Source organism: Pseudomonas sp. p106 (assembly GCF_003936645.1).
Classification (GTDB): Bacteria; Pseudomonadota; Gammaproteobacteria; order Pseudomonadales; family Pseudomonadaceae; genus Aquipseudomonas; species Aquipseudomonas putida_E.
In genome coordinates this window covers 1-45935 of the sequence record NZ_RHQR01000031.1, presented here as the reverse complement: position 1 = coordinate 45935, position 45935 = coordinate 1, and the positions used below count along the sequence as shown (strand labels likewise).

At 63.0% G+C, this 45935-nt stretch carries 48 protein-coding genes and 1 tRNA gene; 27 read left to right on the top strand and 22 right to left on the bottom strand.

The window, feature by feature from the left end:
• Positions 1 to 109 precede the first annotated feature (109 nt).
• Positions 110 to 1546, bottom strand: coding sequence for a M48 family metalloprotease (locus EGJ09_RS25505; RefSeq protein ID WP_012315802.1), 1437 nt, complete (start codon positions 1544 to 1546; stop codon positions 110 to 112).
• A 119-nt stretch (positions 1547 to 1665) separates the two neighbouring features.
• Between EGJ09_RS25505 and EGJ09_RS25500 the strand changes: the two genes are divergently transcribed.
• Together EGJ09_RS25500 and EGJ09_RS25495 are read left to right on the top strand one after the other, a co-directional pair.
• Positions 1666 to 1905 (top strand): sulfurtransferase TusA family protein, encoded by a 240-nt coding sequence (locus EGJ09_RS25500; RefSeq protein ID WP_012315801.1) that lies wholly within the window; start codon positions 1666 to 1668, stop codon positions 1903 to 1905.
• A gap of 20 nt (positions 1906 to 1925) precedes the next feature.
• On the top strand, positions 1926 to 2996 hold the full coding sequence (locus EGJ09_RS25495; RefSeq protein ID WP_046787985.1) for an AI-2E family transporter: 1071 nt from the start codon (positions 1926 to 1928) through the stop codon (positions 2994 to 2996).
• Between the two features lie 114 nt (positions 2997 to 3110).
• Here EGJ09_RS25495 and EGJ09_RS25490 read toward each other — a convergent pair whose 3' ends face one another.
• Together EGJ09_RS25490 and EGJ09_RS25485 are read right to left on the bottom strand one after the other, a co-directional pair.
• Complete coding sequence (locus EGJ09_RS25490; RefSeq protein WP_039605383.1) at positions 3111 to 3584, bottom strand: peroxiredoxin; 474 nt, start codon at positions 3582 to 3584, stop codon at positions 3111 to 3113.
• 11 nt (positions 3585 to 3595) lie between these two features.
• Positions 3596 to 4156, bottom strand: coding sequence for a glycine cleavage system protein R (locus tag EGJ09_RS25485; protein ID WP_008097509.1), 561 nt, complete (start codon positions 4154 to 4156; stop codon positions 3596 to 3598).
• 260 nt (positions 4157 to 4416) lie between these two features.
• Here EGJ09_RS25485 and dapA point away from each other — a divergent pair, with 260 nt between their 5' ends.
• From dapA to EGJ09_RS25460, 5 genes are all read left to right on the top strand, one after another.
• Positions 4417 to 5295 carry a 4-hydroxy-tetrahydrodipicolinate synthase gene (gene dapA / locus EGJ09_RS25480; RefSeq protein WP_012315797.1) on the top strand — a complete coding sequence of 293 codons (879 nt, stop codon included), beginning with the start codon at positions 4417 to 4419 and terminating at the stop codon, positions 5293 to 5295.
• 17 nt (positions 5296 to 5312) lie between these two features.
• On the top strand, positions 5313 to 6431 hold the full coding sequence (gene bamC / locus EGJ09_RS25475; protein ID WP_046787987.1) for an outer membrane protein assembly factor BamC: 1119 nt from the start codon (positions 5313 to 5315) through the stop codon (positions 6429 to 6431).
• Positions 6432 to 7190, top strand: a complete 759-nt coding sequence (locus EGJ09_RS25470) for an MBL fold metallo-hydrolase (RefSeq protein ID WP_115274069.1) — start codon at positions 6432 to 6434, stop codon at positions 7188 to 7190.
• 30 nt (positions 7191 to 7220) lie between these two features.
• The gene (purC, locus tag EGJ09_RS25465) at positions 7221 to 7931 is read left to right on the top strand and encodes a phosphoribosylaminoimidazolesuccinocarboxamide synthase (protein WP_012315794.1); all 711 of its coding nucleotides are present in this window, start codon (positions 7221 to 7223) and stop codon (positions 7929 to 7931) included.
• A 92-nt stretch (positions 7932 to 8023) separates the two neighbouring features.
• Positions 8024 to 8113, top strand: a tRNA-Ser gene (locus tag EGJ09_RS25460).
• 188 nt (positions 8114 to 8301) lie between these two features.
• On the opposite strand, the gene EGJ09_RS25455 is transcribed toward EGJ09_RS25460, so the two are convergent.
• The 3 genes from EGJ09_RS25455 to EGJ09_RS25445 all read right to left on the bottom strand — a co-directional run bounded on the left by EGJ09_RS25455 (position 8302) and on the right by EGJ09_RS25445 (position 11559).
• Positions 8302 to 8565 carry a hypothetical protein gene (locus EGJ09_RS25455; protein ID WP_125925102.1) on the bottom strand — a complete coding sequence of 88 codons (264 nt, stop codon included), beginning with the start codon at positions 8563 to 8565 and terminating at the stop codon, positions 8302 to 8304.
• Between the two features lie 426 nt (positions 8566 to 8991).
• Complete coding sequence (tal, locus tag EGJ09_RS25450) at positions 8992 to 9951, bottom strand: transaldolase (RefSeq protein WP_125925101.1); 960 nt, start codon at positions 9949 to 9951, stop codon at positions 8992 to 8994.
• Between the two features lie 24 nt (positions 9952 to 9975).
• Positions 9976 to 11559, bottom strand: coding sequence for an FGGY-family carbohydrate kinase (locus tag EGJ09_RS25445; RefSeq protein WP_125925100.1), 1584 nt, complete (start codon positions 11557 to 11559; stop codon positions 9976 to 9978).
• A gap of 236 nt (positions 11560 to 11795) precedes the next feature.
• On the opposite strand from EGJ09_RS25445, the gene EGJ09_RS25440 reads away from it, so the two are divergent.
• The 4 genes from EGJ09_RS25440 to mqo all read left to right on the top strand — a co-directional run bounded on the left by EGJ09_RS25440 (position 11796) and on the right by mqo (position 16070).
• Positions 11796 to 12794, top strand: a complete 999-nt coding sequence (locus EGJ09_RS25440) for a LacI family DNA-binding transcriptional regulator (RefSeq protein ID WP_039601630.1) — start codon at positions 11796 to 11798, stop codon at positions 12792 to 12794.
• Between the two features lie 170 nt (positions 12795 to 12964).
• Positions 12965 to 13693: an SDR family oxidoreductase gene (locus EGJ09_RS25435; protein WP_046788000.1), complete on the top strand. Its 729-nt coding sequence runs from the start codon at positions 12965 to 12967 to the stop codon at positions 13691 to 13693.
• 219 nt (positions 13694 to 13912) lie between these two features.
• Positions 13913 to 14104 (top strand): DUF4223 family protein, encoded by a 192-nt coding sequence (locus EGJ09_RS25430; protein ID WP_008097338.1) that lies wholly within the window; start codon positions 13913 to 13915, stop codon positions 14102 to 14104.
• Between the two features lie 328 nt (positions 14105 to 14432).
• A complete protein-coding gene (gene mqo, locus EGJ09_RS25425) occupies positions 14433 to 16070 on the top strand; it encodes a malate dehydrogenase (quinone) (RefSeq protein WP_046788001.1) in 1638 nt (545 codons plus the stop codon).
• A gap of 81 nt (positions 16071 to 16151) precedes the next feature.
• Here the strand turns inward: mqo and EGJ09_RS25420 are convergent, their stop codons facing one another.
• On the bottom strand, positions 16152 to 16487 hold the full coding sequence (locus tag EGJ09_RS25420) for a helix-turn-helix transcriptional regulator (protein WP_039601627.1): 336 nt from the start codon (positions 16485 to 16487) through the stop codon (positions 16152 to 16154).
• Positions 16488 to 16536: 49 nt separating this feature from the next.
• Here EGJ09_RS25420 and xenA point away from each other — a divergent pair, with 49 nt between their 5' ends.
• Positions 16537 to 17628, top strand: coding sequence for a xenobiotic reductase XenA (gene xenA / locus EGJ09_RS25415; protein ID WP_046788002.1), 1092 nt, complete (start codon positions 16537 to 16539; stop codon positions 17626 to 17628).
• Positions 17629 to 17658: 30 nt separating this feature from the next.
• Here xenA and EGJ09_RS25410 read toward each other — a convergent pair whose 3' ends face one another.
• The 5 genes from EGJ09_RS25410 to EGJ09_RS25390 form a co-directional block, all read right to left on the bottom strand.
• A complete protein-coding gene (locus EGJ09_RS25410) occupies positions 17659 to 18909 on the bottom strand; it encodes an FAD-binding oxidoreductase (protein ID WP_125925099.1) in 1251 nt (416 codons plus the stop codon).
• Between the two features lie 3 nt (positions 18910 to 18912).
• On the bottom strand, positions 18913 to 20490 hold the full coding sequence (locus EGJ09_RS25405) for an aldehyde dehydrogenase (NADP(+)) (RefSeq protein WP_125925098.1): 1578 nt from the start codon (positions 20488 to 20490) through the stop codon (positions 18913 to 18915).
• A gap of 54 nt (positions 20491 to 20544) precedes the next feature.
• Positions 20545 to 21492 (bottom strand): dihydrodipicolinate synthase family protein, encoded by a 948-nt coding sequence (locus tag EGJ09_RS25400; protein ID WP_125925097.1) that lies wholly within the window; start codon positions 21490 to 21492, stop codon positions 20545 to 20547.
• A 55-nt stretch (positions 21493 to 21547) separates the two neighbouring features.
• Positions 21548 to 22474 carry a 4-hydroxyproline epimerase gene (locus EGJ09_RS25395; RefSeq protein ID WP_125925096.1) on the bottom strand — a complete coding sequence of 309 codons (927 nt, stop codon included), beginning with the start codon at positions 22472 to 22474 and terminating at the stop codon, positions 21548 to 21550.
• A gap of 66 nt (positions 22475 to 22540) precedes the next feature.
• Complete coding sequence (locus EGJ09_RS25390; RefSeq protein WP_125925095.1) at positions 22541 to 24157, bottom strand: APC family permease; 1617 nt, start codon at positions 24155 to 24157, stop codon at positions 22541 to 22543.
• A 285-nt stretch (positions 24158 to 24442) separates the two neighbouring features.
• Between EGJ09_RS25390 and EGJ09_RS25385 the strand changes: the two genes are divergently transcribed.
• Entirely contained in the window at positions 24443 to 25264 is an 822-nt protein-coding gene (locus tag EGJ09_RS25385; RefSeq protein WP_231386165.1) for an AraC family transcriptional regulator, read from the top strand.
• Positions 25265 to 25316: 52 nt separating this feature from the next.
• A complete protein-coding gene (locus EGJ09_RS25380; protein WP_125925094.1) occupies positions 25317 to 26186 on the top strand; it encodes an RHS repeat-associated core domain-containing protein in 870 nt (289 codons plus the stop codon).
• A gap of 26 nt (positions 26187 to 26212) precedes the next feature.
• On the opposite strand, the gene EGJ09_RS25375 is transcribed toward EGJ09_RS25380, so the two are convergent.
• A complete protein-coding gene (locus tag EGJ09_RS25375; RefSeq protein WP_125925093.1) occupies positions 26213 to 27100 on the bottom strand; it encodes a LysR family transcriptional regulator in 888 nt (295 codons plus the stop codon).
• Positions 27101 to 27239: 139 nt separating this feature from the next.
• On the opposite strand from EGJ09_RS25375, the gene moaB reads away from it, so the two are divergent.
• Positions 27240 to 27779: a molybdenum cofactor biosynthesis protein B gene (moaB, locus tag EGJ09_RS25370; RefSeq protein WP_125925092.1), complete on the top strand. Its 540-nt coding sequence runs from the start codon at positions 27240 to 27242 to the stop codon at positions 27777 to 27779.
• 100 nt (positions 27780 to 27879) lie between these two features.
• On the opposite strand, the gene EGJ09_RS25365 is transcribed toward moaB, so the two are convergent.
• Both EGJ09_RS25365 and moaA read right to left on the bottom strand, forming a co-directional pair.
• The gene (locus tag EGJ09_RS25365) at positions 27880 to 28779 is read right to left on the bottom strand and encodes a bestrophin family protein (protein ID WP_125925091.1); all 900 of its coding nucleotides are present in this window, start codon (positions 28777 to 28779) and stop codon (positions 27880 to 27882) included.
• Between the two features lie 20 nt (positions 28780 to 28799).
• Positions 28800 to 29804: a GTP 3',8-cyclase MoaA gene (moaA, locus tag EGJ09_RS25360; protein WP_080952203.1), complete on the bottom strand. Its 1005-nt coding sequence runs from the start codon at positions 29802 to 29804 to the stop codon at positions 28800 to 28802.
• A gap of 320 nt (positions 29805 to 30124) precedes the next feature.
• On the opposite strand from moaA, the gene EGJ09_RS25355 reads away from it, so the two are divergent.
• The gene (locus EGJ09_RS25355) at positions 30125 to 32452 is read left to right on the top strand and encodes an FdhF/YdeP family oxidoreductase (RefSeq protein ID WP_125925090.1); all 2328 of its coding nucleotides are present in this window, start codon (positions 30125 to 30127) and stop codon (positions 32450 to 32452) included.
• A 23-nt stretch (positions 32453 to 32475) separates the two neighbouring features.
• Here EGJ09_RS25355 and EGJ09_RS25350 read toward each other — a convergent pair whose 3' ends face one another.
• Positions 32476 to 32937, bottom strand: a complete 462-nt coding sequence (locus EGJ09_RS25350; RefSeq protein WP_012315727.1) for an Lrp/AsnC family transcriptional regulator — start codon at positions 32935 to 32937, stop codon at positions 32476 to 32478.
• A gap of 122 nt (positions 32938 to 33059) precedes the next feature.
• Between EGJ09_RS25350 and EGJ09_RS25345 the strand changes: the two genes are divergently transcribed.
• Entirely contained in the window at positions 33060 to 34244 is a 1185-nt protein-coding gene (locus tag EGJ09_RS25345; protein WP_115274086.1) for a PLP-dependent aspartate aminotransferase family protein, read from the top strand.
• A gap of 68 nt (positions 34245 to 34312) precedes the next feature.
• On the opposite strand, the gene EGJ09_RS25340 is transcribed toward EGJ09_RS25345, so the two are convergent.
• Positions 34313 to 34549 (bottom strand): YdcH family protein, encoded by a 237-nt coding sequence (locus EGJ09_RS25340; RefSeq protein ID WP_012315725.1) that lies wholly within the window; start codon positions 34547 to 34549, stop codon positions 34313 to 34315.
• A gap of 115 nt (positions 34550 to 34664) precedes the next feature.
• Here EGJ09_RS25340 and EGJ09_RS25335 point away from each other — a divergent pair, with 115 nt between their 5' ends.
• From EGJ09_RS25335 to EGJ09_RS25310, 6 genes are all read left to right on the top strand, one after another.
• The gene (locus EGJ09_RS25335) at positions 34665 to 35030 is read left to right on the top strand and encodes a 5-carboxymethyl-2-hydroxymuconate Delta-isomerase (RefSeq protein ID WP_046788014.1); all 366 of its coding nucleotides are present in this window, start codon (positions 34665 to 34667) and stop codon (positions 35028 to 35030) included.
• Positions 35031 to 35115: 85 nt separating this feature from the next.
• The gene (rnd, locus tag EGJ09_RS25330; RefSeq protein WP_115274087.1) at positions 35116 to 36249 is read left to right on the top strand and encodes a ribonuclease D; all 1134 of its coding nucleotides are present in this window, start codon (positions 35116 to 35118) and stop codon (positions 36247 to 36249) included.
• The gene (locus EGJ09_RS25325) at positions 36246 to 36539 is read left to right on the top strand and encodes a YcgL domain-containing protein (protein ID WP_012315722.1); all 294 of its coding nucleotides are present in this window, start codon (positions 36246 to 36248) and stop codon (positions 36537 to 36539) included. Before rnd ends, EGJ09_RS25325 begins: the two co-directional genes overlap by 4 nt.
• A 78-nt stretch (positions 36540 to 36617) precedes the next feature.
• Positions 36618 to 37550 carry a D-2-hydroxyacid dehydrogenase gene (locus EGJ09_RS25320; protein WP_125925089.1) on the top strand — a complete coding sequence of 311 codons (933 nt, stop codon included), beginning with the start codon at positions 36618 to 36620 and terminating at the stop codon, positions 37548 to 37550.
• Between the two features lie 187 nt (positions 37551 to 37737).
• Positions 37738 to 38187 (top strand): YcgN family cysteine cluster protein, encoded by a 450-nt coding sequence (locus tag EGJ09_RS25315; RefSeq protein ID WP_042112095.1) that lies wholly within the window; start codon positions 37738 to 37740, stop codon positions 38185 to 38187.
• A gap of 41 nt (positions 38188 to 38228) precedes the next feature.
• Positions 38229 to 39437, top strand: a complete 1209-nt coding sequence (locus EGJ09_RS25310) for a hypothetical protein (RefSeq protein ID WP_125925088.1) — start codon at positions 38229 to 38231, stop codon at positions 39435 to 39437.
• Positions 39438 to 39483: 46 nt separating this feature from the next.
• Here the strand turns inward: EGJ09_RS25310 and EGJ09_RS25305 are convergent, their stop codons facing one another.
• The 3 genes from EGJ09_RS25305 to EGJ09_RS25295 form a co-directional block, all read right to left on the bottom strand.
• Entirely contained in the window at positions 39484 to 39825 is a 342-nt protein-coding gene (locus EGJ09_RS25305) for a DUF2892 domain-containing protein (protein WP_115274090.1), read from the bottom strand.
• A gap of 115 nt (positions 39826 to 39940) precedes the next feature.
• Complete coding sequence (locus EGJ09_RS25300) at positions 39941 to 40411, bottom strand: RNA methyltransferase (protein WP_115274091.1); 471 nt, start codon at positions 40409 to 40411, stop codon at positions 39941 to 39943.
• A 72-nt stretch (positions 40412 to 40483) separates the two neighbouring features.
• Positions 40484 to 40855, bottom strand: a complete 372-nt coding sequence (locus tag EGJ09_RS25295) for a YajD family HNH nuclease (RefSeq protein WP_012315716.1) — start codon at positions 40853 to 40855, stop codon at positions 40484 to 40486.
• Positions 40856 to 40986: 131 nt separating this feature from the next.
• Between EGJ09_RS25295 and EGJ09_RS25290 the strand changes: the two genes are divergently transcribed.
• Entirely contained in the window at positions 40987 to 41265 is a 279-nt protein-coding gene (locus EGJ09_RS25290; RefSeq protein WP_125925087.1) for a hypothetical protein, read from the top strand.
• On the opposite strand, the gene EGJ09_RS25285 is transcribed toward EGJ09_RS25290, so the two are convergent.
• Positions 41262 to 41729 (bottom strand): Crp/Fnr family transcriptional regulator, encoded by a 468-nt coding sequence (locus EGJ09_RS25285; protein WP_115275498.1) that lies wholly within the window; start codon positions 41727 to 41729, stop codon positions 41262 to 41264. The genes EGJ09_RS25290 and EGJ09_RS25285 overlap by 4 nt on opposite strands.
• 113 nt (positions 41730 to 41842) lie before the next feature.
• Positions 41843 to 43885: a S9 family peptidase gene (locus EGJ09_RS25280; protein ID WP_125925086.1), complete on the bottom strand. Its 2043-nt coding sequence runs from the start codon at positions 43883 to 43885 to the stop codon at positions 41843 to 41845.
• An 82-nt stretch (positions 43886 to 43967) separates the two neighbouring features.
• On the opposite strand from EGJ09_RS25280, the gene EGJ09_RS25275 reads away from it, so the two are divergent.
• From EGJ09_RS25275 to EGJ09_RS25265, 3 genes are read left to right on the top strand one after another with little or no spacing between them, the layout of a single operon-like run.
• The gene (locus EGJ09_RS25275) at positions 43968 to 44462 is read left to right on the top strand and encodes a hypothetical protein (RefSeq protein ID WP_012315712.1); all 495 of its coding nucleotides are present in this window, start codon (positions 43968 to 43970) and stop codon (positions 44460 to 44462) included.
• Positions 44463 to 44476: 14 nt separating this feature from the next.
• Positions 44477 to 45250 (top strand): class II glutamine amidotransferase, encoded by a 774-nt coding sequence (locus EGJ09_RS25270; RefSeq protein WP_012315711.1) that lies wholly within the window; start codon positions 44477 to 44479, stop codon positions 45248 to 45250.
• A gap of 9 nt (positions 45251 to 45259) precedes the next feature.
• On the top strand, positions 45260 to 45781 hold the full coding sequence (locus EGJ09_RS25265; RefSeq protein WP_125925085.1) for a DUF2937 family protein: 522 nt from the start codon (positions 45260 to 45262) through the stop codon (positions 45779 to 45781).
• Positions 45782 to 45935: the final 154 nt, after the last annotated feature.

Here is a 45935-nt window from a genome sequence, read left to right as displayed (position 1 = left end):
CGGTCTGTACTGCTGTGAACAGTCAGAAGCCGGCTTTAGGTCCCACCCACCCCTTCGAGTCCTACCATACAAGCCGGCTCGCCGGCGATTGGGCCGCAAAGCAGCCCCCTTACCGCCCCATCATCTCCTGCACCATGCGCCGCTGCTCCATGATCTCGCGCTGGCGCTGGTCGATCTGTGACGCCAGCGGGAAGTTGCTACCGGCACGACGCTTGGCGTAATCCAGCTGCTGGATCGCCTGGTCGAAGTCACCCACCAGGGTAAAGTACTCTGCCCGTGCCCGGTGCAGGCCTATGGTGTTGCCCGACAAACCACGCACTTCGGCCATGTCGTACCAAACATCCGGGTCATCCGGGCGGTTCTTGAGCAGGTCGTTCAGTACCTTTTCGGCCTCGGCGGGCTTGTTCTGCTTGATCAGCAGGTCGGCACGCACCTGCTTGAGCGGGTAGTTGCCCGGATACAAACCTTGCATGCGCTCCGCCCGCTGCTGCGCATCGGCCAAGCGGTTGTTGGTGATGTCCAGGTCGATCTGCGCCAGGTTGTAGGTGATGTCGTTGGGCGCCTTGGCCAGCAATGGCTTCAGGTTCTCACGCGCTTCGTTGAGCTGGCCGCCTTTGATCTGCGCCAAGGCAAGACCATAGCGGGCGGCGTCCAGCTTGGGGTCTTCGTCCAGCTGCGCACGGAAGCGTTTGGCTGCAAGGCCCGGCGTGCCTTCGTAGATGAGGGCCACGCGGGCGCGGATCAACTGATAACGCTGGCTGTCCTCGACGCCGCCCGGGGGGGCCTGTTCGGCCCGGTTGCGGGTGTCGGCGATACGCGATTCGGTCACCGGGTGAGTCAGCAGGAATTCTGGTGGTTTGGCGTCGTAGCGGTACTGGCGCGCCAGGCGCTCGAACATGGTCGGCATGTTGCGCGGGTCGTAACCGGCCTTTTCCAGGTTCTGGATACCGACGCGGTCGGCTTCCTGCTCGTTCTGCCGCGAGAAGCGCCGCTGCTCCTGGATCGCCGCCGCCTGGGTGCCGGCAATCATGCCGATGCCGGCATCGCCGGCGCCCCCTGCCGCCAGTACGATACCGGCCAGCAGCGCCGCCATCATTGGCAGTTGCATGCGTTGCTGGGCCTCGACGCCACGGGCGAAGTGGCGTTGCGACAAGTGCGCCAGTTCGTGGGCCAGTACCGAGGCGTATTCGCCTTCGGTCTGGGCGTTGAGGAACAGGCCGCCGTTGACGCCGACGATGCCACCGGGGGCGGCGAAGGCGTTCAGCTCTCGGCTGTCGATGAGGATGAATTCCAGGCGCCGGTCCTGCAGCTGGCTGGTTTCGGCCAGGCGGTACACGGTGGTTTCGACGTAGTCCTTGAGCTGCGGGTCGTTCAGCTGGTTGACCTGGCCGCGTAGCAGGCTGAGCCAGGCGCGCCCGAGCTGGTGCTCCTGTTGCGGCGAGACGATCGCGGAACTGGCGTCGCCCAGTGAAGGCAGGTCGCTAGCATGGCCGGGTAGGGCCATCAGGCAGGCCAGCGTCAACAGGGTAGGGCGCAGTAGATTCATGCACGAAGCTCGCGTCGGGTCAAAGCCCCTACTGTAGCCCGCTCACACGTTGGCGACCAGTGGCGGTATGCTAGCCAGCCTGTTACCAAAGACGTCTGCCCCACGTTTGGAGACCCCTGATGACTAGCACCCCGACCTGCGACGCCGAACTCGACGCCAGCGGGCTGAACTGCCCCCTGCCTCTGCTCAAGGCGAAGATGGAGCTCAACCGTCTGGCCAGTGGCGCGGTGCTGAAGGTGATTGCGACCGACGCAGGCTCACAGCGCGACTTCCGCACTTTTGCCCAGCTGGCCGGTCATACGCTGCTGCATGAAATGGCCGAGGCCGGCACCTATACCTACTGGCTGCGCAAGGCCTGAGCCCCAATCAAGGATCGTCAATGTTCAAAGTGCTTCGCGACTGGATAGAGCGCTACTTCTCCGATGAGGAAGCGGTGGTGCTGGCGGTCCTGCTGTTTCTTGCCTTTACCGCGGTCCTTACCTTGGGCGGCATGCTCGCGCCGGTGCTGGCGGGCATGGTGCTGGCTTTTCTGATGCAGGGGCTGGTCAATGCCCTGGAGCGCCTTCGGGTGCCGACGCGGCTGGCGGTGATGGTGGTGTTCGCCCTGTTCATGGGCGCGCTGGCGGTGTTCCTGCTGGTGCTGGTGCCGTTGCTGTGGCACCAGTTGATCACCTTGTTCAACGAGTTGCCGGGCATGCTCGGCAAATGGCAGTCGCTGCTGTTGCTGCTGCCCGAGCGCTACCCGCACCTGGTGTCTGATGAGCAGGTGCTGCATGCCATCGAGTCGGTGCGCGGCGAGATCGGCAAGTTCGGCCAATGGGCACTGACCTTCTCGCTGTCGAGCCTGCCGCTGCTGGTCAGTGCCATGATCTATCTGGTGCTGGTGCCGATTCTGGTGTTCTTCTTTCTCAAGGACCGTGAGCAGATCGGCCGCTGGGTCAGTGGCTACCTGCCGCGCCAGCGGACCTTGCTGAACCGGGTAGGCACTGAAATGAACCGGCAGATCGCCAACTACATCCGCGGCAAGGGCATCGAGATCCTGATCTGCGGTATTGCCACTTACATCGCGTTCATCAGCCTGGGGCTCAATTACGCCGCGCTGCTGGCGCTGCTGGTAGGCCTGTCGGTGGTGGTGCCGTATGTAGGGGCGGTGGTGGTGACTGTGCCGGTGACGCTGATCGCGCTGTTCCAATGGGGCTGGGGTGATCAGTTCATCTACCTGATGACGGTGTACGCCATCATTCAGGCGCTCGATGGCAACGTGCTGGTGCCGCTGCTGTTCTCAGAGGCGGTGAGCCTGCACCCGGTGGCGATCATCTGCGCGGTGTTGTTGTTTGGCGGGTTGTGGGGCTTTTGGGGGATCTTCTTCGCGATCCCGCTGGCGACGCTGATCAAGGCAGTGCTCGATGCCTGGCCGCGGCAGGAACCTGCTGTGGCGCCGATGTTGTGATGCATGGGGCCGCTTTGCGGCCCTTTCGCGACACAAGGCCGCTCCTACAGACGAACGCAACCCCCTGTAGCGGGCTTGTGCCGCGAAAGGGCTGCGCAGCAGCCCCAGTCAATCTCAAGCCTTGTTCAGCGCCTGGGCCGCCGCGAGTACGGCATCCACATGGCCCGGCACCTTCACGCCACGCCATTCCTGGCGCAGCACACCGTCCTTGTCGATCAGGAAGGTGCTGCGGTCCACGCCCATGTACTCCTTGCCATACAGCTTCTTCAGCTTGATCACATCGAACAGCTGGCACAGGGCCTCGTCCTTGTCGCTGATCAGCTCGAACGGAAAGCCCTGCTTGGCCTTGAAGTTCTCATGCGACTTGATGCCGTCGCGCGACACACCGAACACCACGGTGTTGGCCGCTTCGAACGCTGCATGCTGGTCGCGGAAGCCCTGGCCTTCGGTGGTGCAGCCTGGGGTGCTGTCCTTGGGGTAGAAGTACACCACTACCTGACGGCCCTTGAGCTCGGCCAGGCTGACGGTCTGGCCGCCGGTGGCCTGGGCCTGGAAATCGGCGACGGGTTGGTCGAGTGCTACTGCCATGGATGCATTCCTTAAACGGGGTTCTGTGGGCGCCAAGGCTCGATCAGCGCGTCCAGGTTGAGGGCGTCGGCAAAGTCGAGGAACTGGTCGCGCAACCAGCTGATCTGGGTGCCGGCCGGCAGGATCACGGTGAACTGGGCGTTGAGCATGCTGCTGCCAGTCTGCGGTGCGAGGTAGGTGTCGCAGGTCATGGCTTCGAGCTCGACACGGTGGTCGAGGAAGAACTGGCACAGCTCGTTGATGATGTCCGGGCGGTAGGCCGCACTGACATAGGCCACATAAGGCAGGGCCTGCGGGCGCACCTCCTGGTCGGCGCTGCGCACCACGTCGAGGGTCAGGCCGTGCTTCTTGCCCAGGCCGGGGAGGGTGGACTCCAGGCGCGCCAGGGCGTCCCAGCTGCCACCGACCTGCAATACCAGGGCGCTGGTCTCGCCATGGCGGCTCAGGCGCGAGGTGACGACCGCGCAGCGGTTCTCGAAGGCAGCGCGGCTGAGGACGTTGGCCAGCTCCATGGGATTGGGGCCCAGGGCACTGATGACAAGGAATTGTTCGCGGACGGTGGGGGTGGACATGCAGCATTCCTAAAGCGATGAGCGGTCGGCACAGGACGGGCGAAAGCCTCCTGTCGGCAGGGCCCGGGGCTCGCATGCGAGGACGTGGACGCTGGCCGGGGAGCAAGGTCGACGGCCCGGCGGGCCGCGCTGCACCGATCAAAGGATCAAGGGTAGCGAAATAAGGCGCCGAGGGGAATGCTCCACCCGCCTGCTTCGCTTGTGCAAGGCCGATGCCCCCAGTACCATTACCGCTCTCTTTTTCCGGCAGGAGCAGTTACATGATTGCGGGCAGTATGGTGGCATTGGTCACACCCATGGATGCACAAGGGCGTCTTGATTGGGGCAGCCTCGGCAAACTTGTAGACTTCCACCTGGAAAACGGCACCCACGCGATCGTCGCCGTCGGCACCACCGGCGAGTCGGCCACCCTGAGCGTCGAAGAACACATCGAGGTCATCGAATTCGTGGTCAAGCGGGTCGCTGGCCGCATTCCGGTCATCGCCGGCACCGGTGCCAACTCCACGTCCGAAGCCGTGCACCTGACCCAGAACGCCAAGGACGCCGGCGCCGACGCCTGCCTGCTGGTGGTGCCGTACTACAACAAGCCGACCCAGGAAGGCCTGTACCTGCACTTCAAGCACATCGCCGAAGCCGTCGACATCCCGCAGATCCTCTACAACGTACCCGGCCGCACCTCCTGCGACATGCAGGCCGAGACCGTGATCCGCCTGTCGACCGTGCCCAACATCATCGGCATCAAGGAAGCCACCGGCGACCTGGCCCGTGCCAAGGCCATCCTCGATGGCGTCAGCAAGGACTTCATCGTCATGTCCGGCGACGACCCGACTGCCGTCGAGCTGATCCTGCTGGGTGGCAAAGGCAACATTTCGGTCACCGCCAACGTCGCCCCGCGCGAAATGGCCGACCTGTGCGAGGCCGCCCTTGAGGGCAACGCCGAGAAGGCCCGCGCAATCAACGAAAAACTCATGCCGCTGCATAAAGACCTGTTCTGCGAAGCCAACCCGATTCCGGTGAAATACGCGCTCGTCGAAATGGGCCTGATGCAAAAAGGCATTCGCCTGCCACTGACCTGGCTGAGCGAAGGCTGTCACGAAAAAGTCCGTACTGCCTTGCGCCAGTCCGGCGTACTGGTTTAATCGAGGAAGTACACCGCATGAAGCGACTGGCTGGTCTTTCCGCGCTCGCCCTGATCATTTCCAGCACCAGTGGGTGTGGCTGGCTGTGGGGCGAGGATGGCTATTTCCGCGACCGCGGCAGCGATTACCTGCAGGCGCACCCGACTGCACCGATGCAGCTCCCGCAGGACGCCAGCAACGTCAAGCGCCTTGACCCGCTGCTGCCGATCCCGCGCAACGTCGCCGACGATACCGCCAAGGGCGAGTTCGAAGTGCCGCGTCCGCAACCGCTGTCGGCTGGCGCCGACGTCAGCGATTTCAGCCTGCAGCGCAGCGGCAGCAGCCGTTGGGTGCTGGCCCAGCGTTCGCCGGCCGAAGTCTGGCCGGTAGCGCATCAGTTCTTCGAAGACAACGGCTTCCGTATTGCCGAAGAACGCCCGCAGACGGGCGAGTTCACCACCACCTGGCAGCGTTTTGACGAGCTGTCGGCATCGCTCGGCCAGCGCCTGGCGAGCACCGCCAGCAATGGTGACAGCGAAGTGCGCGTGCGTGTGCGCATGGAGCCTGGCGTACAACGCAACACCTCCGAGGTGTATGTCGTCAGTGTCGAGCGCCCGGCTGGCAGCACCGCCGAGCCTGCGTTCCCGTCCGCGTCCAGCAACACGGCCGCCGATGCGCTGCTGGTCGACGAAATGCTCGCCAGCATGAACCGCAGCGCCGAGAAGGGCGGTTCGGTGTCCTTGCTGGCTGCGCGCGACTTCGATGCGCCGAGCCGCGTCAGCCTGAGCGAAGACGGCAGCGGCAACCCCGTGCTGTTCCTCGGCGCCGACCTGGACCGTGCCTGGTCCGGCGTGGGTCGTGCTCTGGAGCAGGGTGGCGAATGGCGTGTGGAAGACATCAACCGCAGCCTGGGCCTGTACTACATCAACCTGTCTGAGAAGCCCGACGACAAGCAGAACCAGCCTGGCTTCTTCAGCCGCATGTTTGGCAGCGAGCCAACCAAGGAAGAGCTTGAAGCCCGCGCCGAGCGTTACCAGGTGCGCCTGAGCAAGGTTGGCGAAAGCGTGCAGGTTACCGTCGAGAAGAACATCAACACCGTGGCCCCGGCCGATGTCGCTCGCCGAGTGCTGAGCGCCATTCAGGACCACCTGGGTTAAGTGCGCTTCGCGGTACTGGGAAGCGGCAGCCAGGGAAATGGCACGCTGATCGCCAGTGGTGACACGTTCATCCTGGTCGATTGCGGTTTTTCCCTGCGTGAAACCGAGCGGCGCCTGGCGCTGCTCGGCGTGCAGGCGTCTCAACTGAGCGCCGTGCTGGTGACGCACGAACATGCCGACCATGTGCATGGGGTGGGGTTGCTGTCGCGGCGCTACAATGTACCGGTCTACCTCAGCCAGGGCACATTGCGCGGCATGCGCAAGCCGGTGGAGGCGGCCGGTTTTCTTGCCTGTGGCGACAGCCTGAGTATCGGCTGCCTGCAAGTGAGTGCGGCGCGGGTCGAGCACGACGCCTACGAGCCGTTGCAGTACGTCATCAGCGACGGTCGCCGGCGCTTTGGCATGCTCACTGACCTGGGTTCGTACGACGCGCTGTTGCTTGAGCGCTATCAGGGCCTGGATGCACTGCTGATCGAGGCCAATCATTGCCGCGACATGCTGGCCCGCGGGCACTACCCGTACTTCCTCAAGCAGCGGGTTGGCGGCATGCAAGGACATTTGAACAACCACCAGGCCGCGCGCCTGGTGGACGAGTTGGGGTGGAGCAACCTGCAGCACCTGGTGCTGGCCCACCTCAGCAGCAAGAACAACCTGCCACATCTGGCCCGCCAGTGCTTCGTCGACACCCTTGGGTGCGACCCGGACTGGCTCCAGGTGGCGAATCAGGAACACGGGCTCGACTGGCGCGAAATCGCCTAGCCCAACCACTCAAGCAAGCGGAGCCCAATCATGGAAAAACGCGAAGAACTCTACCGCGGCAAGGCCAAATCGGTTTACAAGACCGACGACGCCGACCGCTTGATCCTGCTGTTCCGCAACGACACCTCGGCGTTCGACGGCAAGCGCATCGAACAACTGGACCGCAAAGGCATGGTGAACAACAAGTTCAATGCCTTCATCATGCAGAAGCTCGAAGAGGCCGGCGTGCCGACCCAGTTCGACAAGCTGCTGGGCGACAACGAGTGCCTGGTCAAGAAGCTGGACATGATCCCGGTCGAGTGCGTGGTGCGTAACTATGCCGCCGGCAGCCTGGTCAAGCGCCTGGGCGTGGAAGAGGGCATCAAGCTCGAGCCGTCCACCTTCGAACTGTTCCTGAAGAACGACGAGAAGGGCGACCCGTTCATCAACGAATCCCACGTTGTCGCTTTCGGCTGGGGCACCGCCGAGCAGCTGGCAGAGATGAAGAAGCTGTCGCTGAAGGTCAACGAAGTGCTGAACAAGCTGTTCGATGACGCCGGCCTGCTGCTGGTCGACTTCAAGCTGGAGTTCGGTGTATTCCACGGCCAGATTGTCCTGGGTGACGAGTTCAGCCCGGACGGCTGCCGCCTGTGGGACAAAGAAACCCGCAAGAAGATGGACAAGGACCGCTTCCGCCAGGGCCTGGGCGACGTGATCGAAGCCTACGAAGAAGTTGCCAAGCGCCTGGGCGTGCCGCTGTAAGCGGCGCATTCACGCAAGCGCCTGATACCACGCGATTTTTTTGAAAATAAAGGTTTGCGTTTTCAGAATTCGCTGGTATGATGCGCGGCATTGGAGAGATGCCGGAGTGGTCGAACGGGACGGATTCGAAATCCGTTGTACTGGCAACAGTACCTAGGGTTCAAATCCCTATCTCTCCGCCATACATGTGGTAGATAAAGCCCCTGAAAACGATAAGTTTTCAGGGGCTTTTTCGTTGTGCCCGAGTTAAACCTCAAAGCATCGCCGGGCGCATGGCCGGGCCCTGTCGCCGCTAGCGACGGGCCTGCCGGATCGGATCAGAGCGCCAGGCCGACCTTTGCGGCACTCCCGGATTTTTCGTAGCTCGGCCCTAGTGCAATGTCTGTGGCTCCGTGGGCGACTCCGCTTGCCTGTGCAGTTGCATCAGCGCCGATTCCAGCAGCGCATGCGCAACTTCCATTTCATGGATGACCGCCCGCATCACGATCGAGTTGTGCGAGGTCGGTGTCAGTCGCACGGACTGGCGGGCTACGGACAAGGCGCAGATCACGTATTCCGAGGTCTGAACCAGGGTGTCCTGCAGCATGTACGAGGGATCGAGGGGGGACGGTGGATCGGGGACTATCTTGCGCATACACATCTCCAGGATCAGTGGGGCTGCCGCAAGCTTGCTGTCAAACAAGAGGGTGGCAGCTGTACATGGGTTGACAGACCGAGGATCCCGGAGCAACTCGGCGCACACGAATGTGCCCCATGTACAGCCGCCATAGGCTGTAAATGCGCGCGGGATAAGTTATCAGCCTGTCAAAGCCGGTCGCTGAGGTGTCAACGACGAACCGAGACTAGGCCGCAATCCGAGCACTCGCAATGGGTTGGCAGCGCCGGCAATATAATTCGGAAATGGACTACAGGGAATGGGAAAAATCGGAGTTAAATCTGTAGGACCTTAGGCGCGCCAGGCGTGAATATTCTTCCCTGGCACAGATGCAATAAAGCCCCTGAAAGCGATGAGCTGTCAGAGGCCTTATCGTTATGCGTTTCCCCTCGCGATGGGGCGTGCTCAAGCCCACAAGCGTTGTGCGATAAGCGCCTCCAGTTTGCTCTGGTCCGCCGCAAACCCTCGAATCCCTTCGGCCAGCTGCGCGGTTGCCATTGCGTCCTCGTTCATCTGCCAGCGAAAATCGGCCTCGCTCAGTGGCGGTGGCGGCGCCTGATGGTCGGCGGGGGCGGCGAGCGCGGCCTGCAGGCTGCCCTCGGTCACTGCCAGCTCTTCCAGCAGTGCGGGGCTGATCGTCAGCCGATCGCAACCTGCCAAAGCAACGATTTCACCGACGTTGCGAAAGCTAGCCCCCATCACCGAAGTCGCGTAACCGTGGCGTCGCATGAAGCGGTAGCTGGCCGCCACCAATTGAACCCCAGGCTCCGACGCCGGCGCGTACTCCTTGTTCGGGTAAGCGCGGCGATGCCAGTCCAGCACCCGGCCAACAAAAGGCGAGATCAGGAATGCGCCGGCTTCGGCGCAGGCGAGTGCCTGGGCGAGGTTGAAGATCAACGTCAAGTTGCACTGGATGCCCTCACGCTCCAGTTCGCTGGCCGCGCGAATGCCCTCCCAGGTGGCGGCGAGCTTGATGAGGAAGCGCTCACGTGGAACGCCCGCCGCCTCGTACAGTGCGACCAGGCGCCTGGCCTTGGCCAGGCTTGCCTGTTTATCGAAGGACAGCCGCGCATCGACCTCGCTCGATACCCTGCCGGGCACGTGCTGCAACAGGTCGCAGCCCAAAGCAACGATCAGTTGGTCGGACAGTTGATCGATTGCCTGCGCATGCGGCAGGCCGGCAGCTTTCGCCAGGGCGCAGAGGTCATCGAGCAATGTGTCGTAGTGGCCCGACACCACGGCCTTGAGCACCAGTGAGGGGTTGGTGGTTGCATCATGAGGGGCGAAGCGGCGAACGGCCTGAAGGTCGCCGGTGTCGGCGACCACTGTGCTGTACTGCTCCAACTGGCTGAGCAAAGTTGGCATGCTGGAACCCTTTGGTGGTTGATGTCAGACGGCCATGGGCTGTGCGGGGTGCGAAGGCTCGGGCAGGGGCGTGGCCTGGTCTGCCAGCCCATGCATGATGGGTTTCAGGGCGTGGTAGGCCGCGCAGTAATGAACGAACATCTGCTCATACAGGGCTTTGTTCGCGGGGTTGGGATCGGCCCGTCGGCGCAGGGTGCGCCAGTTGCGGATAGCTTCGACGTCCTCGATGGCGCCGATTGCCAGTGCCGCGAGCATGGCACCACCCAGCGGCGCTTCGACCTGCTGCTCGATGGTGAACACGGCGTGGCCGGTGATATCGGCGATGATCTGCATCCACAGGTTCGACGCCGTGCCACCCCCTACCACGATCAAGTGCGGATCAAGCTGCAGCCCTGCCTGTTTGCCCATTTGCATGTTGTGACGCAAGGCAAACGCCAGCCCCTCCAATACTGCCCGGTACAGGTGAGCCTTGTGGTGGAACAGCGACAGCCCTATATAGGCCCCCGATGCCTTGGCATCCCAGATGGGGCTGCGCTCGCCCATCAGGTAGGGCAGGAACAACAGGCCGTCTGCACCGGCGGGCGTCTTGGCAGCGTCCTGCTCCATCAGTTGGTGCACCTCGGCGCCGGGTGACAGGGCAGCGGCCTGCTTTTCCTGTGCACAGAACTGCTCACGGAACCAGCTGATTGCGGCACCGGCGGTAATGGCGCCGCCGAAACTGTAGGTGTTGGCGCCAGCGTCGTAGACGTAAGGCATGTTGATCAGCCCTTTGCAGGCAGCGCTGCGCTGCTTGATGAAGCCCCAGCACATGCTGGTGCCCAGCATCGCGACATGGTTGCCTGGCGCAATGACCCCTGCGGCCAGTGTGGCCATCGCTGCATCGACTCCGCCGGCAACTACCTTGGTGCCTGGCTGTAGCCCTAGCCGCTGCGCCGCAGCCGGTAGCAGGCTGCCAATGACCTGCCCGGGCGCAACCAGGCGTTGCGGCATCAGGTGGGCGTCGATGCCCAGGGCATCGAGCATCAGAGGCGACCAGCCACGCGTTGCGAGGTCGTAGATGCCGCCGATATTGCCCGCTGAACTGTGGTCCACGGCCAGCTCGCCGGTCAGGTGGTACTGCACAAAGCTGTTGGGCGGCAGCAGGTAGCGTGCCTTGGCCCAGACCTCTGGCTGGTTGCGCTTGATCCACAGCATCTTGGTATAGCCGTAGTAGCTGTCGACACCGTTGCCCGTTATGCGCTGCAACTGTTCCACATCCACATTTTCGCGCACCCACTCGGCCTCGGCGATGGCTCGGCGGTCCATCCAGATGAGGCAGGGGTGAAGGGGGTTGATGTCGGCGTCCACCGGGATGCCCGAGCCCCCGTAGAGGCTGCTGATGCAGATGGCTTTGATCTGGGCGGCTGGTACTTGGCTGCGGCGGATGCTGGTCGCGACCGTTTCGTAGACAGCGTCCAGCCACACCTGTGGCCATTGCTGCGCCCACAACGGCCGAGGTTGCTCGACCTGGTAGCTGACACAGGCCTGGGCCAGCATTCCACCCTCGGTTGACATCAAGAGAGCCTTGGTACTTTGCGTGCCGATGTCGACACCAATCACGTAGTCCATTGTTGTCCCTTTTATTATTGGCGTGGTGGTTTATGTAGACGTGAACATTTTTTTGGCGATTTTATCCAACGGCAGTTTCAAGTCGCGGCTGATCAGTCCGTGGCTGAAAATGTTAACGTCAACATTTCAGGACGCTAGCACAACACGATTGTCACCACAATACGCATGCACGGTTGTGGCCTGGCGTACAATCGCTGAAAATCACGGCGCCCGCAGCCAGCCACCATCGAGCGTTCATGACCAGACCAGGCAAAGCCACCATCACCGACATCGCCAAACGCGTGAACATGACTACCGTCACGGTGTCGCGGGCGCTCAACCAGCCAGAGAAGGTCAAGAAGCAGACGCTGGAGCTCATCCTCAAGGTGGCTAAAGAGCTCAACTACGTGCCCAATGCCTTCGCCCGCAACCTCAAGAATCGCGAGAGCCGGCTGCTGGGCCTGGTCACGGCAAGCCTGGAAAACCCGTTCTACGGCGAGATCATCAAGGCGATAACGCGCGAGGCGAAGAAGCGCGACTACACCTTGATGCTGTTCGATACCGATGGCTCGCCAGAGCTGGAGGCGCGGGCGATCGATACGCTGCTCAGCTATCAGGTCGCCGGGGTGATCCTCTCGGTGATCAGCGACGATGACCAATACCAGCCGAGCTATCTGGCCAAGCTGGAGATGGCCGCCATCCCGGTCGTCCAGATCGACCGCCAGCTCACAGGTGCGCCGTTTGCCGGCGTCTACCTGGACAACGAGCAGAGCGGCTATCAGGGCGCGCGCGCGTTGTTGGCACAGGGGCGGCGCCGGCTGCTGGTCGTCGCCGGGCCGCAACGCTCGAAGATTTCCCTGGCGCGGCTGGCAGGCATTCGCCGCGCATTGGAGCAGTGGCCAGAGCCTACCGTGCTGGAGGTCGTGCATGGGGACTACACCCAGGCGCCGGCACGTGATGTGGTGCGTAATTACCTGCAAAGTGGCAAGTGGCCCGATGTCATCTTTGGCCTCAATGCGCTCATGACCTTGGGCGCGCTGCAGGCCATGCGCGAGGTTGGCTTGAGCCGCAATGACATAGCGCTGTTCAGCATCGACCAGGTGCACTATGCCGAGATCTATGGCCAACCCATCCCTTGCATCAGCCATAGCAGCGTCGAGTTGGGTGTTGGCGCGATCAACCTGTTGCTTGGCCAGATCGACGATCCTTCGCAACCGCTGCGCGATCAAGTCATTGAAGGACAGCTACTGCTCTGACCTGCCAACCATTGGCGGGTACGTACATATCTGGTTAAAAATGTAGACGTTGACATCCAATGCTGAGCTGGCGTCAGATTGGGACCGCACACGAGTTAAGCGATATGTAAACGTCTACATAAAAATAATCAAAGTGCCCTTTGTTCGTCAGGGGGCCAGGGAGGTGGCGAATGGCAACGCAACTCGAAGGTAAAGTGGCAGCGGTCACAGGCGCTGCGTCGGGAATAGGCCTGGCATCGGCCGAGGCGATGGTGGCAGCCGGTGCCAGGGTGGTCATGATCGACCGGGATGAAGCCGCCTTGGCCAGCGCGTGTGAACGCCTGGGGGAGGCGGCCATGCCGTTGGTGATCGACCTGCTGGTGCCTGAGCGCTGTGCAACGCTGCTGCCGGGTGTACTGGCGAAGGCCGGCCAGCTCGACATTCTGTATGCCAACGCCGGTTGCTACGTGGGCGGTGATCTGGTTGATGCGGATGTGGCGGCCATCGACCGCATGCTGAACCTCAACGTCAATGCCGTGATCAAGAATGTGCATGATGTGTTGCCGCACATGATCGAGAGGGGGACGGGCGACATTCTGGTCACAGGCTCGGTGGCCGGGCATTTTCCGGTTCCCTGGGAGCCGGTGTACTCGGCCTCCAAGTGGGCGGTCAACTGCTTCGTGCAGACGGTGCGCCGCCAGGTCAAGGCTCACGGTATCCGTGTCGGCGCCGTGTCGCCTGGCCCGGTCAGCAGTGCACTGCTGGCCGATTGGCCGGAAGAAAACCTGAAAAAGGCCAAGGCGAGCGGAAGCCTGATCGAACCATCCGACATAGCCGATGCGGTCATGTACATGCTCACGCGCCCGCGTAACGTGACGATTCGGGACATGATCGTGCTGCCTTCGGCATTTGATATGTAACGGTTGCACTCAACATCAACCGCTGCAGGCGTGATCTTGTCGAGGCAGCCTTCAGCGTAAGTTGGTCTGCGGTGTGTCTTATTTCAAAGCACTACCGAAACCCGCTGCTGGATTGGATGGTGGCCTATCTTCGAATGCGACTTGGATCCAATACTCCGGTTCTGTATCATCCGGCCGCCATCAGAATGATGGCCGATGATTATTTAAAGGACTGAAGTAATGAAAAAGCTGTTCAAGGCCACCGTAGCCGTTGCTGTCGTTTCGGGCGTTGCCCTGCTGTCCGGTTGCACTGGCCAAGTTTACAACCAGCAGAAAAACTGCTCGTACGACTACCTGTTCCACCCATCGGTTTCCATCTCCAAGGTCATCGGTGGCTGCGGCCCGATCGATAAACTGCCTCAGCCGCAGTAAGCTTGGCGATACCCTGATCGCGTCACCTGTGACCTGATCCAAAGCCCCCAGTCATGCATATGGCTGGGGGCTTTTGTTTGTCTGGCGTGACAACCTGCCGCTGGGACAACCTGCCGCCTTGCTTGTACGCCCGCAATTTGTTTGTGCTGGCATTTCAGATACAATCAGCGAAACGATTCAGCCCTGTCGGTCAATACGACAAAAGCCTGGGTCGTTTTCTGGTTCTTTAAGCCGCTGAACAATGATCACAAAAAGCCTGCGCACAAGAACACGAAGCACCTGGGCCAGCCACAGGCCCGTCCTCCGTTCTACAGACTGGAATTGATCAATGTTCAAGAAAGCTGGCAAGACCTTGCTGGGTCTGGCTGTCGCTGCGAGCTTCATGCAAGCGCACGCCGCAGAAACCAAGAAAGTCGATGTGCTGCTGGTCGGCGGCGGCATCATGAGCTCCACCCTGGCCGTGTGGCTGCACGAGCTGGAGCCAAGCTGGTCGATGGAAATGGTCGAGCGCCTGGATGGCGTCGCCGAAGAAAGCTCCAACGGCTGGAACAACGCCGGCACCGGCCACTCCGCGCTGGCTGAGCTGAACTACACCCCGGAAGACAAAGACGGCAACGTCAACATCACCAAGGCCATCGAAATCAACGAAGCCTTCCAGATCTCCCGCCAGTTCTGGTCGTGGCAGGTCCGTCAGGGCGTGCTGAAGAACCCGCATTCGTTCATCAACACCACCCCGCACATGAGTTTCGTGTGGGGCGATGACAACATCAAGTTCCTCAAGAAGCGTTATGACGCGCTGCAGGCAAGCCCGCTGTTCCGCTCGATGCAGTACTCCGAGGACCACGCGCAGATCGCCAAGTGGGTCCCGCTGATGATGGAAGGCCGCGACCCGAACCAGAAGCTGGCGGTGACCTGGACGCCACTGGGCACTGACGTGAACTTCGGCGAGATCACCCGCCAGTTCGTCGGCCACCTGAAGACCCAGGACAACTTCACCCTGAAGCTGTCCAGCGAAGTCCAGGACATCACCCGCAACGAGGACGGCTCCTGGCACGTCGAGTACAAGAACCTGAAGGACGGGACCGAGTCGGCCACCGACGCCAAGTTCCTGTTCATCGGTGCCGGCGGCGGCGCGCTGAAGCTGCTGCAGAAGTCGGGCATTCCTGAAGCCAAGGAATACGCAGGCTTCCCGGTCGGCGGTTCGTTCCTGGTGACAGAGAACCCGACCATCGCCATGCAGCACATGGCCAAGGCCTATGGCATCGCCTCGACCGGCGCGCCACCCATGTCGGTACCGCACCTGGACACCCGTGTGCTGGACGGCAAACGCGTGATCCTGTTCGGGCCATTCGCCACCTTCTCGACCAAGTTCCTGAAGAACGGTTCGTACCTGGACCTGCTCAGCAGCACCACCATGCACAACGTGTGGCCAATGACCAAGGTCGGCATCGAGCAGTACCCGCTGGTCGAGTACCTCGCTGGCCAGCTGATGCTGTCGGACGACGACCGCTTCGAAGCGCTGCGCACCTACTTCCCGAACGCCAAGAAGGAAGACTGGAAGCTGTGGCAGGCCGGTCAGCGCGTGCAGATCATCAAGCGTGACGCAGACAAGGGCGGCGTGCTGAAGCTGGGTACCGAAGTGGTGGCCTCGCAAGACCGCACCATCGCCGGCCTGCTGGGCGCATCGCCAGGCGCCTCGACCGCCGCGCCGATCATGCTGAACGTGCTGGAAACCGTGTTCAAGGACAAGGTCGCCACCCCGCAATGGCAAGCCAAGATCAAAGAGATCGTGCCGAGCTACGGCACCAAGCTCAACGATTCGGCAGCGGCCACGCAGAAAGAGTGGAACTACACCGCTGAAGTCCTGCAGCTGGAGAAGCCGCCGGTCATTGACCAGAGCGTCGGTACCAGCACGGGTGCTAGCCAGCCGGTTGAGAGCAAGCCAGAGAACGACATGGCGCTGTAAGCGTCAGCGTTGTGATCGAAAGCCACGGGGGTGACCTCGTGGTTTTTTTTTGCCTGTTCCGGCCCCACAGCCAACCCTGGCTCACCGCTGACGCAAAATGCACTCCAGCAAACCGGGGAAGCGTGCATTGAGCATTTCGCTGCGCAGTGAGTTCATATGGGTAGTGCCCACATTGCGCGTTTGCACCAGCCCCGCATCGCGCAATACGCGAAAATGATGGGACATGCTGGACTTCGGCCGGCCGCCGTCCAGCTCGCCGCAGCTGGCTTCCGCCACGCCTGCCAGGTGGCGCACGATTTCCATGCGTACAGGGTCGCTCAGCGCATACAGCAGGCGCTCGAGGATCAGGTCTTCAGGGGTGGGATGTTTGTAGGCTCGCATGGGCGTCATGATAACGGGGGTTTCATTAATTGCCATAGTTCGATTATGATCGAACTATCGTATTCAGATGAACCCGGAGTTCTCCATGTCCGCACTGTTCGAACCCTATACCCTCAAAGACGTCACCTTGCGCAACCGCATCGCCATTCCGCCGATGTGCCAGTACATGGCCGAGGACGGCATGATCAACGATTGGCACCAGGTGCATTACGCCGGCCTGGCCCGTGGTGGCGCCGGCCTGCTGGTGGTCGAAGCCACTGCGGTGGCGCCGCAAGGGCGTATCACCCCCGGTTGCGCCGGTATCTGGAGCGACGCCCATGCCCAGGCCTTTGTGCCGGTGGTGCAGGCGATCAAGGCTGCAGGCTCGGTGCCGGGCATCCAGATCGCCCACGCGGGGCGCAAGGCCAGTGCCAACCGCCCGTGGGAAGGTGACGACCATATCGCCGCGGATGACGCGCGAGGCTGGGACACCATCGCCCCGTCGGCCATCGCCTTCGGCGCCCACTTGCCGAAAGTGCCGCGTGAAATGACCCTGGACGACATTGCTCGGGTCAAGCAGGACTTCGTCGATGCCGCACGTCGGGCGCGTGATGCGGGCTTTGAATGGATCGAACTGCACTTCGCTCACGGCTACCTGGGGCAGAGCTTCTTCTCCGAGCACTCCAACCAGCGCACCGATGCCTACGGTGGCAGCTTCGAGAACCGCAGCCGCTTCCTGCTGGAAACCCTGGCAGCCGTGCGCGAGGTGTGGCCGGAAAACCTGCCGCTGACCGCCCGCTTTGGCGTGCTGGAATACGACGGCCGTGATGAGCAGACGCTGGAAGAGTCCATCGAGTTGGCCCGCCTGTTCAAGGCGGGTGGCCTGGACCTGCTCAGTGTCAGCGTCGGCTTCACCATCCCGGACACCAACATTCCATGGGGCCCTGCCTTCATGGGGCCGATCGCTGAGCGTGTGCGTCGTGAGGCAGGTTTGCCAGTGACTTCGGCGTGGGGCTTCGGTACGCCGCAGTTGGCGGAAGGGGCGTTGAAGGCCAATCAGCTCGACCTGGTGTCGGTGGGGCGTGCGCACCTGGCCGACCCGCACTGGGCGTATTTTGCGGCCAAGGAACTGGGCGTCGATAAAGCCTCGTGGACTTTGCCTGCGCCTTACGCGCACTGGCTTGAGCGTTATCGCTGATTCCTGGAGGGGCCGCACAGCGGCCCCGGCTCAAAACCGATCCAACCGGTAACCCTTCAACTCGGCACGAAGCTCCCGTTCAGCCAACCCCGCCACCCATTCCGCTGTCACCGCCGCCTGGGTCAACCCCAGGTGCTGATGCCCAAACGCTAGCAGCACGCGCCCATCACACACCCGGTCGATCACCGGCAGTGAGTCCGGCAGCGAAGGCCGCAAGCCCATCCACGGCGTCGCCCCTTCGGCATTCAGTTCACGCTGGAACAAACCCTTGCTCAACCGGTGCAACTGCCACGCCCGCTGCATGCTCGGCGGTGCATCGAGACCGGCGAACTCCACCGTGCCAGCCAGGCGCAAGCCCTCGGCCATCGGCGTCATGATGAACTTGCGCTCCAGCGAGGTGACGGCGAATGGCAAGCGCTGCTGCTCGCCAGGCAGCATCAGGTGATAGCCACGCTCGGTATCCAGAGGGACTCGTTTGCCGGTCAGAGCAGTGGTCAGTTGCGCTGAGTGCGCGCCGCAACTGATTAGCACCTGGCGCGCATGGAACGTACCTTGGCCGGTGTTGAGCTGCACGCCATTGCCATTCAGTTGTCCGCCATCGACCTGCGCCTGGACGAAGCGCACGCCACTGGCCTTGGCGGCTTCGAACAACTCGATTACCACACGGTAAGGATCGATGAAATGCCCGGTACGGGGGAAAAACAAGCCGCCCAAGATCGACGAGGTCAACTCTGGCGCAGCGGCGCGCACCGTGTCGGCTGACCAGAATTCAGCCGGCACCGCCTGCTGTTGCATGCGTGCCTGCAACGCCTCCAGTGCCGGGCGCGACTCGGCGCGCTCGAACACCAGCAACGAGCCGTCCTCCTTGAACAGCTCGCTGCGCCCGATGGAGCCGAGCAAACGCTGCCAGGCGCCCAGGCTGCCTTCGTTCAGTGCACGGATGCCGGCCACGCTGCGCTGGAACGGCTCCTGGCGCAGGTTGAGCAGCAGCCGGGTGAACCAGGGCAACGCCTTGGGCAGGTACTTCCAGTCCAGCCGCAGGGGCCCCATCGGGTCCAGCAGCATGCGCGGCAGGCGCTTGAGGATCGACAGGTCGGCAATCGGGAACACCTGCTCGGTAGCCAGGTGTCCGGCATTGCCGTAGGAGGCGCCGTGGCCCGGCGGTTGGCGGTCGATCAGCAGCACGCGACGGCCCTGGCGGGCCAGTTGCAGGGCGCAGGCGACACCGACAATGCCGGCGCCGACCACAGCGATATCGGTCTGGGAGGGGGCGTGGGCCATGATTCAGTGTTCCCGCTTGCCGTCGAGCAAGCGCCGCACCTGCAGCGGGTTTGCGTGCTTCAGCGCCTGCGGCAGCAAGGCATCGGGGAAGTCCTGATAGCACACCGGCCGCAGAAAACGCAGGATCGCAGCCGTGCCCACCGAGGTGCTGCGCGCATCGGACGTTGCCGGGAACGGCCCGCCGTGGACCATCGCATCGCACACCTCAACCCCGGTCGGCCAGCCATTGACCAGCAGGCGCCCGGCCTTGCGTTCGAGGGTCGGCAGCAGGCTGCGGGCGCTGTCGAGGTCGGCATCGTCCAGGTGCAGGGTCGCGGTCAGTTGGCCCTCCAGGTGCTCGGCCACCTGGCGCACTTGTTCATCGCTGTCGCAGGCCACCACCAACGAAGCGGCGCCAAACACCTCGGCCTGCAAGCCCGGGTCGGCGAGAAACGCGCTGGCCTGGGTGACGAACAGCTGAGCCTGGCACTGGTTCGGGCCTTGCGGGGGTTGGCCGCAGGCCGCGACCTTGGCATTGCTGTTTTCGGTCAGGGCGCCCACACCCGCTGCGTAGGCATTGAAAATGCCCGGGGTCAGCATGGTCTGCGCCGCTGCATGGCGTACTTGCTCGCTGGTGGCGGCGATAAAACGCTGCAGTGCCGGGCCTTGGCGGGCGACTATCAGGCCGGGGTTGGTGCAGAACTGCCCGGCGCCCTGGGTCAACGAGGCAACGAAACCTTGGGCCAGTACCTCACCACGCGCCTGCAAGGCTGCGTCGAACAGGAACACCGGGTTGATCGAGCTCATCTCGGCATACACCGGGATCGGTTCCGGGCGCGCCTGAGCCGCGTGGCACAGGGCCAAACCGCCGCTGCGCGAACCGGTGAAGCCAACGGCCTTGATCCGCGGGTCGCTGACCAGGGCGATGCCCACTTCACGCCCAGCACCATACAGCAGCGAGAAGACGCCCTCTGGCAGGCCGCACAGCTGCACGGCGCGAGCGACGGCCTGGCCGACCAGCTCACTGGTGCCCGGGTGCGCGCCGTGTGCCTTGACCACCACCGGGCAGCCGGCGGCCAGGGCCGAGGCGGTGTCGCCACCGGCCACCGAGAAGGCCAGGGGGAAGTTGCTGGCGCCAAACACCGCTACCGGCCCCAAGGCCACCTGGCGCTGGCGCAGGTCGGCGCGCGGCAGGGGCTGGCGCTGTGGTTGGGCGGCATCGACGCGCACATCCAGCCATTCACCACTGCGCACCACGCGGGCGAAGGTGCGCAGTTGGCCACAGGTACGGCCCTGTTCGCCCAGGATACGTGCCTTGGGCAGGCCACTTTCGGCCACGGCACGGCCGATCAAGGCATCGCCCAGCGCTTCTATCTGCTGGGCGATGGTTTCGAGAAAGATTGCGCGTTGCTCCAGTGAGGTTTCGCGGTAGGCGTCGAACGCAGCCCAGGCCAGTTCGCAGGCGTGGGCCACGTGTTCCCCGGTACCACCGGCATAGGCGGGTTCCAGAGGCTGGTTGGTAGCCGGGTCGATGGCGCGGATCGCTTCGCGGCTGCCGGGTACGGGGCGTTGGCCGATCAGCAGTTTGCCTGTCAGGGGCATGGAGCCTCCTTCATAGTCGGTTTCTGGGTCGGGGCTGCCAAGCAGCCCCAGGGTTCAGGCCAGGTTCTGCTCGGCCGACCAGCTGGCATACCACGTGCGGAACAGCGCGTACTGCTGTTCGGCGTAGTTGCGCTGGGCGTCGGTGAGCGCATCGGTTTCGTTGAAGTGCAGGCTGTATTCGCGGTCGCCGTTGAGCACCATCAAATGTTTGTAATACAGCACCAGGTCGCAGCCCTCATCGAACGACGACAGCACCGCCAATGCCGACTCCAGCTCGCGTGCCAGGCGGCGGGCCCTGGCGTCACCCTTGGCCGCTTGCTTGCTCAGGCTCACCAGTTGCAGCACTTCACGCGGCAGGGCATTGCCGATGCCGGTAATGGCGCCGGTGGCGTTGCAGTTGACGAAACCATGGACTACCTGGGTATCCACGCCGACCATCAGGGTCACATCGTCGTCTTTGGAGGTGATGTGCTCGGCGGCGTAGCGCAGGTCGGCACCACCACCGAACTCCTTGAAACCGATCAGGTTCGGGTAGTCGCGGCGCAGTTCGAAGAACAGGTCGGCACGGGTGGCAAAGCCGTAGTAGGGGCTGTTGTAGATCACTGCAGGCAGCTTCGGCGCCGCTTGCAGGATCGCGGCGAAGTGGTGCTTTTGGGCGATCAGAGAGGCGCCACGCGACAGCACGCGGGGGATGACCATCAGGCCGGCGGCGCCGACCTTGGCGGCATGGGCTGCATGGGCCACGGCTTCACGGGTGTTCACCGCGCCGGTGCCGACGATGGTCGGGATGCCGGCGGCAACCAGGCGCGCCACGCCCTCCTGGCGCTCGGCTTCGGTCAGCAGCGGCCAGTCGCCCATCGAGCCGCAGTAGACCACGGCGCTCATGCCGGCCTCGATCAGCTCGCGCCCTTTGCGCACAAGGGCGTCGAAGTCTGGCTTGCGCTCGGTGGTGCAGGGGGTCATCAGGGCAGGCATGCAGCCGGTGAAAATATTGTCGCTCATGGGTATCACTCCTTGCAGTATTCAGTCTGGGTTGCGAAGAAAATGGCCTGGGCAGTCAGATGCCCCAGGCGAAAGGGTCTTGTTCGTCGATCAGCAGGGTACTGTCGGCGGTCATGTAGGCGCGGCCGGTGATGAATGGGCGAATATGCTCACCTTCGCGCTCGTAACGGCCGTGGAACTGGCTGCCGGTAATGCTGGCCTGGACCCAGGTCTGGCCTTCGGCGAGCTTGCCGTCGGCGGCCAGGCAGGCCAGCTTGGCGCTGGTGCCGGTGCCGCAAGGCGAGCGGTCATAGGCCTTGCCGGGGCACATGACGAAGTTGCGGCTGTCGGCATCAGGGTCGGCGGCAAACAGCTCGATATGGTCGATGGGGGCGCCGTGCTCGCCGGTGATGCCTTGGGCCTCCAGGGCCTTGAGCATCGCCCAGGTGAACGCGGTGAGAGCTTCGCGGTTGTCCAGCTCGACGCGCTGGCCGTGCTCTGAAACCAGGAAGAACCAGTTGCCGCCCCAGGCGATGTCGCCGTGCACCACGCCATGGCCTGGCACGTCCACCGACACCTGCCGGCGGTAGCGATAGGACGGCACGTTGCCGACGGTGACCGCGCCGTCCTCGTGCAGGGTGGCGCTGACCTGGCCGACCGGCGTGTCGATTTTGTGCACGCCCGGCTGGATCAGCCCCAGGTGCCGTAGCGAGGCGACCAGCCCGATGGTGCCGTGGCCACACATGTTCAGGTACCCGGCATTGTTGAAAAAGATCACCCCACAAGTGGCGTCTTCCGACACCGGGGCGCAGTACAGCGCACCGACCAGCACATCGTTGCCGCGTGGCTCCAGCAGGCAGGCGCGGCGCCAGTGGTCGTGCAGCTCGCGCAACTCATCGCGCTGCTCGGCCATGCTGCGGCCATTGAGTTGCGGGAAGCCATTCATTACCAGGCGGGTCGGTTCGCCGCCGGTGTGCGAGTCGATGACGTGAACGTGTTTCATGGGCATGTCCATTCTCTAGTGAGCCTGCTTTTGTGCTGGTTGTGCCGGCGACAGGGCCAGTAGCCTTCAGGAGGCCAGTGCAGCCGGGCGAGTGGCGGCCTGGGCCTCGTGGCTTGTTTCGCTTTCGTCTTCGCCTTCCAGGCGCACCAGGTGGGCCGGCACGCCGGTGGCAGCACCCCAGTAGTAGATGCCCAGCGCGCAGGCCGCGACGACCACGGTATCGAACGGGTGGCCGATCACGCCCAGGCCGCCGAAACTGCCCAGCCAGGAAAGCAGGATGGTCACCGCGTAAAAGCCGATCAGCCAGGCGCTGGAGCGCACTTGCTGGGCCAGCGACAGGTGCTGGGTCGGCACGAAGCGGCCGCACAGCAGGTACAGCACGAACATCACGATCTGCAGGGCCAGTAGCCACGACACGGTGTTCCAGCCGGACCAGTAGACGATCAGCGCGGCGATGATGAACGACAGCGGGCCCAGCACGCCCATGCCCTTGACCCGGAACGGGCGTGGCATATCTGGCGCATTGCGGCGCAGGGCAGCGACGGTGACCGGCGCTACGGCATAGCTCAGCACCAGGGCTGCAGACACCACGTTAATCAGCGCTTCCCAGGACGGAAAGGGCAGGGTCCAGAACACTGACAGGCCGAAGGTCAGCCACAGCGCCGGGCGTGGGATGCCCGATTGCTCGTCGATGCGGGTGAAATACTTGAAGAAGGTGCCGGTCTGGGCCCAGCCATAGATCACCCGCGGGGTGGCGTTCATGTAGATGTTGCCGCAGCCGCTGGGGGAGATCACCGCATCGGCCACCACCAGGTAGGCCAGCCAGCCTACGCCCAGGGCCAAGGCGATGTCACGGTAGGGCAGGGCCAGTTCCTTGGTCACCGAAGCCCAGCCGTTGGTCAGCATTTCGGTTGGCACGCTGCCAAGGAAGGCCAGTTGCAGCAGGGCATAGATCGCGGTGGACAGCAGCACGGAGAGGATCAGCGCGATGGGTATGGTGCGCTGTGGGTTCTTGACCTCGCTTGCCACCGAGATGATTGGTGTCAGGCCCAGGTAAGCGAAGATGATGCCGCCAGCCGAGACGGCCATTTCCACACCGGACATGCCGAAGGGGGCGAAGCCCTGGACCTCGAAGTTCTCTGGCTTGAAGAAGGTGAACAGCACACCGATCACCAGCAGCGGCACGATGAACTTGAACACGCTGACCAGGTTGTTGGCCTTGGCGAAGGTCTTGACGCTGCGGTAGTTGAGCAGGAAGAACAGCCCCAGCAGCGCAAACTGCACCAACCAGCCGAGCACGGTGGGGTCGCTGGAGCCGGCCTTGGTCAGGCCGGGGAACCAGGCCGCGGCGTACTGGCGTGATGCGACCACTTCGATGGCGATCAGGCTGGAGAAGGCGATCAGGGTGATGAAGCCCATCAGGTAGCCGAGCAGTGGGCCGTGCGAGTACACCGGGTAGCGCACCACACCCCCGGCGCGTGGCAGCGCGGCGCCGAGTTCGCAGTAAACGATGCCCAGTAGCAGTACGGCGAAGCCGCCGAGAAACCAGGAGAGGATGCCGGCCGGCCCGGCAATGGCCGAAACGTGGCTGGCGGCGAACAGCCAGCCGGAGCCGAAGATGGCGCCGAGGCCGATGAAGGTGAGGTCCAGCAATGACAGCTGTTTCTTGAATTTGCCTGACATGGGGTCGCCTTTTTGTAGGTTTTGGATAGGCAGGTCTGATGTCACCAGGTGCGGCTTTTGGGGCCGCGCTCTTGTAGGTTTTGGGCGGCTTGCGTGGGAACTAGAGTGGACCGAACGGGGCCACGGTTCTTGATGGTTTTCTGCAGGGCAGATGACGAAATCGGCACAATTGCAGAAAAGACTGGCGCGCCGGTCACCAGGCTGGATAGGTTGGAGGCCTTGCTGTGCAAGGGTTTGAGAGTTTTGCCGGCGATGGCGCCGGTGCAGACACTAGAGAATTGACTGATGGCCGACGCCACCTTGGCAGCCCTGTACCAGAACTTGGACCAGCACCGCCCCGCCAGCCTTGAGGCACTGCTCGCCGGGGTATCCCTGCTGTTGCCGATCCTCGATGCCATCCCCAACGCCGCGATCTTCATCAAGGATCCGGATGCCCGCTATGTGCTGGCCAACAACACCCTGGTTCAGCGCTGCGGCCTCAAGCGCCTGCAACCACTGTTGGGCAAGACCAGCGCCGAAGTCTTCCCGGCGCAACTGGGCCCCGGTTATACCGAGCAGGACCGTCGTGTGCTCAAGGATGGCCTGGTGCTGGAAGACCAGCTCGAGCTGCACCTGTACGGCAGCCGTGAACCGGGCTGGTGCCTGACGCACAAGCGCCCGCTGTACAACCAGGCGGGCGAGATCCTCGGCTTGGTCGGCATTTCGGTCGACCTGCAATCAGCCGCCGACAGCCACCCCGCCTATCAACGCCTGGCCGCGGTGGATGAGCACATTCGCAAGCACTTTCACCAGCCGATCAGCATGGGCGAGCTCACCCGCATCGCCGGTATTTCCGTGGCCCAGCTGGAGCGCTACTGCAAGCGGGTGTTCCACCTCACGCCCCGGCAGATGATCCACAAGGCACGCCTGGAGCACGCCCGTCGTCTGTTGCATTCGGAGCTGCCCATCACCGACGTGGCGATGTGCTGCGGCTACACTGACCACAGCGCCTTCAGCCGCCAGTTCAAGCAACTGACCGGCTTTACGCCGCGCCAATATCGGTTGGTTCGGTGTAATGAAACACAGGGAAGAGATGCCGGCGCTAAACTACGTTGGGTAGGAAGGTAGGTATTATTCTCAAGTATTTTATTGTTGGAAGCGACGGTGCGGAGGATAACTGATGGTCAATAATAGAGTGTCTAGCAGTCGGGTGCACAATACCAAACGAGACGCGCTGTTTGTGAGTTTCGCGCGATCTTATTGTCCGTACGGTTATCTCAGAGTTGCGCAGCCTAGCACTGGGTTTGTGGCGTTTAATGGTGAATGGTGTGGTCTTGTTGCGGGCGGATACTTGCTCGGTAATGGTCATCGATTGCTGAATACGCAGATAATGAGGTTTGGCAGCCCAGACTTGCTAAGCCCTTTCGGACGAGGAGGCATCAATGCTTATAGTTTTTGTTCCGGAGATCCTATAAATAATACAGACCCGAGTGGGCGCTTCGCCCTGTCCATGATAAAACCCCTGAAGCGTCTCCAGCATGGAGTCAAGGCCATCCCGCGAATAGCAGCTAGTGAACGTCTTAATTTCAAGAGTCAGCAAAAAACGAAGGTCAGTGTTTTTAGTCAGTATCCCAAATTGAGTAATCGGAAATTATCCAAGTTTGGAACGGAGTTCGAGCAATTTCAAGAAGCCTCTGCAGATCAAGGTTTCAAGCCGATTGTTATTAACAGTAAAAGCGATCTTAAATATGTGTCGGGCTATCACTCAAGGCGATTTGTATTAACAGATAGAGGGGAGCTTCTGGTCGATGGAACGGCTGATTTGAACCGACATGGTATGAATCATGCCATACTGGCAACGTACGGTTCCAAAGGGGGCGGCGTGATTGCAGCAGGTATGATTGCAGCCCCAAAGAGTGGTCACGTTATGCTTTGGAATGATTCAGGGCATTACCATCCCAACTTCTCTACACTCTTCCCTGTGGAGTTCAAGCTGACTGGCATGGGGGTTGAGGTAGAAAGGATCAGAGTATTGGCGAGTCTCGGCTAACTTAATGATAAACAAATCGGTTTTAGCTATGGATTATGCATAACTATTCGGGCCTCTGCGAAGCACTGTTCGGCTATTGACGAGCGCGGCTCGCTGCGGCGCAGCAGCAGGCCGACCGGGCTGTGGATGGCGGCGTCGGCCACCGGTACGATGCGCAGGTGCTCGCTGAGGTCTTCCAAGCCACAGTCTAGCGGCATGATCGCGCAGCACATGCCGGTGTTGATGGCCTGGATCAGCTGGAAGGTTGAGTCGCTTTCCAGCACCGCATGCTGCTCCAGGCCACGGCTGCGGAAGCTCAGGTCCAACGATTGGCGGTAGTGCATGCCTTTGCTTAGCAAGCCCAGCGGTATATCGCTGAGTGAATCCCAGCGCAGCGGGTCGCCGGCAAACTGGAAGTGCCGGGTGTCGTGCAGCAGGCCCATGGTGGTCGTGCCCAGTTCGATCACTTCGAAAAAGCTGGTGTTGACCTGGTCCATGTAGCAGATACCCAGGTCGAGTTGGTTGCGGCTGAGCCCGTCGATGACTTGCTCCGAGCTCAGCGAGCTGAGCTGAAACTGCAGCTCGGGGTATTTTTCGCGCAGCGGCAGCAGCAGCTGCATGGGGTTGAAGCTGGCCAGCGGCACGGTGCCCAGGCGCAAGCTACCAACCACTTGGCCGCGGCAGCTGGCTGCCTCGGCCTGCAGGCCATCATGGGCGGCGAGCAGGGTGCGGGCCCAGGCCAAGATGCGCTCGCCGGCTTCGGTGAAGCCCTCGAAGCGCTGGCCGCGCTTGACCAGCACCAGTTCCAGTTCGTCTTCCAGGTTGCGCAGGCGCATGGACAGGGTCGGCTGGGTGATATGGCACAGCGCCGCAGCCTGGCCGAAGTGGCGGGTCTGGTCGAGGGCGATGAGGAACTTGAGCTGCTTGATGTCCATGGGAGTGCCTGGGGTCTGGTTGTGCTGACCTTAACCAAGTCAGCGATAGATGTCATTGATCGGGCGGTACGGCATATCGATTGGACGCGCTCTGGTCATGTCTCTAGCGTAACGACCATGCCATACAAGGAGCTTCACTGTGCGCGTTCAATCCGACGCGGTCTTCGTACCGCTCAATATCGCCGTACTGACGGTAAGCGACACCCGCACCTACGACAACGACACTTCGGGTGAGCTGCTCGCCAGCCGCCCGGTGCAGATTGGCCATCGCCTGGTGGCGCGTGCGCTGCTCAAGGACGACCTGTACAAGATCCGCGCCCAGGTGGCCACCTGGATTGCCGATGAGCAGGTGCAGGTGGTGCTGATCACCGGCGGCACCGGTTTCACCGGGCGGGATAGCACACCGGAAGCGGTGGAGTGCCTGTTCGATCGGCGTATCGACGGTTTCGGCGAGCTGTTCCGGGCGTTGTCCATTCTTGATGTCGGTACCTCGACCGTGCAGAGCCGGGCGTTGGCCGGCATGGCCAATGGCACTCTGGTGTGCTGCCTGCCAGGCTCTACCGGTGCCTGCCGCACGGCGTGGGAAGGCATCCTGGTGGAGCAGCTGGATGCGCGGCACCAGCCTTGTAATTTTGTGAAGCACCTTAAGCCCATCGCGCCCTGCGAAACTCGCGGTTGATCAGTTCCGGCCCTATCGCCGGCAAGCCGGCTCGGGTTGATCACAGTCTTTGATTACTGTGGTGCACCCGTGGGAGCCGGCTTGCCGGCGATAGGGCCAGTCAGCTCAACACATGCTCCACCGGCTGCAGCGCCGGTGGCAGCGGCTCCACGCCCAAGGCCCCCAGCACATCCCGCTCGACCGTGCGCACCATGGCATCGGTCGGCAGGTCGTTCTCGTCTCGCCCGAACGGGTCTTCCAGTTCATTGCCGATCGCATCCAGCCCAAAGAAGGTGTACCCCACAATGGTGGTAAACAGCGGTGCCAGCCAGCCCAGCGGCTCGGCCAGCGCGAACGGCAGCAACAGGCAGAAGATGTAGATGGTCCGGTGCAGCAGCAGGGTATAGGGGAAGGGCAGCGGTGTGCCCTTGATCCGCTCGCAGGTGGCCTGTACCTCTGACAGCCCGACCAGGCGTTGTTCCAACAGGCTGTAGCGCCAGTCGCTGATTTGCTGCTGCTCGGCCAGGCGTGAGCAGCGGGCGCCAACCTCCTGCAAGATACCGTCGCAGACATTGTGCGGGCGGATCGCAGCGGGGTTGGCCAGCCACGGCCGGGCGGCGGCCCCCTCATCCTCGTTGCGCAACTGGGCATTGAGCGCATGGGCAAAGCCGCACAGGCTGTGCAGCACCTCGGCGCGCAGCTTTTCATCGGCGATCACCACGCTCTCACGTACGAACGAGCGGGTCTCGATGATCATCTTCCCCCAGGCCTTGCGCCCCTCCCACCAACGGTCGTAACAGGCATTGTTGCGAAAGCTCATGAAGATCGACAGCGACAGGCCAAGGAGTGTGAAGGGGGTGGCGCTGACGGGGTAGAAAAACGCCGGGAAGTGGCGTTCGACCAGCACGATCAAGGCGGCGAGCAAGGTGACCATCAGGCAGCGCAAGGCAATGCGCTTGACAATCGAACCCTTGAGGGTGAACAGCACGCGCAACACATCGGGGCGAGAGTGAACGATCATGGAAGTCCAGAGACGGCCGGTCAGCCGCCGGTCATGTTCATGAAGCGCAGGATCTGCACATCGCCACCGACCTCGAAATGATGGCGGTAGGGCTTGAGGTGCAGTGAATCGCGGATGGCTTTTTCCAGCCGCTCGGCATCACCCGGGTGGGCACGCAGCACCTGTTTGAGGTCCATCGAATGTTCATTGCCCAGGCACAGCAGCAGCCGGCCTTCGACGGTCAGGCGCACACGGTTGCAGGTGGCGCAGAAGTTGTGGCTGTGCGGCGAGATGAACCCGACACGGGTGCTCGCCGCTTCCGCCAGGCGCCAGTAACGCGCCGGGCCCTGGGACGACTCGGTCGATTCGATCAGGGTGAATTGCTCGGCCAGCCGCGCGCGCACTTCGTCGCTGGAGCAGAACGACTCGCCGCGTTCATGCTCGTTGATCACGCCCAGCGGCATTTCTTCAATGAAAGTGATGTCCAGTTCGCGGTCGATGGCAAAGCGCACCAGGTCGACCAGCTCATCGTCGTTGCGCCCCTTGAGCACCACGCAGTTGAGTTTGATGCGCTGAAAACCCGCGCGGCGGGCCGCGTCGATGCCGGCGATCACCTGGGCCAGGTCGCCGGTGCGGGTCAGTTGCTTGAAACGTTCTGCATCGAGGCTGTCGAGGCTGATGTTCAGGCGCGATAGGCCGGCGTCGAACAGCGGCTGAGCCAGGCGGGGGAGCTGCGAGCCGTTGCTGGTCATGCACAGTTCACGCAGGCCGGGCAGGGCGGCAATGCGCCCGCACAGGTCGACGATGCCCTGGCGGACCAGCGGCTCGCCGCCGGTGAGGCGAATCTTGCGGGTACCCAAGGCGACGAAGCGCTCGGCCACCTGGAACAATTCCTCAAGGCTGAGGATCTGCTGGCGCGGCAGGAACTGCATGTCTTCAGCCATGCAGTAGACGCAACGGAAGTCGCAGCGGTCCGTGACCGACATCCGCAGGTAGTCGATTTTCCGGTTGAAGCCGTCGATCAGGGCCCGGCTGTTCTGTTCCACGTTCGCGCTCGGCAGGGGAGGAGTACTGGTTCCACGCTATAACCTGCGGTGTTCGCCGTCAAATTGCTTTGCCCGACTGCTTGATCAATCTCATCTATCACGGCTGCAGGGCCAGTACTCCAAGGCCTTGATCGGATTGTCGCGTTTGCGTGATTACCCGCGAAGGGAACGCTGCCAACACCAGCCCATCATCGAAACGGCCTATCACCCCGTAAGACATTTCGATTGGACGGCCCCCTGTCGGCCTCCATAGGCTGAAAAACAAGCACCGGACGACACGATCCGCTGCACTTTTCGATGCCCGCGTGAGGATTGACCGCATGAGCCAGGACGAACATATCAGGGACTACAAGGGGCCGGCCGCTGGCTGGGGCGCGCTCAAGAGCGTGACCAAGAGCTGGCTGGGCAGTGACAACGCCTTCAAGAACCTGCGGGCCATGCTCAAGACCAACCAGAACGGCGGTTTCGACTGCCCCGGCTGCGCCTGGGGCGAGTCGCCGGAAAGCGACATGGTCAAGTTCTGCGAGAACGGCGCCAAGGCGGTCAACTGGGAGGCCACCGGCCGTTCGGTCGACCCCGCGTTTTTTGCCAGGTACAGCGTCAGCGCGCTGGCCGAGCAGACCGACTACTGGCTCGAATACCAGGGCCGCCTGACCCACCCGATGCGCTACGATGCGGCTACCGACCATTACGTCGAAACCTCCTGGGAAGAGGCCTTTGCCTTGATTGCCCGGCACTTGCATGCGCTCGATTCGCCCGATGAGGCCGAGTTCTACACCTCCGGCCGGGCCAGCAACGAGGCGGCATTCCTGTATCAGCTGTTCGTCCGCGCCTATGGCACCAACAACTTCCCTGACTGCTCGAACATGTGCCACGAGGCCAGCGGCGTGGGCATGTCGGAAACCCTCGGCGTAGGCAAGGGCACCGTGGTGTTCCACGACCTGGAACTGGCCGATGCGATCTTCGTCATCGGCCAGAACCCCGGCACCAATCACCCGCGCATGCTCGAGCCGCTGCGTGAAGCGGTCAAGCGCGGCGCCCAGGTGGTGTGCTTCAACCCGCTCAAAGAGCGTGGCCTGGAGCGCTTCCAGCACCCGCAGCACCCGTTCGAAATGCTCAGCAACGGCTCCGAGCCGACCAACACCGCCTACTTCCGCCCAGCCCTGGGCGGCGACATGGCGGCCATGCGCGGCATTGCCAAGTACCTGCTGCAGTGGGAGCGCGAAGCCCAGGCCAAGGGTGAACCAGCGGTATTGGACCATGACTTCATCGCCGCGCACACCAGCGGTGTGGACGCCTACCTGGCGGCAGTGGATGCCACCTCTTGGGGCCATATCGTCGAGCAGTCCGGCCTGACCCTGGCCGAGATCGAGCTGGCCGCGCGCATGTACCGCAAGGCCGAGCGGGTGATCATGTGCTGGGCGATGGGCGTCACCCAGCACCGCCACTCGGTGCCGACCGTGCAGGAGATCGTCAACCTGCAACTGTTGCGCGGCAACGTCGGCAAGCCCGGGGCGGGCATGTCGCCGGTGCGTGGCCACAGCAACGTGCAAGGCGACCGCACCATGGGCATCGACGAGAAACCCAGGGCGGCGTTGCTCGATGCCTTGGAAAAACGCTTCCAGTTCCGCGTACCTCGCGCCCATGGGCACAACGCGGTGCTGGCGATCCAGGCCATGGAGCAACAGCGTGCCAAGGTGTTCATCGCGCTGGGTGGCAACTTCGCCCAGGCGACGCCGGACACCCCCCGCACCCACGCGGCCCTGCGCAACTGTGCGCTGACGGTGCAGATCTCCACCAAGCTCAACCGTTCGCACCTGGTCACTGGCCGCGATGCGCTGATCCTGCCCTGCCTGGGGCGCACCGAGATCGACCTGCAAGCCGGCGGGCCGCAGGGCGTGACCGTGGAAGACACCTTCAGCATGGTGCATATTTCCCATGGCCAACTGCGCCCGCGTTCCCCGCACATGCGGTCCGAACCCTGGATCATTGCCGGCATGGCCAAGGCCACGCTGGGCAACAAGCCCATCGATTGGGAATACGCCGTTGCCGACTATGGCCGTATTCGCAGCATGATCGCCGATGTCATCCCCGGCTTTGCCAACTTCAACCAGCGCCTGCAGCAGCCAGGCGGTTTCCACTTGGGCAACAGTGCCGCCCAGCGCAGTTGGCGCACGGCGACCGGCAAGGCGCGTTTCAGTGCCAGCCCGTTGCCAGAGCATCTGGTCAATGCCCAGGTGCTCGCCCGTGGCGACAAGCCTGACCTGATCCTGCAGACGATGCGCTCGCATGACCAGTACAACACCACGCTTTATGGGCTAGATGATCGTTATCGGGGCGTGTTTGGCCTGCGAGAAGTGGTGTTCGTCAGCGAGGCGGACATCCGCCGCCTGGGCTTTGAGCCGGGTGAGCACGTAGACCTGGTGTCACTGTGGGAGGACGGTGTGGAGCGCCGGGTATCGGGCTTCCGCCTGGTGCCCTACGACATTCCCGATGGGCAGGCAGCGGCCTACTACCCGGAAACCAACCCGCTGGTGCCGTTGGAAAGTTACGGCGAGGGCACCTATACGCCGACGTCGAAATTCGTGGCGATTCGGCTTGAGAAGGCCAAGGCCGGGAACCGAATCGAAGCGGTGGCGGCGCAGTGATGGGGCGCTAAGGCAGGCACCGATCAGGGCCTGTGTACCGGGAAAGCCGTGGTGTATTTCATCTGCTCCATGGCAAAGCTGGACGTGATGTTGGAGAGCCCATCGGTGCTGGTAATCAGCTTTTTGTAGAACCGGTCGTAGGCGGCGATATCGCCCACCACCACCCGCAGCATGTAATCCCAGTCCCCAGACATGCGATAGAACTCCATCACCTCCTCGAAGCCTTTCACTGTCTCGGCAAACTGCTCAAGCCAGGCGCTGTCGTGGCGCTGAGTCTTGAGCTGGACGAATACCGTCAGGCCCAGGCCCAGGCGTTCGGGGTCGAGCAGGGCGACGCGGCCGAGGATGTAGCCATCCTCTTCCAGGCGTTTGACCCGCTTCCAGCAGGGGGTGGTGGAGAGGTTGACGGCTTCGGCCAGGTCCTTGAGCGAGAGCGAGGCGTCGCGCTGGAGCAGGGTGAGGATGTGCTGGTCGAAACTGTCCATGAGGATCCGCTGGCGGTCAGGAAAATATTCCCCAGATTACCCCAACGATAGAAAAAATTCCCGCAACCGCCGGCGTTGTGGCGGCAGGTGTTTGTGCGATAGTTGCGCACTTACATCTGCCAATGGGCCCGACCATGTCCGACAAGCCGCGCAATTTCGCCACCCGTACCATCCACGCCGGTGAGCAGTTCAGTGTCGCCGACAACGCGATCTTCCCGCCTATCTACACCGCCAGCTCGTATATCAAGCGCAGCCTCGATGACAACCCCGAGTACGCCTACAGCCGCGTCGGCAACCCGACCCGGCATGCCTATGAAAGCTGTGTCGCGGCGCTTGAAGAGGGTGTTGGCGCGGTGGCCTGTGCCTCGGGTGTAAACGCCACCGCCACGGTGCTGGAGCTGCTCCCCAAGGACGCTCATGTGGTGGTGATGAACGGTGTCTACGGCGGTACCTTCCGCATTCTTGAAGACTACCGCGCACGCACGTCGGGCCTTACCACCACCTATGTCGACCTCAACGATGTCGCGGCCGTAGCGGCGGCGATCAAACCCGAAACCCAGTTGATCTGGATCGAGTCGCCGACCAACCCGTTGCTGCACCTGGTCGACATCAAGGCGGTCTGCGACCTGGCGCGGGCGCGTGGCATCCTCACCTGCATCGACAACACCTTCTGCTCGCCGTGGAACCAGCGGCCGATCACCCTCGGTGTGGACCTGGTGATGCATTCGGCCAGCAAATACATTGGCGGCCACTCCGACCTGACCGGCGGCGTGGTGGTGGCTGCCAATGACGCCTTGCTGGGGCGCCTGCGCAAGATCAGCATGGCCGTGGGGGCAATCCAGGGTCCGTTCGACTGTTACCTGGCCCTGCGTGGCCTGAAAACCCTCGACGTGCGCATGGAGCGCCAGTGTGCCAATGCCCTGCAGGTGGCACGCTTTCTGGAAAGCCATCCGCAGATCGAGCAGGTGTATTACCCGGGCCTGGAGAGCCACCCGCAGCACGCGCTGTGCAAACGCCAGATGCGCGCTGGCGGGGCGGTGGTGGCAATGAAGGTCAAGAACGGTGATCGGGCGGCGCTCAACCGCCTGGTGGAGGCATTGCAGATCTTTGTCCTGGCCGATTCGCTGGGCGGCGTGGAGAGCATGATCAACCACTCCTGGAGCATGTCGCACAACTCACTGAGCCCCGAGCAGAAGGGGGTGATGGGCATCAGTGAAAGCCTGTTGCGGCTGTCGATCGGGATCGAGGATTACCGGGACCTGATCGAAGACCTGGACGGGGCTTTGAACGCATCGGCTGCTGTGTAACGGGTGTTGGGCCTGTCGCCGGCAAGCGGGCTTGCCGGCGACAGGCCGATTGATTCAGCAGAGAGCCATCAGGATTTCGGCGGATGAATGATTCGCTCGATCTTGTCCTTGATCAGCAGGCGCTCCTTGCGCAGGCGGTTGACGGTATCGTCGTTGGTCCCATTGCCTTCGGCGGCTACCACCTCCTTGTCTTTGGCGTTGTATTCCTTGTGCAGGGCATGCAGCGTCTGGTCCTTGTCTATCAGTGCCTGGAATGCATCGGCGGTAACGTGCAAGTCAGCGAGCAGATCATGCGGAACTGGCATTTCTTCACCTCTGTCAGGGTTGTCAGTAAGGTCCTGACCTTTGAGGATAGCCGCCTTTGCGCGGGTAGGGGACTGGGGTAGGCTGTCGCTTCCCCCAACGCCTGGAACCTGTGCCATGCCTCACCTGAACCTGGAATACAGCGACAACTTGCGCGAGCTGAATGTCGAGGTACTGCTGCTGCGCCTGAATCACGCCCTGGTCGGCAGCGGCCAGTTTGCCGATGAGGCGGACATCAAAAGCCGCGCCCAGGCGTTCGCCCATTACCGGGTGGGCACAGCACCGGCCGAGCGGGCGTTTGCCCATGTGCGCCTGGCCATCCTCAGCGGGCGCCCGGCGGAGGTAAAGAAGCAATTGTCCGCCAGCTTGCTGGAGGTACTGCGTGAGGCCATACCTGAGCAGGCGGGCGTAGACCTGCAATTGTGCGTGGAAGTGCTGGATATCGACCGCGAGCCTTACGCCAAGCTTCGCTTGCCAGGCTGACCGCCGTCGGCGCAGATGTTCGTCAGGTTTCACCCGCAGTGCCCGCGCCGTATATACTGCGCGCCAATGTTTGTGGGAGAGCCTCGTGGCCATCGAAATACACTGGATCCGTGACGACCAGACCCTGGCCGAACTCTGCCAGAGGTGGCGCACATTGCCCTTTGTGGCGCTCGACACCGAATTCATGCGGGTCGACACCTTTTACCCGAAAGCCGGCCTGATCCAGATCGGTGACGGCGAGCGGGCTTATCTCATCGACCCGTTGCTGATCGGCGACTGGCAGCCGCTGGGCGAACTGCTAGAGGATGCCGGCGTGGTCAAGGTGCTGCATGCCTGCAGCGAAGACCTCGAAGTGCTGCTGCGCCTGACCGGCAAGCTGCCCCAGCCGCTGTTCGACACGCAGTTGGCCGCAGGCTACCTGAACCTGGGCTTCTCCATGGGCTATTCGCGCCTGGTCCAAGAAGTGCTGGGCCTTGAGCTGCCCAAGGGTGAAACCCGCTCGGACTGGCTGCAGCGCCCGCTGTCGGACACCCAGGTCAGCTACGCCGCCGAAGATGCCGTGCACCTGGCCGAACTGTTTGCGGCCTTGCGCCCCCGGCTGTCCGACGACAAGTACGCGTGGGTGCTGGAAGACGGTGCCGAACTGGTGGCGGCGTTGCGCCGTGAGGTCGAGCCCGAGACCCTGTACCGCGATGTCAAGCTGGCCTGGAAGCTGGGCCGCCAGCAACTGGCGGTGCTCCGCGAGCTGTGCGCCTGGCGCGAGCGTGAAGCACGCAGCCGCGATGTGCCGCGCAACCGTATCCTCAAGGAACACTCGCTGTGGCCAATGGCCAAGAACCAGCCGGACAACCTGTCGGCCCTGGCCAAGATCGATGAAATGCACCCACGCACCATCCGCCAGGATGGCGCCTTCCTGATCGAGCTGATCAAGCGCGCCGCCAGCCTGCCGCCTGAGCAATGGCCGGCCACGTTGCCCGAACCGCTGCCGATCGAAGCGGCCGGCATCCTCAAGCGCCTGCGCGCCATCGGCCAGGCCGAAGGCGAGCGCTTGGGCATTGCCCCGGAGCTGATGCTGCGCAAAAAGGCCCTGGAAGCCTTGCTCAAGAGCGGCTACCCCAATGGCCCCTATCAACTGCCCGATTCGCTGCGCGGCTGGCGCCGTGAGCGGATGGGCCAGGCCCTGCTGGACGACCTGGCGGGCGCCGGAGAAACCCGATGAAACGTATCTGCTCGATCTACAAGAGCCCCCGCAAGAACGAAATGTACCTCTACGTACTCAAGGCCGAGGGCCTGGAGCGCGTGCCCGAGGCGCTGCTGCCGTTCTTCGGCACGCCCGTGCATGCCTTCGACCTGGTGCTGAGCCCCGAGCGCAAGCTGGCCCGCGAGGACATCGTCAAGGTGCTGGACAACCTCGAAAACCAGGGTTACCACCTGCAAATGCCGCCGGCCGAGGACGAGTACATCGAGCATTTGCCGGAAGAACTTCTGCGCCGAAACGACCCGGTCTGACCCGGCCACTCTCCCTTCACACCCCAAGGTGGCCCGCATGCCGGGCCGCCTGCGTTGTCTGCCAAGGTTGTCACTTTGATGCGCGTTCTGATCGCTGAGCAGGATCATGCCAACTACGCCCGCCTGCTGGCTGAAGCGGCCCCGGACCTGGAAATCCTGACCAGCGGCGATTCCGCCGAACTGGCCTTGCAGGCACCCCAGTGCCCGGTCTGGCTGGGCCAGCCAGACCTGCTTGCCAGTCTGCTGCGCCAGGGCCACAAGCCGGCCTGGATGCAATCGACCTGGGCCGGCATCATGCCCTTGCTGGCCGATGGCTTGCCGCGTGATTACCGCCTGACCCGTGCGGTCGGCATCTTTGGCCAGGTGATGGCCGAGTACATGCTCACCTATATGCTGGGGCACGAGCGCGAAGTGCTGTCTCGGCTGGTGAGCCAGGTGGAGCGCCGTTGGGACGACCGCCCGGGGCGCACGCTTGAAGGGCGCAAGGTGTTGATCGTGGGTACCGGCGATATCGGCCAACGCGTGGCCGAATTTCTCTTGCCGTTTGGCGTGACCCTCTATGGCATCGCCAGCACGCCCCGCGAGCAGGCGCCGTTCGTCGAGGTCGCCGGGTTGGCTGATTTGCCACGGATGGTCGGGCAGGCCGATTACGTGCTCAACCTGTTGCCGGATACCCCGGCAACCCATGACCTTTATGATGCCGCGCTGTTCAAGTGCTTCCGGCCCAGTGCGCTGTTCATCAATGCCGGGCGTGGGGTGGCGGTGGTCGATGCTGACCTGGTCGAGGCGCTGAAGCAGGGGGATCTGGCGGGCGCGGTGATCGATGTGTGCCGGCAGGAGCCGTTGCCGCAGCGTCACCCGTTCTGGACGGCGTGGGGGTTGTTGCTGACCGGGCATAGCTCGGCACCGACTTCGCCGGCGGCGATGGTACGGCTGTTTGTCGAGAACGTGCGGCAATACCAGGCAGGGCAAGGGTTGCGTGGCGAAGTGGATTTCGCGCGGGGCTATTGAGCTGCAGCCGGTCGCTACTGACAAGCGGTCTGGCATTGCCGAAGGCCAGGCTCTAGACTGGCGCCGCCATGGCGCCCAGCTACAAACACTCAAGCTGCAAGCCACCAGAAAAAAGCCATACGCGCCGCAATTGCCTGGAGCTTCCAGCATGAAGCCTGGCGCAGGCCCAATGCAGGAAACCCGTGTGATGATCGCTGAAAGCGCGCCGTTCTGGCGGCGCAAGACCCTCGAACAACTCGACCCGCAAGAGTGGGAATCGCTGTGTGACGGCTGTGGCCTGTGCTGCCTGCAAAAGCTCGAGGACGAGGACGACAACAGCGTCTATTACACCCGTATTGCCTGCAAGCTGCTGGACATGAACACCTGCCAGTGCAGCGACTACCCCAACCGTTTCGCCCAGGTGCCCGATTGCATCCAGCTCACCCCTGGCAAGGCGGACCAGTTCAAGTGGCTGCCGAGCACCTGCGGGTATCGTCTGGTCAGCGAGGGCAAGGACCTGCCGGCATGGCACCACCTGGTCTGCGGCGACCGCAGCCAGGTGCATGAACAGCGCATTTCCCAGTCGGGGCGTATGCTCAGGGAGCAGGATGTGGACGAAGACGACTGGGAAGACCACCTGATTTTTCGCGCCAGCTGAGCGGCATCCTCCGTCGCCTCTGGGAAACAAGGAGTTTCTGTATGCGTTGCCAGCTGTTGCTCCTGCTGGGCCTTGTGGCCAGCTCGCCTGCCTGGGCGAAGAAGGTCGACCTCGACTACCAGGTGCGGCTGTTGCCTGCCAATGGCCAGGCCGAAGTGCGCCTGACCCTGGCAGACGGCAATGCGGTGCGTAGCCTCGACTTTGACCTGGGCAAGCAGGGCGCTTATAGCGGTTTCCAGGCTGACGGCCAGTGGCAGGTGCAGGGGGAGCGCGGTGTGTGGCACCCGGCGGCGGGCAAGACCAGCCTCAGCTACCGGGTCAAGCTGGACGAGAAAGTACGCAGCGGCGCCTATTCCTCGCGCATTACCCCTCACTGGGCGTTGTTCCTGGGTGACCAGCTGGTGCCACCGGCACGCCTTGACCAGCAAGACGGCACCGAACTGGTGGCGCGCTTGTCGGTCGACCTGCCTGAGGGCTGGAAAAGCATCGAAACCTCCTGGCCGCGCATCGGCAAGGACAAGTTCCGTATCGACAATGTATCGCGCCTGTTCGATCGCCCGACTGGCTGGATGCTGGCCGGCGACCTTGGCAGCCGACGTGCGCGTCTGGGCGAGACCGACGTGACGGTGGCGGCCCCGGTGGGGCAGGGCATGCGCCGCATGGACAATCTCACCCTGCTGACCTTCGTCTGGCCACACCTGCAGGCGGTATTCCCACGCAACCCGGCAAAGCTGCTGTTGGTGGGGGCCCGTGATGGCATGTGGCGCGGAGCAATGGCAGCGCGGGGCTCGATATACCTGCACAGTGCCCGGCCCATGGTCAGCGAGAGCGGTAACAGCCCTGTGCTGCGTGAACTGGTGCAGCTGTTTGCGCAGGTTCATGTGAGTGCTGACAGCGACTGGCTTAGCCAGAGCCTCACCGATTATTACGCCAACGAGTTGCTGCGCCGGGCCGGGGGGGTGAGCGATGACCGCTACCAGGTGTGGCAGGCGCGTTTGCAGAAGCAGGGTGCCAAGGTCACCCAGTTGCGCGGCGAGCGGGCAAGCCCGGCCCAGGTTGCCCGCGGGGTTTTGCTGTTGCAGGCGCTGGACAAGGAGATCCGCATCCACACCCAGGCCAAGCGCTCACTGGATGATGTGACGCAGGCGCTGATGCGCTTGCCGAAGGTGAGCACCGAGGAGTTCGTGCAGATCAGTGAGAACGTGCTGGGGCGGCGATCCGAGGTCTTGCAGAGCAAGGCGTTGCGTTAGCTTGCAGGCTGGCCCTGCTGGCGACAGGGCCATTAAAAACAACTGATCAACTACCCGTGAGCGGGTCTTTCCCCGTTACCGTCACCCCGCGCGTCGCCGCCTCGGCACTGCGTTTGAGCGCCTCCAGCTCCGTCGCACTGCGTTCGATGTCCGAGCGCAAGCGGTGATATTCCTGTCGATGCTTCTGCCACCAGGCCTTGGTCGAGCAATGGCCGCTGACTCCGCGAGCCACCGCAAGGCCACCGACCGCCATCTGCAGCAGCCCGACCAGCCCGCCGTGGCGCATACCCTTGGTGAACATCAGCGCACCACCGGCCAGTGAACCGACCCGTTCCAGGCCCTGTACGTTATGGTCCTGTGACGCCGTAGTGGAATGAATATCGAGCATGGCAAGCCCTCCATCTGAAGTGTAAGCAGCTGACCAGCTGCCTGCTGCACACGTTCAGTCGGGTTGCCAAGTGGTCGCAATTGCCAGTGTTGGGAGGGCGCTGCGCGTTGCCCGGCTACTTGAACTTGGGGCCCGAGCGGGTATTGAGCCCCTTGGCCAAACGGTCGTATAGCACCACATTCACCGTCGCGGCGAGGTTCATGCAGCCTTCGGTAGGGATGTAGATGGTTTCTTCACACCATGCGCGCACGCTGGCATCGAGACTGCCGTCTTCCGGCCCGAAGATATAGATGGCGCGATCAGGGTGGGTGTAGTCAGGCAGGGGCCGTGCACCTTCCACCAACTCCACTGCAACGGGTGTGCAACCCAGCGGGATGATGCGCTGCAGGTCGTCGATGCCGATCAGCGGAATATCGTAGTGCACGCGCTTGGTGTCAGTGACGAAGTCGCGGGCGCGCTCGTAGCGCTTGCCGGTGTAGAACACCGAGTTGACGCCGTAGCAACCCGCTGCGCGCATCACCGAACCTACGTTCTCTGCAGATTTTGGGTTGAACAGGCCGATGCAGCTGTACCGTTTGTTTGCCACGTGCCGGGGCCCTTCGCAAAAAAAGCGCGATTATACGGGCTCGCCGGCAGCAGCGGGGGGCTGTGTCGACAGTCAGTCTTTCTTCAGCAAGCCAGCCAGCCCGGCGAACGGGTTGTGCGTGGCCTTGGCAATGCTCGGGGTGCTGGTGGAGCCTTCGCTGAAGTACTGCTGGTCGGTATAGCGCGAGTGCTCGTTGTCGTGGCAGTACAGGCACAGCAGCTCCCAGTTGGAGCCGTCCTGGGGGTTGTTGTCGTGGTTGTGGTCACGGTGATGCACGGTCAGCTCGCTCAGGCGCTTGCCGGCGAACTCACGGGCGCAACGGCCGCACACGTGCGGGTACATTCTCAGGGCTTTGTCGCGGTAGCCCATCTCTTTGTCGCGCTTGGCGTCGGCGAGGATGCGGTCGAGGCGGGCGGTGGCGGCGGACGTGGATGCCGAACTCATGGTGTTTCCTTTGTTCTGATCAGGCAGGTAACGGTTATGCCAACGAGTCTAGCGCGCTTGCAGGGCAAGCGGACAGGCGGAAACGTGTATTAAGGCGTAGCCTGTAGGAATGTTCAGACAGGAGGTTGCTGATGTTTCATGCGATCCTCGCCGCGCTGCTGTTAGCCGGCCTGCCCTTGGCGCATGCCGCCGGCACGCCGCCGCGTATCACTACACCGGTGCCCGGGGCGCCTGGCACGGCAACGCCCACGCCGTACCCTCAGATTACCCCGAGCACTGTACCCAAGGCCTACGACAGCCAGCCCGGCGCGCCGCTGCTGCCGCCCATGCCGGTGCCCGGGCCGCCGAAGGATCAGCCATTGCCTGGTTTGCGTACGGAACCGCCCAAGCCGCCGGCGAATGATGACTAAAGCGCCAGGCGCTGCCCGTCCTGCATTCGCAGGCGCTTCGACAAGGCTACGGCCAGTGCGCGGATGATCCGCGCGGCGATGCGTGGGGCTTCGTTGAGCATCTTTTCCAGCGAATCCTTGCCCAAGGTCAGCAGTAGGCAGTCGCTAGCGGCCAGGCAGCTGGCCGAGCGGCGCTCGCCGTCGAGCACGGCCATTTCGCCGAAGGCGCGGCCACTGCGCAGCGTGGCGATTTCTACCTGGGCGCCGTGGGCGTCGGTCTTGCGCACTGAAACCACACCGTGGTGCAGGATGCACATGAAGGTGCCGGCGTCGCCTTCGTTGAAGATGGTTTCGCCTTCGACCAGGGTGGCGAGGCTGAAGTAGCCTGCGGCGGTATGAAAGTCAGCGGGCTGCAAGGTATCGAACAGGTCGCAGTCCATGAGCATGTCGCGGATTTCGGCGCTGAGATGGGTCTGGTCGGGCATGTGTCGTTCTTCTTGGCGGGTGTTGTCCGAAAGTTTCTGGGCGGCCCCGATCGTCGGCTTGCCGGCAATCAGGGCCATTGGCCCTGCGACCCTATGACAACGAAAAGCGCGTTTTACACCACGCCCAGCTCATTGAAGACGAACGCATATTCAAGTGCCACGTCTCGCAACCCCTGGTAGCGCCCACTCATGCCGCCGTGGCCGGCCCCCATTTCGGTCTTGAGCAGCAGCAGGTTGCTGTCGGTCTTGCGCGTACGCAGGCGCGCCACCCACTTGGCCGCCTCCCAGTACTGCACGCGGCTGTCGTTGTAGCCAGCGACCACCAGCATGGCCGGGTAGGCCTGGGCGCTGACGTTCTCGTAGGGGGCGTAGGCCTTGATCCGCTCATACACCTGCGGCTCTTGCGGGTTGCCCCATTCGTCGTACTCGGTGACGGTCAATGGCAGCTCGGGGTCGAGCATGGTGTTGAGCACATCCACGAACGGCACTTCGGCGATGGCGCAGCGGAACAGATCCGGGCGCAGGTTGAGCACCGCGCCCATCAGCAGGCCACCGGCGCTGCCGCCACTGATGGCCAAGCGGTCGGAGGCTGTCACGCCTTTAGCGATCAGGTGCTCGGCGCAGGCGATGAAGTCGCTGAAGCTGTTGTGCTTGTGCTCCTGCTTGCCGGCGCGGTACCAGGCTTCACCCAGCTCGCCGCCACCGCGCACATGGGCGATGGCAAAGGCCACACCGCGTTGCAGCAAGCTCAGGCGGGCGTGCGAGAACCACGGGTCGAGGCTCTCGCCGTAGGCACCGTAACCGTACAGGTAGAGGGGGACCGTCTTGCCCTGGTCTTGTTTGCGGCGCACCAGGCTGATCGGTACCTGGGTGCCGTCGGCGGCGGTGGCCCACAGGCGTTCGCTGACGTAGTCGTCGGCATCGAACTCGCCCAGCACCGGGGTTTGCTTGAGCACTGTCTGCGCGCCCGTGGCCAGGTCCAGCTGACGCACCTGGGCCGGGCGGTTGAGTGCCTCGTAGCGCAGGCGGATGCGCGTGCTGGCGAACTCCAGGCTGTCCTGTACGTACAGGCTATAGGCCGCGTCAGGCAACTCGACGCGGTAGGCCGGCGTGCCTTGCGGGCGCACTTCGATGATCGGCAGGCCGCCTTCACGCAGGCTCAAAGTGAGGGCGCTGGCGTTGAGGCTAAGGCCTTCGAGCATGATGTCGTCGCGGTGCGGCACCAGCACCTGCCATTGCTCGCGCGTGGGCACCTGGTCTGCCGCTGCCTGGTACAGGGCGAAATTGATGCCGTCCTGGTTGCTGCGGATGAACCAGCGCCACTGGCCATCGAGCTGGCCGTGGTCGGGGAAATACTCGTGGCCCTCGGCGCGCGGTGCCAGGCAGGTAAATGCCGCCCGTGGCGTTTCAGCGTCCAGCACCCAGGCTTCGCTGGTGGTCTTGCTGTTGAGCAGCAGGACCAGCTGGCGCTCGGAGCTGGCGCGGTAGCAATGCAGGAAAAAACGCCCGTCCGGCTCTTCGAATACGGTCTGCGCGCCGGTTTCGCCCAACGTGTGACGGCGCAGCCGCCACGGGCGGTGGGTGTCGTCCAGTTCGGCAAAGAACAGCGTCTGGCTGTCGTTGGCCCAGGTCAGGCTGCCGTCGCAGTCGTCGAAGGGCAGGGCGGTCAGGTTGCCGCTGGCCAGGTCCTTGACGTACAGGGTGTAGACCTCGTCGCCGCTGGTGTCGAGGCTGTAGGCCAGCAGGCGGTGATCGGGGCTGACGCTGAAGCCGCCAAGGGCCAGAAAGCCGCCGTTGGCCAAGGCGTTGGGGTCGAGCAGCAGCTGTTCCTGGCTTTCGTCCACCGTGTTGGCGTCATCCGCAGGCCGTGGGCAGCGATAGTGGCGCGGGTATTCATCGCCTGCCGTGGTGCGGGTGTAATAGAGGTACGGGCCCCAGGGGGAGGGCAGCGACAGGTCGGTTTCCAGGATACGGCCCTTGATCTCTTCGAACAGCTGTTCGCGCAGGGGCGCCTGGTCCGCCAGGCAGGCTTGCTGGTAGGCGTTTTCGGCCTGCAGGTACTCGAGCACCTCAGGGGTGTCGCGCTGTTGCAACCAGGCGTAAGGGTCGGTGGCCTGGTCTTGGCGGGCGATGGGGGGCTGGAGCGCGTTGGGCATCGGGGATCTCTTGGCTGGGGGGCGCCTGCGCCCGGAAAAGTGTTTATCATAGGCAACTCTTTGCCTGGCTTGCACGATCACCATGACCGAGAACGACTATACCCTCGCCTGGGGCCTTTACGCTGTTGCTGCCCTGGGTTGTCTCTGGGTGGGTTTCAAACTCACTGGCTGGATGTGGCGCTGGCTGCGTGAGCCGCTGCGGGTGATCCTCGCGGTCCTGTTGTTGACGCCGACCGTCGTCGACCCGGGCAAGGATGCCATGGCCCCGGCCATCGCCATCACTGCCCTGGACGTTGCCTTCAAGGTGGGCAACAACGCCTGGCGCGCGGTATCGGACTTTGCCATGTACGGCCTGATCGCCTTTGGCCTGTACCTGGCCTTCGTGCTGCTGCGCTGGCCGCTGGAAAAGCGTGCCCGCGAGCGTCGCGAGCAGCAGGAGGCCGCCGCCAAACGCCTGGCTGCCGAGGATGACCAAGTGGGCGTCGGGGCGCCGCTGGCCGCCGAACGCGGTGACCGTTACCGCAATGACCCACCGCCTGCCGCACCTTCTGGTGGCCGGGTCGAGCCACGTCTGTAAGCGGAGGCATCACCATGTGCGAACTGCTGGGCATGAGCGCCAACGTCCCCACCGACATCGTCTTCAGCTTCACCGGCCTGATGCAGCGCGGCGGCCGTACCGGCCCGCACCGTGACGGCTGGGGCATCGGTTTCTACGAGGGCCGCGGCCTGCGGCTTTTCCAGGACCCGGCAGCGAGCAGCGAGTCGGAAGTCGCCAACCTGGTGCAGCGTTATCCGATCAAGAGCGAAGTGGTCATTGGCCACATTCGCCAGGCCAATGTCGGCCAGGTGTGCCTGTCCAATACGCACCCGTTCGTGCGCGAGATGTGGGGCCGTAACTGGTGCTTCGCCCACAACGGCCAGCTGGGGGCGTTCAAGGGCGAGGCGACCTTTTACCGGCCGGTGGGCGACACCGACAGCGAAGCAGCCTTTTGCGACTTGCTCAACCGCATCCGCGCGGCTTTCCCTGAGCCGGTCGCAGTGGAACAGCTGCTGCCGGTGCTGGTCGAAGCCTGTGCCGAGTATCGCGGCAAGGGCGTGTTCAACTGCCTGCTCAGCAATGGTGACTGGCTGTTCTGCTTCTGTTCGACCAAGCTGGTACACATTACCCGTCGCGCCCCCTTTGGCGCGGCGCGTTTGAAGGATGTCGACCTGATCGTCGACTTTCACACCCAAACCACCCCCAATGACGTGGTCACGGTGATTGCCACCGAGGCCTTGACCGAGAACGAGACCTGGCGGCGCTACGAACCCGGCCAATGGGGCCTGTGGCGGCACGGAGAGTGCGTTTCGCAAGGCCAGAGCTAAGGACGCTGCATGTTCAGAAGTTACCTGCGGTTGCTGCTGTTCACCTTCGGCCTGCTGGCCGGTATCCAGGTGCCTGGGCTGGTCAAGGATTACAGCCAGCGGGTCGAGGCGCACCTGTTCGAATCGCGCCAGGCACTCGATGGCTTCAAACAGACCGCCGAACGCTTCTTCAAGGGCGATTTGCAGGCGCTGGTGCGGCATTACCGCAGCAGTGACGATGTGGTGTTCAACAGCGATGCCAACAGCATAGAAAGCCTGCTGATCCGCAACCAGGTGCTCGAGAACGAGTGGCAGGCGCTGCAAGGCTCGTGGGTCAGCCGCACCTGGCATGTGCTAGTGCAGCCCGACCCGCAAATGCGTGAAGAGACGCTCAAGGGGTACAGCTATCAGATTCTGCTGGTGCCGGAGGCGATTGGCTGGGGCGTCGGTGCGGGGTTTGTGCTGGCGTTTGTCGTCGAAAGCCTGTTGCTGGGAATTGCCTGGGTCATTCTCGGTGGGCGGCGCAAGGCGGTGAAAGAGAGCTGGCGTTGATCCCTGCTGGGTCAGGCCCGGCTCTACCGCCGGCAAGCCGGCTGCCACAAATAAATCACTGTCCGTGAGAGCTGTGAGAGATTCTATGGTTGTAAACAACGGTCTTTAGGCCGTTCTGCTTACGTATTCCTCCTTCTTCTTCATCAGGGCAAAT

Bases quoted from the DNA above. Each gene is read 5' to 3' on its own strand.
- EGJ09_RS25495 (WP_046787985.1), top strand. From the start codon at position 1,926: ATGTTCAAAGTGCTTCGCGACTGGATAGAGCGCTACTTCTCCGATGAG.
- EGJ09_RS25280 (WP_125925086.1), bottom strand. From the start codon at position 43,885: ATGCCCAACGCGCTCCAGCCCCCCATCGCCCGCCAAGACCAGGCCACC.
- EGJ09_RS25265 (WP_125925085.1), top strand. From the start codon at position 45,260: ATGTTCAGAAGTTACCTGCGGTTGCTGCTGTTCACCTTCGGCCTGCTG.
- EGJ09_RS25490 (WP_039605383.1), bottom strand. From the start codon at position 3,584: ATGGCAGTAGCACTCGACCAACCCGTCGCCGATTTCCAGGCCCAGGCC.
- EGJ09_RS25395 (WP_125925096.1), bottom strand. From the start codon at position 22,474: ATGAAACACGTTCACGTCATCGACTCGCACACCGGCGGCGAACCGACC.
- mqo (WP_046788001.1), top strand. From the start codon at position 14,433: ATGTTCAAGAAAGCTGGCAAGACCTTGCTGGGTCTGGCTGTCGCTGCG.
- EGJ09_RS25390 (WP_125925095.1), bottom strand. From the start codon at position 24,157: ATGTCAGGCAAATTCAAGAAACAGCTGTCATTGCTGGACCTCACCTTC.
- EGJ09_RS25295 (WP_012315716.1), bottom strand. From the start codon at position 40,855: ATGAGTTCGGCATCCACGTCCGCCGCCACCGCCCGCCTCGACCGCATC.
- EGJ09_RS25500 (WP_012315801.1), top strand. From the start codon at position 1,666: ATGACTAGCACCCCGACCTGCGACGCCGAACTCGACGCCAGCGGGCTG.
- EGJ09_RS25290 (WP_125925087.1), top strand. From the start codon at position 40,987: ATGTTTCATGCGATCCTCGCCGCGCTGCTGTTAGCCGGCCTGCCCTTG.
- EGJ09_RS25335 (WP_046788014.1), top strand. From the start codon at position 34,665: ATGCCTCACCTGAACCTGGAATACAGCGACAACTTGCGCGAGCTGAAT.
- EGJ09_RS25345 (WP_115274086.1), top strand. From the start codon at position 33,060: ATGGGCCCGACCATGTCCGACAAGCCGCGCAATTTCGCCACCCGTACC.
- EGJ09_RS25440 (WP_039601630.1), top strand. From the start codon at position 11,796: ATGACCAGACCAGGCAAAGCCACCATCACCGACATCGCCAAACGCGTG.
- EGJ09_RS25285 (WP_115275498.1), bottom strand. From the start codon at position 41,729: ATGCCCGACCAGACCCATCTCAGCGCCGAAATCCGCGACATGCTCATG.
- EGJ09_RS25315 (WP_042112095.1), top strand. From the start codon at position 37,738: ATGATCGCTGAAAGCGCGCCGTTCTGGCGGCGCAAGACCCTCGAACAA.
- EGJ09_RS25310 (WP_125925088.1), top strand. From the start codon at position 38,229: ATGCGTTGCCAGCTGTTGCTCCTGCTGGGCCTTGTGGCCAGCTCGCCT.
- EGJ09_RS25375 (WP_125925093.1), bottom strand. From the start codon at position 27,100: ATGGACATCAAGCAGCTCAAGTTCCTCATCGCCCTCGACCAGACCCGC.
- EGJ09_RS25275 (WP_012315712.1), top strand. From the start codon at position 43,968: ATGACCGAGAACGACTATACCCTCGCCTGGGGCCTTTACGCTGTTGCT.
- EGJ09_RS25325 (WP_012315722.1), top strand. From the start codon at position 36,246: ATGAAACGTATCTGCTCGATCTACAAGAGCCCCCGCAAGAACGAAATG.
- EGJ09_RS25270 (WP_012315711.1), top strand. From the start codon at position 44,477: ATGTGCGAACTGCTGGGCATGAGCGCCAACGTCCCCACCGACATCGTC.
- bamC (WP_046787987.1), top strand. From the start codon at position 5,313: ATGAAGCGACTGGCTGGTCTTTCCGCGCTCGCCCTGATCATTTCCAGC.
- EGJ09_RS25340 (WP_012315725.1), bottom strand. From the start codon at position 34,549: ATGCCAGTTCCGCATGATCTGCTCGCTGACTTGCACGTTACCGCCGAT.
- dapA (WP_012315797.1), top strand. From the start codon at position 4,417: ATGATTGCGGGCAGTATGGTGGCATTGGTCACACCCATGGATGCACAA.
- EGJ09_RS25365 (WP_125925091.1), bottom strand. From the start codon at position 28,779: ATGATCGTTCACTCTCGCCCCGATGTGTTGCGCGTGCTGTTCACCCTC.
- EGJ09_RS25505 (WP_012315802.1), bottom strand. From the start codon at position 1,546: ATGAATCTACTGCGCCCTACCCTGTTGACGCTGGCCTGCCTGATGGCC.
- EGJ09_RS25445 (WP_125925100.1), bottom strand. From the start codon at position 11,559: ATGGACTACGTGATTGGTGTCGACATCGGCACGCAAAGTACCAAGGCT.
- EGJ09_RS25420 (WP_039601627.1), bottom strand. From the start codon at position 16,487: ATGGCAATTAATGAAACCCCCGTTATCATGACGCCCATGCGAGCCTAC.
- EGJ09_RS25400 (WP_125925097.1), bottom strand. From the start codon at position 21,492: ATGAGCGACAATATTTTCACCGGCTGCATGCCTGCCCTGATGACCCCC.
- EGJ09_RS25305 (WP_115274090.1), bottom strand. From the start codon at position 39,825: ATGCTCGATATTCATTCCACTACGGCGTCACAGGACCATAACGTACAG.
- EGJ09_RS25380 (WP_125925094.1), top strand. From the start codon at position 25,317: ATGGTCAATAATAGAGTGTCTAGCAGTCGGGTGCACAATACCAAACGA.
- EGJ09_RS25430 (WP_008097338.1), top strand. From the start codon at position 13,913: ATGAAAAAGCTGTTCAAGGCCACCGTAGCCGTTGCTGTCGTTTCGGGC.
- xenA (WP_046788002.1), top strand. From the start codon at position 16,537: ATGTCCGCACTGTTCGAACCCTATACCCTCAAAGACGTCACCTTGCGC.
- EGJ09_RS25455 (WP_125925102.1), bottom strand. From the start codon at position 8,565: ATGCGCAAGATAGTCCCCGATCCACCGTCCCCCCTCGATCCCTCGTAC.
- EGJ09_RS25320 (WP_125925089.1), top strand. From the start codon at position 36,618: ATGCGCGTTCTGATCGCTGAGCAGGATCATGCCAACTACGCCCGCCTG.
- purC (WP_012315794.1), top strand. From the start codon at position 7,221: ATGGAAAAACGCGAAGAACTCTACCGCGGCAAGGCCAAATCGGTTTAC.
- EGJ09_RS25355 (WP_125925090.1), top strand. From the start codon at position 30,125: ATGAGCCAGGACGAACATATCAGGGACTACAAGGGGCCGGCCGCTGGC.
- EGJ09_RS25485 (WP_008097509.1), bottom strand. From the start codon at position 4,156: ATGTCCACCCCCACCGTCCGCGAACAATTCCTTGTCATCAGTGCCCTG.
- EGJ09_RS25385 (WP_231386165.1), top strand. From the start codon at position 24,443: ATGGCCGACGCCACCTTGGCAGCCCTGTACCAGAACTTGGACCAGCAC.
- EGJ09_RS25350 (WP_012315727.1), bottom strand. From the start codon at position 32,937: ATGGACAGTTTCGACCAGCACATCCTCACCCTGCTCCAGCGCGACGCC.
- tal (WP_125925101.1), bottom strand. From the start codon at position 9,951: ATGCCAACTTTGCTCAGCCAGTTGGAGCAGTACAGCACAGTGGTCGCC.
- EGJ09_RS25410 (WP_125925099.1), bottom strand. From the start codon at position 18,909: ATGGCCCACGCCCCCTCCCAGACCGATATCGCTGTGGTCGGCGCCGGC.
- EGJ09_RS25405 (WP_125925098.1), bottom strand. From the start codon at position 20,490: ATGCCCCTGACAGGCAAACTGCTGATCGGCCAACGCCCCGTACCCGGC.
- EGJ09_RS25435 (WP_046788000.1), top strand. From the start codon at position 12,965: ATGGCAACGCAACTCGAAGGTAAAGTGGCAGCGGTCACAGGCGCTGCG.